Genomic DNA, 56438 nt, shown 5'->3' with positions numbered 1-56438 from the left:
ATGCCTAATCAGAAACACCTCGCCGCTGCGACCGGCGCCGCACTGCTGCTCGCGCTGTCGGCATGCACCGAAGCGCCCGTCCCCGACAGCGCTCCGCCCGCCGTCAGGCCGGCACTGATCGTCACCGTCGGCGCCCAGGACACGCACGATGCGCTGCGCTTGCCTGGGCGCATCCGCGCGGCCAAACGCGCGGAGCTTTCCTTCGACGTGCCGGGCTTCGTCGACCGCTTCAGTCTCGAGGAAGGCCGCGAGGTGAAGGCCGGCGAGGTGGTCGCGCGCCTCGACGACAGCGTGTACCGGGCGAGGCTGGCGTCCGCCCGGGCCGAGTTCGAGCGCGCAAGGAACGATCTCGCGCGCTACCAGCGCCTGTGGGACACCGAAATGGCGGTCGCCCGTGCCGAGGTCGATGATCGCAGCGCCCGCCTCGAGCTCGCACGCACCAACCTCGCCGCAGCCGAGCAGGATCTGGCCAACACGGTCATCAAGGCGCCCTTCGCCGGCGTCATCACGCGCCGCCGCATCGAACCCTTCACCAACGTCCAGGCCAAGCAGCCGATCGCGGACCTGCAGGACCTGCGTGCGCTCGAGGTGGTGGTGAACGTGCCCGAACGGCTGGTGCGGCGCCTGCAGCCGCATCAGGAAGCCGTCGCCTTTCTCGACGGCGAGCCCGGGCAGCCTTTGGCGCTGGCGCTCAGATCGTTTGCTGCCGAGGCCGACCCGCAGACCCAGACCTACGTCGTCGTGCTTGCGCTGCAGACCATGCCGGCAGGCCTGAACCTGCTGCCCGGCATGGCGGTGAACGTGGAGCCGCTGGCCGCAACCCCGCGCGGGCAAGACGCCTCGCCCGCGGCCGGCGCGGCGCTCACCATCCCGCTTGCCGCGGTCGCTGCCGACGCCCAGGGCCAGCCGGGTGTGTGGGTCGTGGATGAGGACGGTCGCGTTGCGCGCGCGCCGATCCGCACCGGCGCTGTCGTGGGCGCGGAGATCGTCGTCGAGTCCGGGTTGGTGTCGGGCCAGCGCATCGTCGGTGCCGGTGTCGGCGCGGTGCGCGAAGGCATGCTCGTGCGCCCGCTCGAGTCGCGCTGAACGCGGGGACCGGGCCATGAACATCGCCGAATACACGATCCGCAAAGCGGTCGTCGCCTGGGTCGCCACCGTGCTCGTGCTGGTGGGCGGCTGGTTGTCCTACGAACGCCTCGGGCGCTTCGAGGACCCGGAGTTCATCATCCGCCAGGCGGTGGTCGTCACCGCCTATCCGGGGGCCTCGCCGGCGCAGGTGGCCGAGGAAATCACCGACCTGATCGAGGGCGCCGTGCAGCAGATGCAGGAGGTGGAGGAAGTCACCTCGGTGTCGCGCGCAGGCGAGTCCATGGTCAAGGTGGAGGCCAAGCTTGCCTTCTCCCGCAGCCAGGCCGAACTCGACCAGGTTTGGGACAAGCTGCGCAGCAAGATTGCCGAGGCCGCGCGCGCACTGCCGCCGGGTGCGGCAGAGCCGGTGGTCAAGAGCGACTTCGGCGATGTGTTCGCGCTCTTCTACGCGGTCACCGGCGACGGCTACAGCCCGCGCCAGCTGTGGGACTACGTCGATCTGCTGCGCCGCGAGCTGGTGCTGGTGCCTGGCGTGGCACGGGTGGCCCTGCTCGGCGAGCGCAAGGAGGCGATCTACGTCGAGGTGTCGAGCGCGCGTGCGGCGCAGCTTGGCGTGCCGCTCGACCGCATCTATGCCTCGCTGCGTGCGCAGAACCTGATCACCCCGGCCGGCGCGGTCACCGCTGGCCCGCTGCGCCTGCAGATCCAGCCTGCGGACGGCGTGCTGTCGGTCGACGCGCTCGGCGAGCTCGTGGTCGCAGGCGACACCAGCAGTGGCCTGCTGCGCCTGCGCGACGTGGCCGAGATCCGCCGCGAGTACGTCGATCCCCCGGCAGCGCTGATGCGCCACGACGGTCGCCCGGCGATCGGGTTGGGCATCTCCAACGTGCAGGGCGGCAACGTGGTCGAGATGGGCGACGCGGTCAAGCGCCGGCTGGCGGAGCTGGAGGGGCAGCGCCCGGTCGGGATGGAGCTGAACGTGGTTTCCTTCCAGTCGGACTCCGTGCGCGCCGCGGTGTCGGGCTTCGTCGACAACCTGGTCGCCGCGGTGGCGATCGTGGTGGTGGTGTTGCTGTTGTTCATGGGGCTGCGCAGCGGCCTGATCATCGGCGCGGTGCTGGTGCTGACGGTCGCCGGCACCCTGATTGCGATGCTGATGGACGGCATCGCCATGCAGCGCGTCTCGCTCGGTGCGCTCATCATCGCGCTGGGCATGCTGGTGGATAACGCCATCGTCGTCACCGACGGCATCCTGGTGCGGCTGCAGAAAGGCGAGCGGGTCACGGCGGCGGCGGGCGCGGTGGTGCGCGCCACGGTGTGGCCGCTGCTCGGCGGCACCGTGGTCGGCATCCTGGCCTTCAGCGCGATCGGGCTGTCGCCCTCGGACATGGGGGAGTACACCGCCTCCCTGTTCTGGGTGATCCTGTATTCGATGCTGCTGTCGTGGCTGTTCGCGATCACCCTGACGCCGCTGCTGTGCGCCGCCTTCCTCAAGGTGAAGGCGGACGCGGAGGTGCACGAAGGCCGCCTGCTGCGCGCCTACCGCGGCCTGTTGCAGGGTGTGCTGTCGCACCGTCTCAGCAGCGGCCTGGTGCTGGCCGGCCTGCTGGCCGCAGGCGTGGTCGCGTTCGGCCATGTGCTGCCGGGCTTCATGCCCGATTCGGCGCGGCCGCAGTTCGTGGTCGACCTCGCCCTGCCCCAGGGCACCGACATCCACACCACGGCGGCAGTCGTCGCCCGCGCCGAGCAGAAGGTGCGCGCCGCCCCCGGCGTCACCCACATCTCCAGCTTCATCGGCCAGGGCGGCCTGCGCTTCATGCTCACCTACAGCCCGGAAGATCCCAACCCGGCGTATGGTCAGTTGCTGGTCGACGTCGAACGCTTCGAGGACATCTCCGGCCTCATCGACCGCCTGCAGCCCGAGCTTGAGGCGGCCTTCCCGGAAGCCAGCGTGAAGGTGTGGAAGTTCATGCTCGGCCGCGGCGGCGGCAAGAAGATCGAGGCTGCCTTCCGCGGCCCCGACCCGGCAGTGCTGCGCCAGCTCGCCGAGGAGGCCAAGGCGATCATGGCTGCCGACCCCGAGGCAGTGGCGATCCAGGACGACTGGCGCCAGGCGGTGCCGGTGGTGCGCCCGCGCTTCTCGGTCGAGGCCGCGCAGCGTGCCGGCGTGCTGCCGTCGGACATCGCCGCCGCGCTCGAGCGCCACTACGTCGGCCAGCAGATCGGCGTGTATCGCGAACACGAGCGCCTGATCCCGATCATGGCGCGGGCGCCGGCAGACGAACGCCACGGCGTCGAAGACCTCGGCAACGCCCAGGTGTTCAGCGCCGCCGCCGGCAAGTACGTGCCGGTGAGCCAGTTCGTCGAGCGCGTCGACACGGTGTGGGAAGACGCGCTGATCCGGCGCGAGAACCGCTTCCCCACCATCAAGGCACAGTGCGACCCGCCCGCCGGACAGCTGTCTGCGCCGCTGTTCGAGCGCCTGCGCCCGCAGATCGAGGCCATTGCGCTGCCGCCGGGCTACGTGCTCGAATGGCACGGCGAGCACAAGGCCTCTGCCGAGGCCAACGCCGGGCTGGCCGCCGCCGCGCCCTTCGGCTTTGCAGCGATGGTGGTGGCGGTGATCGTGATGTTCAATGGCCTGCGCCAGACCGCGGTGATCTGGCTCACGGTGCCGCTGGCGGTGGTGGGGGTGGCGGTCGGGCTGCTGCTGTTCCAGGCGCCCTTCGAGTTCATGGCCATCCTGGGCTTCCTGAGCCTGACCGGCATGCTGATCAAGAACGCGATCGTTCTGGTGGACCAGATCGACGTCGAGATCCGCGACGGCAAGCCGCGCCTGCTCGCGGTGCTGGACGCCTCGGCAAGCCGCGCACGGCCGGTCTTCCTCGGCGCCGCGACGACGGTGCTGGGGGTGGCGCCGCTGCTGGTCGATCCCTTCTTCCGCAGCATGGCGGTGACGATCATGTTCGGCCTGATCTTCGCCACCGGGCTGACCCTGGTGGTGGTGCCGCTGCTGTACGCGAGCTTCTTCCGCATCCGGAACGACGAGATGGAGGCGGGTCGATGAAGCGATCGCCACACCCTGTGCGCATGCTGCCCATTCTTGCGCTGCTGCTGGCGGCGTGCCAGCCCTCGCCCGTGGTCCGGCCCGAGCTTCCGGTGCCCGCCGCCTGGCCGCAGACCGGGCATGCGGACACGGACCCGGCCGGTGCCAGCCTGGCCACCTTGCCCTGGAACGCGCTCCTCCCGGTGCCGGAGCTGCATGCCCTGATCGCGGACGCGCTCGCGGCCAACACGGATCTGCGCATCGCGATCGAACGCATCGAACTGGCGCGCGCGCAACACGGCATCGAGCGCGCCGCGCTGTTCCCGGGCATCAACGCCAGCGCGGCGGCGAGCCGCGAACGCATGCCGGGCTTCGACCCGCGCGAGAATCGCATCGGCGAAAGTGCGTCGCTGGGGCTGTCGCTGCCAGCTTGGGAGATCGACCTGTGGGGGCGGCTCGCCGCACGTGCCGAGGCTGCGCGCATGGAGGTTCTGGCCAGCGCCGCGCTGGCTGACGGCGTACGTACCAGCCTGATCGCGCAGGTGTCCTCGCTCTACCTCGAGCTGCTCGACCTGGACGCCCAGCAAGCGATCACCGAGCGCACGCTCGACGGCCGGCGCAAGGCGCTTCGGCTCACCCGTGCGCGCTTCGAGGAGGGCATCTCGTCCATCCTCGATGTCCGCCAAGCCGAATCCCTGCTGGCCGGATCGGAGCAGGCCCTGGCCGACCAGGCACGACGCAGTGCCCAGGCCGAGAACGCGCTCGCCGTGCTGCTGGGGCGCAATCCGGGCCCGATCCCGCGCCACACCCGGCTGGACGACCTGGGCCCGCCGCAACGGGTCACCGCCGGCCTGCCTGCCGAACTGCTGCAGCGGCGCCCGGACATCCGCGCCGCCGAGGCGTCACTGCTTGCCGCCGGGGCCAACGTGGAGGCCGCGCGCAAGGCCTTGCTGCCGCGGATCACACTGACCTCGCTGCTCGGCTTCGCGACCACCGATCTCGCGCAACTGTTCGACAGCGGCCGCCATGCCTGGTCGCTGCAGCCCGCGATCGGCTTGCCCCTGTTCGATGGCGGACGGCTGCAGGCCGGAGTCGATGCCGCCGAAGCCCAGCAGCGCATCCTGGTCGAGCAGTACGCCGCCGTCGTGCGCCAGGCGTTTCGCGAGGTGAGCGATGCACTCGCCGCGTTCGAGCACCTGAGCCGCCAGCGCGAGGCGACCCGCGCCGTGGTGCTCGCCAACCGCGAACGCCTGCGGGTGAGCAACGCCCGTTACCTGGCGGGGATCTCGAGCTATTTCGAAGTGATCGATGCCGAGCGCCAGTTGTTCGACAGCGAACTCGGCCTGTCCCAGACCACCCGCGCCCTGCACCAGGCGGTCGTACAACTGTACCGGGCGCTCGGGGGCGGGCTGTCCGACGCGCAGGCGGGCTGAAGCCCGCGTTGCGCCCCCCGGTGCTCAGGCCAGGCGGAAGCGCCCGGAGAGTTCGTCCAGCGTACGTGCCAGCGCATCCAGCCCGGCAGCCGACTGCGCGCTGCGACCGGCACTTGCGGACAGATCGCCGGTGCCGCTGGACACGCTGTCGATACGGCGCACGATCTCGCGGGTGGATTCGGCCTGGGCCTTGATCAGCTCACCGATGCTGCCCACGGCCTCGAACACCGCATGGGTGCCCTCGCGGATGCTTTCGACCGAGACCTCGGCTTCGCGCGACAGCCCCTCTCCTGCCGCAACGCGCTCGACAACCTGCTTCATGCCGGCAGACACGCCGCGGGTGCGGTCCTGGATGTCGCTGATGGTGACGATGATTTCCTGCGTCGACGCTGCCGTGCGTTCGGCGAGCTTGCGCACCTCATCGGCGACAACGGCGAAACCGCGCCCCTGTTCGCCTGCACGCGCGGCTTCGATCGCGGCGTTGAGGGCCAGCAGGTTGGTCTGCTCCGCCACCTCGCGGATGACATTGACCACGCCGCTGATGCGCTGCGACAGTTGCTCGAGTTCCTTGACCTGGACCGCCGTGCTGTCGACCACCTCGGCGACACGGTGCATCTCCTTGGCCATGCTGCGGATGAACTGGCGGCTGTCCTCGGCGCGGGCCGAGGAGCGCTCGGTGGTCTGCAGCGACACACTGGCATGCGTCTCGACCTGGTCGATCGACTCGACCAGGGCGTTGGCGGCCTCGGACATGCGATTGAGCGCCTCTTCCTGCGACAGCGCATGCTCCGAGGCCGTGCCGGCGATGTCCGACATCTGGCGCGCCTCCACCCCGAGCTGCTTCACCTCGCGGCGCAGGTCGTCGACCAGGCCGTGGAGACGGTCGCGCATGTGGCCGATTTCGCCGAGCAACACCCCGAACTCGTCGGCCCCCAGCGCAGGCACGCTCACCGAGAGGTCGCCCTCCGCGATCGAGCGGGCGACGCCGGACGCCACGCCGAAGGCGGTGCGCAGGCGCCGGAGCGTGCTCACCGCGATGAAGACGCCGCACACGGTGCCGATGACCGAGAGCGCGATATAGGCAGTGATGGTGGCGTGGTAGCGCTGCTGCGCGGCCTCGTACATGCGCGCGGTAAGGTCGGTCTGGTGGGCATGCAGCGCCGCCAGGGCCTCGCCCGTGGCATCGCCCGCGGGCTCACCGCCCTGGACGAAGGCGCTCATGTAGGTCGGGCGAAAGTAGCCGGTGCGCAGCGAGGCAAGCACTTCGTCGACCTGGGCCAGCCACTCGCGGTAGTGCGCCTCGAACGCCTCGAACAAGGCTTCTTCCGCGGGGTCGCGCAGGCGCTCGCGCTGCGTCTGCAACAGGGCCTCGATCTCGCCGGTGTTGCGATCGATCTGCTCCAGATAATGCGACAGCGGGCGCTCGTGCGCCGAAGCCAGGCCGCCCTCGGGGTCGAGCTGGAAGGCCAGCGGGACCAGGCGGCGGTTCGACAACAGCCGCAACTGGATCGCCTCGAGCCGCCCCAGCGTGGCGATATTGATCTCGTGAACCTCGCGCAGGGATTCCTTGGCCTGGTGGAGTCCGTACCAGCCGAACGCCACCGCGGCCAGGAACAGGAAGCCGGAAACCGCCGCCCAGATCCACAGGCGCTGTGCAATGCTGAGTTTCGTCACGCTGGGATCCCCCCGTCAGCCCGCTGCACGCACGCGGTTGAGCGCCGGGTCGTTCGGCGCGTTGAGCACGCACATGGTGCCGGCCGGGTGGTAGATGTAGGGCACGCAGCGGTTGCAGTTGATGCAGCCCGAGGCCGTGGCCTCGCCGCGCGCGAACTTGTTGACCAGCTGTGCGTCGTGGATCAGCGGCCGCGCCATCACCACCGCGTCGAAGCCCTCGGCCATGGCCTGCTCGGCGTTGGCGAGCGAGCGCGCACCGCCCAGGTAGCCCAGGGGCACATCGACTGCAGCACGGATGCGGCGCGAGTATTCGAGGAAGTACATCTCGCGGAAGCTCACCTTGGGCGTGCCGAACTGCGCCAGCTTCATCATCAGCCCGGTGAGCCAGCTGCCCTTGAGCACCTTCTTCATCTCGTCCATGTCGAAGTTGCTGCCGAACATGAACCAGCCCGACTCGATGTTGCGCCCGCCGGACAACACCAGCAGGTCGGCACCCGCCTCCTGCAGCAGGCGGGCGGTGACGATGGCATCGTCCACCGTCGCGCCGCCGGCCACGCCGTCGGCCACGTTGATCTTGGCGAGCACCGCCATCTGCCGGCCGACCTTGTCCTTGACCCGGCGCAGCACCTCGGCCGGAAAGCGCGCGCGCTTGGCCGCAGTGCCGCCATAGTCGTCCTTGCGCTTGTTGGAGAGCGGCGAGATGAACTGGTTGAGCAGGTAGCCGTGACCCATGTGGATCTCGACCGCGTCGAAGCCGGCCTCGCGACACAGCTCGGCGGCGTCGACGAACTGCTGGGCGACGAGATCCATGTCAGCGCGGGTCATCGCGCGCTGAAAGAGGTTGCCGCGCATCATGCCGGCCTTGTTGATGCCGCCCGAGGCGCTCATGGTCGGCCCGTCGACCTTGAGCGAGGTGACGAAGGAGCCGCCATGGGTGAGCTGGTAGGAGATCGCGCCGCCCTCCGCGTGCACGGCATCGGCCAGGGCCTTGAGGTCGGGCAGGATCTCGCGGCGCATCCACACCTGGTTGGGCAGGGTACGGCCGACCTTGGCGACCGCGCCGTAGGCCACGGTGGTGAGACCCACACCGCCAGCGGCCATGTCGCGGTGGTGTTTGACCAACGCCTTCGTGGGCGCGCCATGGAGCACCATGCCCTCGTTGGCGCCGGCGCGGATGAAGCGGTTGCGCAGGCTGATCGGCCCCAGCTGGAAGGGGGCGAACAGTTCATTCTTCTGGCTCATGGATGCCTCATGGTGTCGATGGCTGGGCTGCGCTGACGCAGCGCAATCACGCAGAAACACGCAACTGCGCCCTCAGTTCATTCTTGGCGACCTTGTTCGAAGCATTGACCGGCAGCGATACGAAGAAGCGCACCATGCGCGGCACCTTGTAGTTGGCCATGCGCTCGCGCGACCAGGCGATGAGTCCGGCTTCGTCCAGCGCCTGGCCGGGACGCAGCACGACGCAGGCGCAGCCGACCTCGCCCATGCGCTCGTCGGGCACGCCGATCACCGCCACCTGGGCGATCGCCGGGTGGGCGGTGAGCGCGGCCTCGATCTCGGCCGGGTAGCAATTGAAGCCGCCGACGATGAACATGTCCTTGAGGCGGTCGGTGATGCGCAGATAGCCGCGCGCGTCCAGGGTGCCGACGTCGCCCGTGTGCAGCCAGCCCTCGGCGTCGATGGTCTCGGCGGTGGCCTTGGCGTCCTGGAAGTAGCCCTGCATGACGTGGAAGCCGCGCAGGCAGATCTCTCCCGCCTCGCCGGCCGGCAGCGGGCGGTTGTCGGCGTCGACGATGCTCACCTCGGTGCCGGGGATGGCATGACCGCTGGTGAGGGCGACCGTCTCGGCGTCGTCGTCGGCAGCGCAGATCGTGGCCAGACCGCCGCATTCGGTCAGGCCGTAGGCGGTGAGCACGACCTTGAAGCCGAGCTCGCGACGCATGCGCTCGATCAGCACCGGCGGGATGGTCGACGCACCGGTCACCGCCACGCGCAGGCTGGAGAGATCGGTGTGCGCCAGCTTCGGATGCGCAAGCATCGACAGATAGAGCGTGGGCGGCCCCGGCAGCACGCTGATGCGGTCGGCCTCGATGCGGCGGAACACCGCCTCGGCGTCGAACACCGGGTGCGGCAGCACGGTGGCACCGGCGATCAGGCAGGTGACCCAGCCGGCCTTGTAGCCGAAGGTGTGGAAGAAGGGATTGACGATCAGGTAGCGATCGCCGGCCCGGATGTCGGCGATCTTCACGTACTCGATGAAGGCCTGGATGATCTGGCGGTGGGCGCTGACCACGCCCTTGGGGCGGCCGGTGGTGCCCGAGGTGAACATCAGGTCGGACATGTCGCCAGGCTGCACGCCCGCGGCGCGCGCGCGCGCCTGCGCTTCGCCCACGCCCGCAGCGCTGGCGATGAAGCTGTCCCAGTCGGTGTCGGCATGTGCGCCGGCGTGGCCGATCGCGACCACCTTTTCCAGCGTGGCCGGGCGGCAGTCGGCGAGCATGGCGGGGTAATCGACGTCCAGGAAGCGGTCTACGACGAAGAGGACGCGGGCGCCGCTGCGCTCGATGATGTCGGCTGCCTCGGCGCCCTTCATGCGGGTGTTGATCGGCACCATCGCCGCGCCGGCGCAATGGATGCCGAGCGCGGCGAGGATCCATTCGGCGCGGTTCTCGGCCCAGATCGCGACACGGTCGCCAGGTGCAATGCCATGGGCGATCAGGGCGCGGCTGACGGCGAACGCGTGCGCAGGCAGGTCCGCATAGCGGATGCGGCGGTCGCCGTCTTCGATGAAGATGCGCTCGCCGTGGCGTTGCGCGGCCTCGAGGACGAGTGCGGGCAGGGTGCGGGCGGCGGGGGCGGTGAATGCTGCAGTCATGGTCGTTCCGGGAGTGTTGCGGCGGCTCAGATGCTCATGACGAACTGGCCGCTGTCGACGCGCAGCTCGATACCATTGACCGCGCGCGAACCATCCTCGGCAAGGAACAGGATGGCGGCGGCGACATCCTCGGGCAGGCAGGCGCGGTTCATCGGGTCGGCGTCGATGGTGAAGCGTGCCGGGTCGATGCCCTTCGGGTACGAGCCCGCAGTCATCGGCGTCATGATGCCGTCGGGGTGGATGGAATTGCAGCGGATGCGGTACTTGGCCTTGCGGCAATGCGCGGCAACCGCGCGCGTGAGGCCCGAGATGGCGGCCTTGGAGGCGCCGTAGGCGGCGTAGTCTTCCTTGGCGGCAATGCCGGCGATCGAGGACATGTTGATGATCGAGCCGCCGCTGCCGGTCTTCATCAGCGCCACGGCGGCCTTGCAGCCGAGGAAGACGCTGTCGGCGTTGACCCGCATGAGGCGCTGCCAGTCGTCCAGCGCGGCGTCCTCGATCGATCCCTTGATCAGGATGCCGGCGTTGTTCACCAGGATGTCGAGGCGACCGAAGCGCTCGCGCACCGTCGCCATCACCGCGTCCCAGTCGGCCGCCGAAGCGGCATCCTGAAGGATGAAGAACGCCTTGCCGCCGAGCCCGGCGGCAAGTGACGCACCCGCGTCGGCGTTGAGGTCGGTGAACACGACCTGGGCGCCTTCCCTGACGAACAGTTCCACCGTTGCACGGCCAACGCCGCTCGCGCCGCCGGTGACGAGCGCCACCTTGCCTTCGATTCGTCCTGCCATGTGCTCTGTCTCCTGTCGATTCGTCACGCGTTGGCCGCGATGTGGTGCGCGGCGATGTAGCCGAAGGTCATCGCCGGCCCGATGGTGGCGCCGGCGCCCGGGTAGGCGGTACCCATCACCGAGGCCGAGGTGTTGCCGATGGCGTAGAGGCCTTCGATCGCAGAACCGTCCGCGCGCACCACGCGGGCATGGGCGTCGGTCAGCAGCCCGCCCTTGGTGCCGATGTCGCCGGCATCCATGCGCATGGCGTAGAACGGGCCCTTCTGGATCGGCGCCAGGCAGGGATTGGGCTTGACGTTGACGTCGCCGTAGTAGCGGTCGAACACGCTGTCGCCGCGGCCGAAATCGGCGTCCTTGCCGCTGCTGGCATAGGCGTTCATCTTCGCCACCGTGTCGTTGAGTCCGGCGGGATCGACGCCGATCTGGCGCGCCAGCTCGTCGAGGGTGTCGGCCTTCCAGTACACGCTGCCCAGCCACTCCTTGCGCAGGCGGCTGTCGGGCATGATCTGCGCCGGCATCAGCGGCCCCATCGCGTAGTTGAAGCGGAAGTGGGCGTCGAAGATGCACCACGCCGGCACATTCTTGCCGCCGGTGGCGTCACGGTCCTTGTACATGGCGTCGCCGAACTCGAGGTAGCCCTGGGCTTCGTTGCAGAAGCGCTTGCCGAGGCTGTTGACCACGATCGCGCCGGGGAAGGCGCGCTCGGCGAACACGCCGCGCGGCTTGTCCTCGCCGACCACGGCGATGGTCGGCGCCCACCACGCCCATTCGAGCAGGTCGGTGGCGGCCCCCGCGGCCATGCCGGCCTCGAGCGCGGCGCCGGTATTGTTGCCCGGCGGCGTGGCGCTCCAGGCGGCCTTGGTGGGCTGCGGCAGGTACTTCTCGCGCAGCGCCTGGTTCTGCTCGAAGCCGCCGGCGCCGAGGATCACGCCGCGGCGGGCCATCAGCGTCAGCTCACGGCCTTCGCGCGAGACGCGGACACCGATGACACGGTCGCCATCGAGCACGAGCTCGCGGAAGTCCGTCTTCAGCCACAGCGGCACCTTGCGGTCGAGCAGCGAGGCACGCAATGCACACACCAGCGAACTGCCGAGGCCGGCGCGGCGGTCGAACTTGCTCTTCCTGCGCCACCTGAAGTCGAACTTGTAGCGCAGCATCAGGCCGAGCACCTTGAAGCGCCAGCCGCGCTCGCGCGCCATGGCGACGTGGGCGTCGCGCGCGGTCCACGCGATGCGGCCCATGAGCAGGGTCGAAGGCGAAGGCCGGCGCAGGTTGGCGAGCTCGTCGCCGAGCGTGCTGGTATCGAACAGCTCGGGGTCGAGCGAGCGGCCGCCGGGCAAGGCGCCGGGCAGGTGCTGGTAGTAGTCGGGGTACTTCTCTGCCACCGCGTAGCGCACGCGGGACTTGTCCTCGAGGTACTTGATCATCTTGGGCGCGTGGTCGAGGTAGGCGCGCACCTTGGTCTCGTCGGCCTTGCCGCCACCGGCTGCCAGGATGTACTGCAGCGCCTTGTCGTAGCTGTCCTGGCCGCCCTTGGCCTTGAAGTAATGGTTGTTGGGAATCCAGATGCCGCCACCGGAGATCGCAGAGGTGCCGCCGAACTTGTCGCTCTTCTCGATCACCAGTACCGACAGCCCCTGGTCGGCGGCGACTACCGCCGAGGTCATCGCGCCCGCACCGGAGCCGACGACGATGACGTCCCAGCCCATCTGTGACTGATCTTGCACGCTCACGCTCCACCCCTGATCTTGTTGGAATGTGGGCGATGGTGGCGGCAGGCCGGGCACGCTTCATCGTCAATGCGGACTAGACGCGCACGCGCCGGTCGGCATGCGCGCCGACATCATCCAATCGAGGGATGCGGCACAGGCTGCGGGCTCCGATGATCGTGCGCGGAGACCTCCATGCAGCCAGATACGATAAGGAAAAGCACATGAGCACAAGCCCTTCCCCCACTCCCGACGCACCGCCCCGCCACAGCCCCGCCCGCGCCTGCCGGGTCGAGGAGGTGCCGCACTGGGACATCGAGACCGACATCGCCGTGATCGGCTTCGGTGCCGCCGGCAGCTGCGCGGCGATCGAGGCGCGCGCGGCCGGCGCCGACGTCCATGTCTTCGAGGTGGCAGCCGCCCCCGGCGGCAGCGCCTCGTGGTCGGGCGGCGAGGTCTATGTCGGCGGCAGCGGCGGCACCCGCGTGCAGCGCGAGCACGGCTTCGAGGACAGCACCGAGGATCTGCGCACCTACCTGATGATGGCCGGCGGCCCGGGCGCCGACGCGGACCGCGTGCGCCTGTACGCCGAAGAGGCCGCCGCCCACTTCGATTGGCTGGAGGCCCAGGGCGTGCCGTTCAAGGGCACTTACCTGCCGGGCAAGTGGATCGAGCCCACCACCGACGACACCCTGCTGTGGTCGGGCAGCGAGGCGGCCTGGCCGTTCAGCGCCAAGGCCAAGCCGGCGCCGCGCGGCCACACTGCGCAGTTCGAGGGCTGGGGCGGCGGCAAGGTGCTGATGGAGAAGCTGTGCGCGCGCGCCGAAGCCATGGGCGCGGTCGTGCATTGCAACAGCCGCGCGCTCAGCCTGATCGTGGACCGGACGAACAGCGTGGTCGGCGTGATCGTGCGCATCGAGGGCGCGGAAAAGTACGTGCGCGCCCGCAGGGGCGTGATCCTGTGCGCCGGGGGCTTCATCGTCAATCGCGAGATGGTGGCGCGTTTTGCGCCCGGCGCGCTGGCCTGCTCGGAGATCGTCTCCGGCGGCAACGACGACGGCTCGGGCATCCGCATGGGCATGAGCGTGGGCGGCGCCACGATCCACATGGACCAGTTCTTTGCCACCATCCCCTTCTTCCCGCCCGAGTCGCTGGTGAAGGGCATCTTCGTCAATGCGCGCGGCGAGCGCTTCATCAACGAGGACGCCTACCACGGCCGTGTCGGCCACTACGTGTTGCGCCAGCCCGAGGGCAAGGCCTGGCTACTGGTCGATAACGAGATCTTTGGCCGTCCGGTGATCCAGCCCGACCTCAAGATTGCCGCAGTCGGCGAGACCTGGGAGGAGGTGGAGCAGGAGCTTGGCCTGCCCACCGGCAGCCTGGTGCACACGGTGGCCGAGTTCAACCGCCATGCGGCCGAAGGCGAGGATCCCTTGCTGCACAAGGCGGCGAACTGGCTGCGTCCGCTCACCGAAGCGCCCTTCGCCGCGCTCAGCTACTGCAGCGAGGACATGAAGGCCCACGCCTTCACCATGGGCGGCCTGCACACGCGGCCCAGCGGCGAGGTGCTGGACGCGGATGGCCAGCCGATCGCCGGCCTGTACGCTGCCGGCCGCACGGCCTGCGGCCTGCCGCGCTGGGGCGAGGGCTACAGCTCGGGGATGTCGCTCGGCGACTCGACCTTCTTCGGCCGCCAGGCCGGACTGGCCGCTGCCCGGCGCTAGAGACGGCGCCGCGGGGGCGACGCACAACCACGACGCCAGAGCGGAAACGCCGCGCACACCCACCTGGGGTGGCGCGGCGTTTTTCGTTACCGCAGGACTGCACGCCCTGCCAGAGGCCGTCGCGGCGACGACCTCCTCCGGCGTGCCAGGCTCAGGGCGTGACCTGCGCCTCCATCATCGCCAGGGAGTGCTCGGAGTACGGCGGCAGCAGGCCCCATTCGCGGCGCGGATCGTAGGCCGGCGCCTTGAACACCGTGCGGGTGTGGCTGAACTCGAGGAAGCCTTCGCGGCCGTGGTAATGCCCCATGCCCGAATCGCCCACGCCACCGAAGGGGGCGTCTTCCATCGCGGCGTGGAACATCGCCTCGTTGATCGTGACGCCGCCCGACAGGGTGTGCTCGAGCACGCGCTGCTGCTCGGCCGCATCCTCGCCGAAGTAGTACAGCGCCAGCGGACGCGGGCGGCCGTTGATGTCGGCGATCACGGCGTCGATCGCGTCATAGGGCTTCACCACCACCGCCGGGCCAAAGATCTCCTCCTGCATGATCTTCGCGCCTTGCGGCGGATCGATGACGATGGCGAGCGGACGCTGACGCCCCGCCGCGTCCGCCGCCAGCGGGGCCGGGGCGCATTCCACCCGGGCGCCCGCCTGGGCGGCGTCGCTGAGGTAGGACTCGACACGCGCCAGATGGCGCTCGTTCACCACCGCGACCATGTCCGGGTTGCCGGCCACGCTGGGGAACAGCTCGCCGAAGCTGCGCTTGAGCGCAGCAACGAAATCCTCGAGTTGCTCGCGAGCCACGTAGACGACGTCCGGGTTCACGCACAGCTGGCCGCCGTTACTCGCCTTCGCGGCGGCGATGCGGAAGGCCGCGGTCGCCAGGTCGGCGCTGCGGGCGACGATGGTGGGCGACTTGCCACCCAGTTCCAGCGTCACCGGCACCAGGTTCTGCGCTGCGTTGCGCATCACCGCCTTGCCGACCTGGGTGCTGCCGGTGAACACAATATGGTCGAAGGGCTGGGCGGTGAAGGCCTCGCCCATGTCCGGGCCGCCGGTGACGACGCCAACCACGAGCGGATCGAACATGTCCACCACCGCCTCGGCCACCACCTGCGCGGTACGCGACACCACCTCCGAAGGCTTGAGAATGGCGCGGTTGCCAGCGGCGAGCGCGCTGGCGAGCGGGCTGAACAGGGTAAACAGCGGCGCGTTCCAGGTGCCGATGATGCCCACCGTACCCTTGGGCTGATACATCACCCAGGCCTGGGCGCCGAGCTGGTCATAGGGCGGGAAGGGGGTGCGCGGCTCGCTCGCCATCCACGGCTCGAAGTGGTCGCGGGCGTACTTGAGCGAGGTCAGCGAACCGAGCACGTCGTTCATCAGCGAATAACCCTTGGGGCGGCCGCCGAAGTCGGCATCCATCGCCTCGACGAGGGGCTTGTGATACTTCACCAGCAGGTCGATGGCGGTCTGGATGCGGCGCTTGCGCTCGGCCGCGGGGACGGCGCCGGCGGCGGCGAAGGCCTGCTTGTGCGCCTGCAGCAGCAGGGCTAGGTCTTCCGGGCGGGTGATGATCTGTCTGTTCACGGCAAGCACTCCGGGGTCGAAGGTCGAGAGAGGAAGGGCGGGCGGGTCGGCGCCGGACACGCACTCCGGTTGCTGACCCTGCACACGCAATCATGGGCGGACCATACCCTGCGCCCGCAGGCCTTGCGTAGTCCAATCGGACGAGCGCATCGGCAGCGCTGCCCGCTGTGCCGGGAAAACCGTTAGTCCGTTGGGACGATGCCTGCGCCCCTGCCCCACTTTCATACTCGGCACCATCTCCACCCGTCCCGCGAGACACGACATGACGACGCACAAGGGGTTCGACCCCCAGGACTTCCGCGCGGCGCTCGGCACCTTCACCACCGGCGTCACCATCATCACCACCCGCGCCGCGGACGGCGAGCCCATCGGGATCACCGCCAACAGCTTCAACTCGGTGTCGTTGAACCCGCCGCTGGTGCTGTGGAGCCTGGCCAAGAACGCACGCAGCCGCGAGGCCTTCGCCAACGCCAAGCACTGGAACGTGCATGTGCTGTCGGCCGCGCAGGAGGCCTTGTCGGGCCGCTTCGCGCGCCAGGGCGAAGACAAGTTCTCCGGGCTTGAGCTCGACGAGGGCATCAGCAAGGCGCCGCTGCTCAACGGCTGCACCGCCCGCTTCCAGTGCCGCACCGCGTTCAGCTACGACGGCGGCGACCACATCATCTTCGTCGGCGAAGTCCTCGCCTACGACCGCAGCGAACTGCCGCCGCTGGTGTTCCAGAGCGGCCAATACGCGCTTGCCGCGCGCAAGCCGCGCGATGAAGTGCGCCTGGGTTCGACGCCGCCGCCCGAATGCAGCTACACCGAGGACCTGCTCGGCTACCTGCTCGGCCGCGCCCACTACCAGATGCTGCACGCGCTGCGCCAGTTGCTGAGCACGCAGGCGCTCGACGAGCGCTCCTTCTTCATCCTGTCGGTGCTGTCGATCCGCGACGGGCTGAGCCTGCAGGAGATCAACGGCTTCATCTCCTACACCGGCATGCTCGCGGACGAGACGTCGATGAGCGCGCTGGAGTCGCAGCGGCTGGTGGCCATCGAGCAGGACGAGGAGCGGACCCGCTACGTGCTGACGGCCGACGGCCGTGAAGCCTCGCTGCGCCAGATCGCGCTCGCCAAGGCGGTGGAAGAGGACGTTGCCGCCAAGCTCGGCACCGGCGACACCATGGCCTTGAAGCTGCTGCTCAAGCGCCTGATCGCTTCCAGCGACCCCGGCATGCCCGACCTGTGGTCGCCACGCTGACCCCTGCATAAAGGAACCTACTGCATGAGCATCATCCAACGCTTCAGCCTGGAAGGCCAGGTTGCGATCATCACCGGCGCCGGCCGCGGCATCGGCCGCGGCATTGCTCTGGCCTACGCCGAGGCCGGCGCGGACATCGTCTGCGCCGCGCGCACGCTGGCCGACGTCGAAGCGGTCGCCGCCGAGGTGCGCGCCCTCGGCCGTCGCGCCATTGCCGTCAGCTGCGACGTCACCGACCTGGCCCAGCTCGGCGGCGTGGTCGATGCCGCGCTCAAGGAATTCGGCCGCATCACCCACCTGGTCAACAACGCCGGCGGCTCGGGGCCGAACGACCCGCTGAAGATGTCCACCGACAAGTTCGAGGGGGTGTTCCGCTTCAACGTCAGCTCGGCCTACGAACTGACCCGCCTGTGCGTACCCCACATGCGCGCGGCCGGCGGCGGCAACATCGTCAATATCACCTCGGGTGCGGCGCGCTACGCCCAGCCCCACTTCAGCGCCTACGGCACGGCCAAGGCCGCGCTCACCCAGCTCACCCGCCTGCTGGCACAGGATTTTGCCCCGGTCGTGCGCATCAACGCGATTGCCCCCGGCCCGATCATGACCGCCGCGCTCGACCGTGCGCTGCCCGCCAACATGCGCGAAGGCATGATCAACAACACGCCGCTCAAGCGTCTCGGCGAAGTCGAGGACATCGCGGCCGCAGCACTCTACCTCGCAACCCCGGCCTCGGCCTGGGTGACCGGCAAGGTCATCGAAGTGGACGGCGGCGCCGAATCGAGCGTGTGGCCGGGCTGACCGCTCAGGCTCCCAGACCAGGAAACCGTTCATGGACCCAAACCTGATCCGCCAGCTCGGCGACGAGCTCTACGCAGCATTGCGCCAGGCGCGCACGCTCGTCCCGCTGACCGAACGCCACCCCGGGATCGGCATCGAGGACGCCTACCATGTCTCGCTGCACATGCTGTCGCGGCGTGAGGCCGACGGCGAACGCGTGATCGGCAAGAAGATCGGCGTGACCAGCAAGCCGGTGCAGGACATGCTGAACGTGCATCAGCCCGATTTCGGCTTCCTCACCGACGCCATGCAGCACGCGGACGGCGCAGCCATCGACATTGCCGCGACAGGCTTGATCCAGCCGCGCGCCGAGGGCGAGATCGCCTTCATGCTGAAGGCCGACCTGAAAGGCCCTGGCGTGACCCGCGACGCAGTGCTGGCCGCCACCGCCTGGGTCGCGCCCTGCTTCGAGATCGTCGATTCGCGCATCGACGACTGGCGGATCCGCATCCAGGACACGGTCGCCGACAACGCATCCTGCGGTGTCTTCGTGGTCGGCGAGACGCAGACCGACCCGCGTGAGCTCGACCTGGCGGCGGTGCGCATGCGCATGTCGCGCAATGGCGAACCCTGCGGCGAAGGCCTGGGGTCGGCCGTGCAGGGCCATCCGGCCGAAGCCGTGGCCTGGCTCGCGAACACCCTGGGCCAGTTCGGCATCCCTTTCCGCGCCGGAGAGCTGATCCTCTCGGGCTCGCTGGCGCCGCTGGTGCCGGCGCGTGCCGGCGACCGCTTCGAGATGCAGATCGAAGGCCTCGGCGGCTGTTCGGTGAGCTTTCGCTAGCAGCGTGTTCCTCGCAGCCGCGCGGCGGGCATCCCTCCCTCCTCCGTCCGCCGCGCGCGCTGCACCTCTCAGCCAACGTCATGCCGAGCCGGACTGCAAGCGGCCGGCACACCCTACGGGACTGAACCCATGAACAAGATCAAATGCGCCCTGATCGGTCCGGGCAACATCGGTACCGACCTGCTGTACAAACTCAAGCGCAGTCCAGTGCTCGAGCCGGTGTGGATGGTGGGCATCGACGCCAGCTCCGAAGGCCTGGCGCGTGCGCGCGAGCTCGGCCTCAAGACCACCGCCGAGGGCGTCGACGGCCTGCTGCCGCACGTGCTGGCCGACGGCGTGCAGATCGCCTTCGATGCCACCTCGGCCTATGTGCACGCCGAGAACAGCCGCAAGCTCAATGAACTGGGCGTGCTGATGATCGACCTCACCCCGGCGGCGATCGGCCCCTTCTGCGTGCCGCCGGTCAATCTGGTGGAACACGTCGGCAAGGGCGAGATGAACGTCAACATGGTCACCTGCGGCGGCCAGGCCACGATCCCGATGGTCGCGGCGGTGTCGCGCGTGCAGCCGGTGGCCTACGGCGAGATCGTCGCCACCGTGTCGAGCAAATCCGCCGGCCCCGGCACGCGCAAGAACATCGACGAATTCACCCGCACCACCGCGGGCGCGGTCGAGCAAGTGGGCGGCGCCAAGCAGGGCAAGGCCATCATCATCCTCAACCCGGCCGAACCGCCCTTGATCATGCGCGACACGGTGCACTGCCTGACCGAGACCGAACCCGACCAGGCGGCGATCACCGAATCCATCCACGCCATGATCCGCGAGGTGCAGAAGTACGTGCCCGGCTACCGCCTGGTCAATGGCCCGGTGTTCGACGGCAAGCGCGTCTCGGTGTACCTCGAGGTCGAAGGCCTGGGCGACTACCTGCCCAAGTACGCCGGCAACCTCGACATCATGACCGCGGCCGGTGCGCGCACCGCCGAGATGTTCGCCGAGGAGATCCTGGCCGGTCGCCTCGAGCTTGAATCCAACCGCGCCACGATGGTGGCCTGAGCGCCCCGGCCACAAGGAGAGATGAACATGGAACTTCGCGGCAAGAAAGTCACCGTGCATGACATGACCCTGCGCGACGGCATGCACCCCAAGCGCCACCTGATGACGCTCGAGCAGATGAAGACCATCGCCTGCGGCCTGGACGAGGCGGGCATCCCGCTGATCGAGGTCACCCACGGCGACGGCCTGGGCGGCAGCTCGGTGAACTACGGCTTCCCGGCCCACAGCGACGAGGAGTACCTGTCCGCCGTGATCCCGCTGATGAAGCAGGCCAGGGTGTCGGCGCTGCTGCTGCCGGGCATCGGCACGGTCGATCACCTCAAGATGGCGCACGAACTGGGCGTCTCCACCATCCGCGTGGCCACCCACTGCACCGAGGCCGACGTCTCCGAGCAGCACATCGGCTACGCCCGCAAGCTCGGCATGGACACCGTCGGCTTTCTGATGATGGCGCACATGAACAGCCCCGAAGGCCTGGTCAAGCAAGCCAAGCTGATGGAGAGCTACGGCGCCAACTGCATCTACGTCACCGACTCGGCCGGCCACCTGCTGCCCGACACGGTCAAGTCGCGTCTCAGTGCGGTGCGCGATGCGCTCAAGCCCGAGACCGAACTCGGCTTCCACGGCCACCACAACCTGGCCATGGGCGTGGCCAACAGCCTGGCCGCGCTCGAAGTCGGCGCCAGCCGCATCGACGCCGCGGCCGCTGGCCTGGGGGCCGGCGCGGGCAACACCCCGATGGAAGTGTTCATCGCGGTGTGCGACCTGATGGGGATCGAGACCGGCGTGGATGTGTTCAAGATCCAGGACGTGGCCGAGGACCTGGTGGTGCCGATCATGGACTTCCCGATCCGCATCGACCGCGATGCGCTCACGCTGGGCTACGCCGGCGTGTATGGCTCCTTCCTGCTGTTCGCCAAGCGCGCCGAGAAAAAGTACGGCGTGCCCGCGCGCGAGATCCTGGTCGAGATGGGCCGACGCGGCATGGTCGGCGGCCAGGAAGACATGATCGAGGATACGGCGCTCAACCTGGCGCGCGCACGACAGGCATAGCGCGGAGTCCGCAACGGCCATGCACGACACGTCCCCGTCTGCGCCCGCCCCCTTGTCCGCGTGGCGCACGCATGGCCTGCTGTTCCTGCTCGCCTTCCTGTACGCCGACAACTTCATCGGCCGCCAGATCGTCGCGGTGATGATCGAGCCGATCCGGCTCGAGTTCGGCGCCAGCGACACCTCCATGGGCCTGATCTCCGGCCTCGCCTTTGCCGCCGTGTTCGCAGTGCTGGGCCTGCCGGCGGGGCGTCTTGCCGACCGCATGTCGCGCACCCGGCTGCTCGCCCTGTCCAGCCTGTGCTGGGGCGTCGCCACCATCCTGTGCGCGCTGTCGGGCAACTTCGTGCTGCTGGTCGCCGCCAGGATGCTGGTGGCGGCGGTCGAGGCCCCCGCCGCACCGGCCGCCCTGTCGCTGATCGCGGATCTGTACCCGCCGCAGCGCCGCGCCTTCGCCATCAGCTGCTTCACCGCCGCCCCCACCTTCGCCGCCATCCTGGCGCTGAGCCTCGGCGCCTGGCTGGTTGACCAGTACGGCTGGCGCACGACCTTCGTCATCGTCGGCACCCCAGCCTTGCTGATCTCTGCCCTGCTTGCCTTCGGTGCGCGCGAACCGGTGCGCGGGGCCTGGGACGGCAGCGCCCGGGTCGAACTCTCCACCAGCCTGCTGGCCACCGTCGGGCAGCTGTGGGCGAACAGGCCGGTACGCTACCTGATCCTCGCCGGTGCGGTGGCAACCCTGGGCGGCAACGCGTTCGGCATGTGGAATGCAAGTTTCCTGGTGCGCTCGCACGGCCTGGAGCTGCGCCACGCAGGGCTGCTGACCGGACTGATCGGCGGCACCGCCGCCGGCCTCGGCGTGCTGTTCAGCGGCTGGCTGACCGACCACCTGGGCAAGCGCGACGCGCGCTGGCGCTTCCGCATCCCGCTCGTCGGCCATGTCGTCGGCATTGCTACGCTCGCCGCCTACCTGAGCTGGCCGACGGACGTGCTGACCTCGATCGCAGGCGTGCCGGTTCCCACGGCGATGCTGTGGTGCGGTATCAACGGCTTCTTCATGGTGTGGTGGCTGGGGCCGTCCTTCAGCATGCTGACAAGCCTGGTCGCCCCGGCCAACCGCGCCGTGGCGATGGCCCTGCAGACCATGCTCAGCACCCTGTGCGGCGTCGGCCTGGGCCCGGTGCTCACCGGCGCCCTCAGCGACCTGCTGCAGCCGGCCTTCGGTGTCGAGTCGCTGCGTTACGCGATGTTCCTGAGCTGCACCGCCACCAGCGTGGCGATCGTGCTGTTCCTGGTCATGCGCGCAGCGCTGCTGCGCGAGCAGCCTGCGCAGGCCGTCATGACGACGGCCTGACAGCCTACACGACCAGGTCGTCGAAGGACGCGTACACGGCCTTCAGCCAGCTCTTGACGCGCTGGCGCTCGAGCATGCCCAAGGCATCATCGCCCGCACGCCGGTTCATCGCCGCCCAGAAGCTGGCATCCTGGCGATCGATCTTGCGCATGCTGGCTTCGTGCAGTTCCGGCAGGTTGATCACACGGGCCCCCATGGCTTGTGCGGCAGCAAGCTCGGCCGATGCATCGAGCTGGGAAAAGTCGCTTCCACGGCCATGGTTCTTGACCACCACATAGCGCGGACCTTCGCCGTAGGTGTCGAGCAGCGCGCCCAGCAGGTCGACAGAATCCTTGCCGGCATCGGCCAGGTGCCAGAAGTTGACCTGCACGCCGAGCTCGGCAAGCAGTTCCAGCAGTTCGGACGTTTTGATCCAGCGCGCCAGCGGTGCGGCCGTCTGTGCTGCAAGATCGACAATCACGCTGTGGCCGATGCCCTCTTCTGGTGCGTCCTCGAACGGCAGCGCGATCTGGTCCAGCCCCTCGTAGCGGTCCACCACCACGGGGGCGGCATAGTCGGCGTAGAAACGGGCGAAGGTAGTGTGCGAGCGATCGGTATCGAAGCCGGTGAAGGGCCGGCCCTTGTCGATGTAGTACTGGGCCAGGGCGCGAGCAACAACCGACTTGCCCACGCCGCCCTTTTCGCCGCCGATGAAGTTGAGGGAACGCATTGTGTGTCCTGAGTGAATTACGCGGTGCTCCGCTTGCTGGCAAAGGCGCCATGCCAACGGCTACAAGCAACGATCGGGCCACAATGAGAGCATCGCAAACCCGAAGCCTTATCGACTTGCCTCCCGGCATCACCCCTGGGCCGCTGTCGGTCCCTGCGCCTTGCCCACGCCAGACGCAGCCGGGTGAGCAGATGGCTACGCTCGATGTGCCTCATTTCCAGCGATAGCCTCCTTGTGTCGCAGGGGGTCAATTCACCGTGTCGCCCGACAGGTGGTGGGCGACATGCGGGGTACCCTTACGCTGATTGACAGCGCCTCACACCACGATGCGCGCCAGCTTGGGATGCAGCGAGTCGAGTACGATCATCAGTTCTACGATCTCTTGCTGAGATCGTTAGGCTGCGCCACGATCCACCCGACCATCATCTGAGCCGATGAAAGCCTTCACTCCACGTCAAGCCCTGCTGCTCTCTCTGGCGGCAGCGCTGATCACGATTGCAATGAAGACGGGGGCCTGGTGGCTGACCGGCTCAATCGGCTATTTGTCGGATGCCCTTGAGTCCCTGGTTAACCTGGCCGGAGCCGGTTTTGCGCTATGGATGGTGGCCTATGCACGGCAGCCTGCTGATGACGACCACCAGTATGGGCATGGGAAAGCCGAGTACTTCTCGGCCGCCTTCGAGGGGGGATTGATCTTCATCGCCGCGTTGATCATCCTTCTCACCGCGGGAGAGCGGCTACTCAATCCACAGCCAATAGGTGATCTCGGTGTCGGCACCCTGCTGTCCGTCGGTGCAAGCCTGATTAACTTTCTGGTTGCACGCGTCCTGCTGCAGGTCAGCCGCGCGCACCGCTCGCTTGCACTCGAAGCCGACGCACGCCACCTGATGGCGGACGTGTGGACCACCGCTGGCGTCGTCTGCGGAGTCGGACTCGCCGTCGTTACCGGGTGGGGCTGGCTTGACCCCGTCGTTGCAGCCGCAGTCGCGTTGAACATCCTGCGCGAAGGCTGGGAGCTGATGCGGCGCTCGGTTGACGGCCTTATGGACCGCGCATTGTCAGCCGCCGAGGTCGCTGCCATAGAACGAACACTCAGTGAGGCTGCGCCACCTGGGTGTTTCCACAGCAAGCTAACCACGAGAGCCGCAGGTGCCATCCATTTCGCGCAAGTCGAGTTCTGCGTGCCGGGGGAATGGACAGTTGCAGAGGCCCATGCACTGGCGGATGCGATCGAGCGCACTGTGGAGGCACGTACCGGCACCCGCCTCACGGTTCACCTTGAGCCACTGCCACCGAGCGACTCGCCAGCCGATCATCCCTGAAAGTTCTTCCCAATGCACCTGCTGATCATCGAAGACGACCGCACCATCGCCGAGAACATATACGACTACCTCGAGGCGCGCGGTCACCAGTGCGACTACGCCGACTCGATCGCAGCGGCTTCGGCCTTGCTCGCGCGTACCCGGGTCGATGCCCTCGTCCTCGACCGCAACCTGTCCGACGGCGACGGTCTCGCGCTCGCGCGACGGCTGCGTACCGAGGGATTTGCGACGCCGATCCTGGTGCTGACCGCGCGCGATGCCCTGGAGGATAAGCTGCTCGGCTTCGAGGCTGGTGGCGACGACTATCTGGTCAAGCCCTTCGCCCTGCAGGAACTCGAGGTACGCCTGCTGGCGCTGGCGCGGCGCAATGCCGCGCGGCCGGCCGATTCCCTGCTCAAGCACGGCGCACTCAGCTACAACGCCGCGACCCAGGCGCTGTGCCTGCATGGGGAGCCCGTCACACTGCCGCCGAAGGCCCTGCGCCTGGTGGCCGAACTCTTGTCGCAGCCCGAACGCGTGTTCTCCCGCCGCGAGCTCGAGATCGCCGTGTGGGGTCACGAGCAGGACAGCAGCGACAACCTGCGCAGCGTGCTGCACACCCTGCGTCGCGCCCTCGGCGAGGATGCGTCCGCCCAAGTGGTGAATGTCCATGGCCTCGGCTACAAGCTCGTCAGCCGCTGAGGGCGCCTCGCAACGCGGCGCTCGGCGCTGGCTGCCGGGCGGGCTGCGCCTTCGCATCGCGCTGTCGGTCACGGCGATGCTGCTCGTGCTGATCGTCGCGCAATCGCTTGCGCTGGTGCGGCTCAACGAGGAGATGGAAGAAGAGTTCATCGCGGGCACGCTCGACGAGCAAGTGCACTACAGCATCGAGTACAGCCGCCAGCTCGGCACCCTGGTCGGTCCTCAGACGCCCACCATGACGCTCTACCGTTTTGTGCCGGGGGAAGCGCTGCCGCATGGGCTGGACGCGAAGCTGGCCGGCCTGCCAGTAGGCAATCACGAGTTCTGGTCGGCCGGGCGCGAACTGCACGTTGCCGTGCGCGAGGCTGACGGCCAACGCTACGTCCTCGTCTATGACGAATCCGAACACCGCGCGCGCGAGTCGGCCGTGGTCACCGCGGTCGTGATCGGCGGCCTGGTGCTGACTGCCTTGTCCTTCATCCTCGTCTACGCGATCGCTGCCCGGCTTACCCGCGGGCTGGAGACGCTGGCCGAGCGCGTCGAGGGCGAGCGCGACGGCACGCCCTTCGCCCATGCCGGACTCGAGGCCGAACTCCTCGCCGTGGCGCGCGCGCTGGACCGGGCCGAGGCGCGGCAGGCTGCCGTACTCGCCCGCGAGCGCGACTTCAACGCCAACCTGTCGCACGAGTTGCGCACCCCGCTGGCAGGCATACGCAGCGATGCCGAAATGCTGCTGACCGAGGCCGCGCTGTCGGACAAGGCCCGGCGCCGGGCACAACGCATCATCGCCACCACGGACCGCACCGCCGCGCTCGCCAACAGCCTGTTGCTGCTCGCGCGCGAGGCCCGCCCGCAGGCGATCGAGCCGGTCAACCTGAGCACGGCAGTACGAGACGCCTGGGCGCGCCTGCACACCGCGGGCGCACGGGCGGAGGCAGTGGACATCCGTATCGATCCCCAAGCCGAGATCACCGCCGACCCCGGCTTGCTGGCTCTGGTGCTGCACAACCTGCTCGACAACGCCGTGCGCCACGGCGAAGGGCATGCGATCGAGGTGGTGTTGGAGGGCAGCCAACTGGCCATCTGCGACCGCGGGCCCGGTTTCGGCAGCGAAGACCCGATACGCAGCTTCGAGCGCTTCCGGCGCGGCGGCAGTAAACCCGGCCACGGCCTCGGCCTGGCGCTGGTGCAGCACATCTGCAGCGCGTGCGGCTGGGCGGTCGGCGCCGCCAACCGGCCTGAGGGCGGGGCCTGCCTGACGATCGATTTCGGCACCGAGCGCTGACCGCGGTCTGTGCGCCTTCACACTTTCCTCACACCCGCCTCACGCTTTCCTCACACGCCGCTTCGTAGATTGCGCGGATCCTCCCCGGCTCCGCACAATCATGCCCGAACAGCGTCTGTCCTTCGTTCCCTCCCCATCAACGGCGACCCGCAAGCCGACTGATGCGCTCGCGTCGATCTGGCGTGCCGCTTGGCGCTGGCGCCCCGAACTTTCGACTGAGACGCTGCTGGTGGGTATCGGCGCCTACCTCACCCTGGTAAGCAACACCCCGTTCTGGCGCGCGCTGCTTGCCAGCCGCGGGGGCGAGGGCGGCACCCTGGAATACGTCCTCGCGATCGGCTTGGCGCTCACCGCGCTCAATGTCGTGCTGCTTGCACCGCTGCTCAACCGGTGGACGACCAAGCCGCTGCTGGGCGCCGTGGTCGTGGTCGCCGCGGTGGCGAGCTACTACGCCGGCCAGTTCGGTGTGTATTTCGATCCTGGCATGCTGCGCAACGTGCTGAGCACCAACATCGCCGAAGCGCGCGAGCTGCTCACGGCGGGCTTCTTCCTGAAGGTCGCCGCCCTGGCCCTGCCGCCGCTCTTCGTGCTTCAGCGCGCCCGCCTGCGCCAGCGACCGCCCAAGCGTGCGCTGGCGATTCGCGGCGCCGCCGTCGTGCTCGCGCTGATCGTGGGTGCAGGTGCGCTCGGCAGCGTGTTCAAGGACTTTTCGGGGCAGATGCGCAACCACAAGGAGCTGCGCTACCTGATCACGCCGGCCGCGCCGCTGTGGTCGATCGCCCGCGTGCTGAGCCGTGATGCCCAGGCCGCCAAGCTGCCGCGCCAGCCTGTGGGCACCGATGCCCGCCTGGGCGCGAGCTGGGCCACGTCGAAGAAGCCCGCGTTGTTCGTGATCGTGGTCGGAGAGACCGCGCGCGCGGCCAACTGGGGACTCAGTCGTGGAACTGGGCAGTCGGCAGCCCGCGACACCACTCCAGAGCTCGCTCGCCGCGAGGTCATCAACTTTCACGACGTAACCAGCTGCGGCACCAATACCGAAGTATCGGTACCGTGCATGTTCTCGCTACAGGGGCGGCGCAACTACGACGAGGACGCCATCCGCGGCAGCGAATCGCTACTCGACACCTTGCAGCGCGCCGGCCTGCGCGTGGTGTGGAACGACAACCAGTCGGGCTGCAAGGGCGTATGCGCCGGCGTCGAGACGATGCGCCCCGATCCCGCGGCCCTGCCCGAGCTGTGCGACGGCGAGCGCTGCCTCGACGAGGCGCTGCTCGAGAGCAGCCGCGGCCTGCTGCGCGACGCCAATGGCAATCTCGTGCTCGTGCTGCATCAGCTCGGCAACCACGGCCCAGCCTACTTCCGCCGCTACCCGGCGGCGTTTCGCCGCTTCACGCCGACCTGCGACGACGAGGACCTGTCAAAGTGCAGCCGCGAGCAGATCGCCAACAGCTACGACAACGCCTTGCTGTACACCGACCACATGCTCGCGCGCAGCATCGACCTGCTCAAGGCGTTCGAGCCGCGCTACGACAGCGCGCTGCTCTACGTCTCGGATCACGGCGAGTCGCTTGGCGAGAAAGGCCTCTACCTGCACGGCATGCCATATGCGATTGCACCGACAGAGCAAAAGAAGGTGCCGATGGTGATGTGGCTCTCAGAGGGGTTTGCCGCGCGTAACCAGCTTGATCTCAAGTGCCTGCGTTCTGAGGCAGACAAACCCGTGGCTCACGACCACCTCTTCCATACCGTGCTTGGCTTGCTCGACGTCGACACGGCAGTACGCGATGACGCCCTTGACATCACCACGCCTTGCCGGAGCTGAGCCCATGCCGACGGAACACATCTCCGCCCCGCTTGCCACCTGCAGCCAGGGTTCGTCGCGGGCATGGCTGTGGTCTCAGGCCGCGCTCCTGATCGCAAGCGCACTGACGCTGCTTTGGGTGTTCGAGACCACTGACCTCGACCGCCAATTGGCCGCCTTGCTTTTCGATCGCGAGCTTGATGCTTTTCCGCTGCGTCACGTCTGGTTCCTGGACGCGGTGATGCATAAGGCCGCCAAGCAGGTAAGCTACATCCTCGTCGCGGCCAGCCTCTGGTTGTGCTGGCAAGGCTGGAAGGGCCGCTTCAGCTGGCTACCGCCACGCAACGCCTTGCTCGCCGCAACCGGCATGGTTGCGATCCCCATCGCGACTTCGCTGGGAAAACTGCTGACAGCACGATACTGTCCGTGGGATCTGATCGACTTTGGCGGCTACGCACCGTACCTCGGCCTGTTCGAGGCGGCCCCGCAAGGTATCAAGGCGGGGCAGTGCTTCCCTGCGGGGCATGCGTCGGCAGGTTACCTGTGGATCGTTTGGGCTGTCGCCTTGCGGCCTGCAGGGCTGCGCACCGCCAGGCGCGCACTGCTGGCTGGCCTACTTGCCGGCGGCATCCTGGGCACGACCCGCATGCTGCAGGGCGCACACTTCTTGTCTCACACTCTGTGGACCTTATGGTTGGCCTGGGCCCTGAGCCTGAGCCTTGCTGTTGCCCTACGCGCTGACCTTGCCTTGGGAAATCAGCACAGGGCTTGACTGGATACAGGCGCGGCGACCAGCCACCGAGCACTCCTTTTCGCTCTGACCGTGCGACAGATCTACGTTTGATATCCGTGATCCTCGTCAGAGGATATGAATCCCCGTCGCGCAGTAACGCAAAGTGCTGCACTTGGTGCGAACTCCGGCAGCATGCGCAGCGTGCTCCCGACCATGCCGGGAAGGCCTGACCCATTGAATTCTCTGGCGCGCCCGAGACGATTCGAACGTCCGACCCCTGCCTTCGGAGGGCAGTACTCTATCCAGCTGAGCTACGGGCGCGCGGTGTGCGTGGAAAGACGTCCACGCAAGGCCGGGAAGCATAGCCGCGTTTGCAGGCAAAGTCCATGCCGCACTGCCACAATGGTTTTTACACAGCTATAATCGCGGCTTTAGATCTCGTCTTGCGCCACCAGTCAAAGGATCCAAGCATGTCGAACCAACGCAACCAGCGCCCCGTCCGCCTCGCAATGCCTGTCGTCGCCATGGTCGCAGCCGCGCTGCTGGCGGGCTGTGGCAAGCAGAGCTCCGTCGATCCGGAGCTCACGGCGACCCTGATCCAGCCCGTCGCCCGCGTCGAGATCCAGGCGGTCACGATTACCCCGGGGACGCGGACCGGCGAGCAGATCTACAAGTCGATCTGCGCAGCCTGCCACGACTCGGGCGCCGTGGGCGCACCGAAGACGGGTGACGCCGCTGGCTGGAGCGCGCGTCTCGGCCTGGGCTTCGAGGGCCTGACCGCCTCGGCCATCGCTGGCAAGGGTGCGATGCCCGCACGCGGCGGCGGCAGCGACCTGACCGATACCGAAGTCGCACGCGCAGTGGCCTATCTGGCCAACACGGTCGGCGCCGGCTACACCGAGCCGCCGGTCGAGCAGTAAGACCCGTAGCGGCACCCGACTCGGGACACGCACCGCAGCAACTGAAAGGGCAGCCTCGCGCTGCCCTTTTTTGTGGCTGTCACTGCGCGCGCAGCCGGTTCAGGCCTTGCCGTCGCGGTTCTCGAACATCGCCATCAGGTTGGCCAGCCGCGCCTTTCCCTCTTCTTTCGACACCGGCTGGGCGGTCTTGCGGTCGTTCATCTTGATGTCGCCGCCCATCTCCGCGATGAAGCGGCTCGGCTCGCAAGGGCGGAACTCCTTGCCCGACTTGCGCCGCTCGCACCAGGTGATGTTGAGGCTGCGCTGGGCGCGGGTGATGCCCACATACATGAGCCGGCGCTCTTCCTCGACCTTGTCCTCGTCGATGCTGCTCTGGTGGGGCAGCAGGCCTTCCTCGACGCCAACCAGGAAGACGTGGGGGAACTCCAGGCCCTTGGAGGCGTGAAGGGTGGCCATCTGGACGCCGTCGAAGTCGGGGTCTTCCTTGTCGAGCATGGACATCAGCGCGATGGTCTGGGTGAGCTCGAGCAGGTTCTTGCCGTCCTCCTCACCCTTGCGGCCCAGCCAGCCGACGAAGTCGCGCACGTTGCTCCACTTGGATTCGGCCTCGCGCGTGTCGCAGTGCTCGAACAGCCAGGCCTCGTAGCGGATGGCGGCCAACAAGTCTTCGAGCAATTGCGCCGCGGGCTCGCGCGGGGCACGGTACTGCAGGCGGTTGATGTAGGCCGCAAACTCCTGCACACCCTGCAGTTGCTTGGCGTTGAGGTGCTGGGTCAGCCCTTCCTCGAACACTGCGGCGAACAGGCTGGACTGGCGATGCCCGGCATAGGCGCCGAGCGCCTCGATGGTGGCGGCACCGATGCCACGGCGCGGGGTGGTGATGGCGCGGATGAAGGCGAGGTCGTCGTCTTCATTGACCAGCAGGCGCAGCCAGGCGATCAGGTCGCGGATCTCGGCCTTGTCGAAGAAGCTCTGCCCGCCCGACATCACATAGGGGATACGGTGGTTGCGCAACTGCTGCTCGATGATGCGCGCCTGATGGTTGCCGCGGTAGAGGATGGCGTAGTCCTTGAAGCGGGTGCGGTGCTCGAACTTGTGCGCGGTGATCTTGGTCGCCACCCATTCGGCCTCGTGCTCGGCGTCGCGGCAGTTGGTGACGACGATCTGCTCGCCCTGGCCGTGCTCGGACCACAGGCGCTTGTCGAAGAGCTTCTCGTTGTTGGCGATGACAGTGTTGGCGGCCTCGAGGATGCGGCGCGAGGAGCGGTAGTTCTGCTCCAGCTTGATGACCCTGAGCTTGGGATAGTCCTGCTGCAGCAGCTTCAGGTTCTCCACATCCGCGCCGCGCCAGGCGTAGATGGCCTGGTCGTCGTCGCCGACCGCGGTGAAGGCGCCGCGCACGCCTGACAGCAACCTCAGCAGCCGGTACTGGGCACGGTTGGTGTCCTGGTATTCGTCCACGAGCAGATAGCGCAGCTTGTTCTGCCAGCGCTCGCGCACCTCGGGGTGCTCGTCGAACAGGCGCACCGGCAGCGAGATGAGGTCGTCGAAGTCCACTGCCTGGTAGGCGCGCAGGGTGCGCTCGTATTCCTTGTAGAGCTTGGCGGCGACCGAAGCGATCTCGCTGTCGGCGAGCTGCGCCGCCTCCTCGGGCGTGATCATCGCGTTCTTCCACGACGAGATCTGCCACTGCATCTGCTTGGCGATGCCCTTGTCGTTATCGCCGGCAACGTCCGACACGATCTGCACGGTGTCCGAAGCATCGAGGATGGAGAACTGCGGCTTCAGCCCGCAGTGCTTCGCCTCCTGGCGGATGATGCGCACACCGAGCGCGTGGAAGGTGCATACCGTGAGCCCGCCCGGCGCCCGCCCGCCCATGATGTGGGCGACGCGTTCCTGCATCTCCTTGGCGGCCTTGTTGGTGAAGGTGATGGCAGCGATGTTGGACGGGTTGAGCCCGCACTCGTTGATCAGATGCGCGATCTTGTGCGTGATCACCCGCGTCTTGCCACTGCCGGCGCCGGCCAGCACCAGGCAGGGGCCGTCGAGATAGCGGATCGCTTCGCGCTGGGGCGCGTTGAGGAGGGCGGACATCGTGGCGGCACGGCAAAAAACGAAGCCACCCGGGCGGGTGGCGGAGGCCAATTCTAGCCGATCGCACCCGCCAGGAGCGCCATCGTTACAGATCGAGCGGGACGATCACGTCAAACAGGCACCAAACCTCGGCCAGCCACGCGCCCGGGTCGACAAACGGCTTGTCGAACCCGCATGATCCCGTACTGTCGTACCCAGGGCGGCGTTCCGCTGCCATCGACAGCCCTCCATCATCACCAGCCACTGCCCATGCCCACGACCCGCGCCGTGCTGTTCGCTGCCCTCTCCGCAGCGGCCCTGCTCACCCTGCCACCGCCCGCCGAAGCCCAGCGCGCCGGCAACGTCGGTGGCTGCGACATCCGCCGCGGCACCCTGTGCACCAACATGAACCTGAACGGCGCCGAGCTACCCGGGGTGAATCTCGCCAACTCGCAGTTCACCCGATCGGACCTGTCAGGTGCCAACCTGCGCGGCGCCACGCTCAACGAGGCGAACTTCTCGCAGGCCGAGATGGGCGCGATCGCCCTCGACGGGGCCTCGATGCTGCGCACCAACCTGCGCGGCGCCCGCCTGGGCGATGCCAGCCTCAAGGAGGCGAACCTGCGCAACGCCATCCTGCAGAACGCCGATCTACACGGTGCGGACTTCAGCGCGGCGCAGCTTGGTGGCGCCGACCTGACCAATGCCCGGGCGGAGGGCGCCCGCTTCGACGGCGCCGACCTGCAGCGCGCCAACCTGCGCGCGGCCAAGCTGTCGGGCGCGTCTTTCGCAGGCGCCAACCTGCAGGGCGCCAACTTCACCCGCGCCCAGCTCACCAACGCCGACCTGAGCGGGGCCAACATCGAGCAGGCGATCTTCCTCAACGCCCAGACCGACGGCTGCAAGGGTTGCCCGTGAGCAAGCGAGGAACGACCACCGCGCTGAGCGGGGGACAACTCAGTCGAGCGTGAACTCGAAGGTGCTGACCACGCGCAAACGCTTGCCGATGGTGCGCGAGCTGTCCATCTCCGAGCCGTCGTCGTCGAGGATGCGGATCGTGCCCTGGTTGGCACTGCGCAAGGCACCGAGCCTTGCGCCAGCGTCAGCGGCAAACTTGCGTGCCTGTTCGCGGGCGCTGAGGGTGGCTTCCTCGAGCAGCATCGGCTTGACGTCGTTGAAGCCGCGCAGCTGATACAGCGGCGCGCCGTCGCCGCCTTCTCCGCCAAGCTGGATGCCGGCCTCGATGAGCGGATCGACCCGGTTCGACGACGCCGCCACCAGGTCTACGCGCACCGACTTGACCACCACCTGTCCGCGGCCGTTGAAGCGCAGGGCAACCTGATCGGGACCATACTCGCGCGCGAGCAGGTCCTGCACCTGCAGGGGGCGGGCGTCGATCTCGTCGTCGGTGAAACCCTGCGCGCGCAGGAAGGCGAGCACGCGCTCACGATCGGCGGTGAGTGCCTGTTGCACGCGTCCGAAGTCGTTGTCGGCGCGGCGGAAGGCGAGGGTCCACACCGCAAAGTCGCTCTTGACGTCGCGCTCGGCGAGACCCTTCACGGTGATGGTGCGCTCGGCCATGCGAAAGCGCTCGATGCCCTTTGCCACCTGCATGCCGGCAAAGCCGATGCCGATGGCCAGGATCAGCGCCGGGAGGACCCCGATCCGGCTGTCGGCCATGATTACACTACGCCTGCGCCGTGCGCCTGCTGGTCGGCCCAGTAGCTCGAACGCACCATCGGACCGCAGGCGGCGTTCTTGAAGCCCATCTTCAGCGCTTCGGTTTCGAACATCTTGAAGGTGTCCGGATGCACGTAGCGCAGCACCGGCAGGTGGCCACCGGAGGGTTGCAGGTACTGGCCGATGGTGAGCATCTCGACGTCGTGGGCGCGCATGTCGCGCATGACCTCGAGGATCTCGTCGTCGGTCTCGCCCAGGCCCACCATGAGCCCGGACTTGGTCGGCACCTCGGGATGACGGGCCTTGAACTCCTTGAGCAGCTTGAGCGAGTAGGCATAGTCCGAGCCGGGGCGCGCCTGCTTGTAGAGGCGCGGCACGGTCTCGAGGTTGTGGTTCATGACGTCGGGCGGGGCGGCGTCGAAGATGTCGAGTGCGATCTCCATGCGGCCGCGGAAGTCCGGCACCAGCACCTCGATGGTGGTCTTGGGCGACACCGCACGCGTCTCGCGGATGCAGTCGACGAAGTGCTGGGCGCCGCCGTCGCGCAGGTCGTCGCGGTCCACCGAGGTGATGACGACGTAGTTCAGGCGCATCGCGGCGATGGTGCGGGCCAGGTCGATCGGCTCATTCGGATTGAGCGGGTCGGGACGGCCGTGGCCGACGTCGCAGAACGGGCAGCGCCGCGTACAGATGTCGCCCATGATCATGAAGGTGGCCGTGCCCTTGCCGAAGCATTCATGGATGTTCGGGCACGAGGCTTCCTCGCATACCGTATGGAGCTTGTGCTCGCGCAGCGTCTCCTTGATCTCGTTGAAGCGCTCGGCTTCCTGGCCGGCACCGAGCTTGATGCGGATCCAGTCGGGCTTCTTGAGGCGTTCGGCGGGGACGATCTTGATCGGGATGCGGGCGGTCTTGTCTGCGCCGCGCTGCTTGCGCACTGGGGTTTCCATGGTCGCTGTTCTCTGTGGGTTCGGCGTGGGACGCGCTGGGGGAGCGGGGGATTATGAACCGGAGCGCGTCGCTTAGACAGCCTGCTCGGCGCGATGTGCAGTATCGGTGGCGCCAGCGGTATCCGCCAACGGCGGCAGCAGACGCTGCAGATGAGCGAGCAGGACTTCGCCGACCTCCTCCACGCTGGCCTCGATGCCGAAATCGCGCATGCGGATCGTCTTCAGGCCTTCGTAGCCGCAAGGGTTGATCCAGCCGAAGGGGGCGAGGTCGGCATCGACGTTGATGGCGAGGCCGTGGTAACTGCAGCCGTTCCTGACCCGCAGGCCAAGCGCGGCGATCTTGTCGCCTGCGACGTACACACCGGGCGCGCCGTCCTTGCGCTCGGCATGCAAGCCATAACCGGCCAGGGTGTCGATGATGGCCTGCTCCATCAGGTGCACCAGTTCGCGCACCTTGAGCCGGCGCCGGTGCAGGTCCAGCAACAGGTAGGCTACCAGCTGGCCGGGACCGTGGTAGGTGATCTGCCCGCCGCGGTCGATGTGCACCAGCGGGATGGCGGCCGGATTCTGCAGCAGATGCTCGGGCTTGCCCGCCTGGCCCAGGGTGTACACCGGCGGGTGCTGCAACAGCCAGATCTCGTCGGGGGTGTCGGCGCCGCGTTCGGCAGTGAACACGCGCATGGCCTCGAGCGCCGGCGCGTACTCCACCAGGCCGAGGCGCTTGACGATCACAGCACCACCTTGACCATCGGGTGCGAGGTGAGCTCGCGGTACAGGGCGTCGACCTGCGCCTGGGACACGGCACGGAAGGTGCAGGTCACGGCCAGGTAGTTGCCCTTGCTCGAGGGCCGCATCTCGGCACCTGCGGGGTCGAAGTCGGGCGCATGGCGCAGCACGACATCGGTGACCGCCTGGGCAAAGCCATCCACGCGCGCACCCATCACCTTGATGGGGAAGCTGCAGGGGTATTCGATCAGGGTCTGGCGCGTCTGCGCGCCGGGAGCGTCAGCCATTTCGCATCACCGTAAGCTTGAAGTCCTGGTACCAGGCGTACATCTGGCGGCCCATCGGGCCAGGCTCGCCGCTGCCCACCGGGCGGCCGTCGAGCGTGGTGATGGGCAGCACCTCCTTGGTGGAGGAGGTCATCCACAACTCGTCGGCGCTGCGCACCTCGGCTTCAAGCACCTCGCGCACCTCATGCCGCATGCCGCGGCTGCGGGCAAGTTCGAGCACCACGTCGTAGGTGATGCCGGGCAGCATGAGGTGGCTCTTGGGCGGCACCAGCAGCACACCGTCCTTGCACACGAAGATGCTGGAGGCGGCACCTTCGGTGAGGAAACTGTCGCGGAACAGCACGGTCTCCGCGCAGCCATTGTCGATCGCGTGCTGGCGCAGCAGACAGTTGGCCAGCATCGATACGGTCTTGAGGTCGCAGCGCAGCCAGCGGATGTCGGCCGCGCTCACCGCCGCGACACCGCGCGCGAGCTGCTCGGCGCCCGGCGTGACCAGCGGCTCGCTCATCAGGAAGACAGTGGGCTGGACTTCGGGGCCGGGGAAGGCGTGGTTGCGCTTGCTGTCGGCGCCGCGCGTCACCTGCAGGTAGACCGACTGGTCCTCCCACGGGTTGCGGGCGACGATCTCGCCGATGATCGCCTTCCAAGCCTGTGCCGTATGGGGGTTGTTCAGCCGCATCGCCGCCAGCGTGCTGGCCAGGCGGGCGACGTGCTCATCGACGCGGAAGGGCCGCCGCGAGTACACCGGGATGACCTCGTAGGCGCCATCGCCGAACAGGAAGCCGCGGTCCATCGGCGACACACGCGCCTCGGCAAGCGGGAGGTACTGGCCATTGACGAAAGCAGTCACCATCGTGGGGTCTCCAACTGAGAGGCTCGCGCCGATCACAGGCGCTTGAACAACATCACGATCGCATCCCACAGGCGGCCGAAGAAACCGGCCACCGGCACGTCCTGGAGGGCAAGCACAGGGTACTGGCCGATCTGCTCGCCATCGATCCGCAGCGACAGCACGCCCACCTCCTGGCCCTTCTCGATCGGCGCGACGAGCGGCTGGCGGCTCTCCAGCGTGACCTGGATCTTGTCGGCCGATTCCTTGGGCAGCGACATCACGAAGTCGGTGGTGAAGCCCACCGGCAGCTCGTTCACCTTGCCCTTCCAGACGCGGAACTGCGACAGCGCCTCCTCGGCCTTGTAGAGCTTGACCGTGTCGTAGAACTGGAAGCCGAAATTGAGCAGCTTGAGCGACTCCTGCGCGCGCACGGTGTCCGAGGCGGCGCCGAGCACGACCGCCACCAGGCGGCGGGGGCCGCGCTCGGCAGTGGACACCAGGCAGTAGCCGGCCGTGCTGGTGTGGCCGGTCTTCATGCCATCGACGGTGGGGTCCATGTACAGCAGGCGGTTGCGGTTGGGCTGGCGGATGTTGTTGTAGGTGAACTCCTTCATCGAGTACAGGCTGAAGTACTCGGGGAAGTCGCGGATGATCGCGCTCGCCAGCAGGGCAAGGTCGTTGGCGGTGGTGTAGAGCTGCGGATCGGGCAGGCCGGTGGAGTTGGTAAAGTTTGTGTTGCGCATGCCCAGGCGCTGGGCCTCGCGATTCATGAGCGCCGCGAAGGCCTCCTCGCTGCCGGCGATCAGCTCGGAGATGGCGACGCAGGCGTCGTTGCCCGACTGCACGATGATGCCCTTGATCAGCTCATCGACCGTGACCTCCTTGCGCGGCTCGATGAACATGCGCGAGCCCTCCATGCGCCATGCACGCTCGGACACCGGCACCACCTGGTCGGCGCTGATCGTGCCCGCCTTGAGCGCCGAGAAGGTGAGATAGGCCGTCATCAGCTTGGTGAGCGAGGCCGGCTCGATGCGGGTGTCCGCATCTTTGGCGACCAGGGTCTGGCCGGTGGCGTGGTCCGCCAGGACCCAGGCATTGGCGGCCAGCACCGGCGGCGGCACGGACTGCGCAAGTGCAGTCAACGAAAACAGCGAGACAAGAACGGCGATCAGAAAACGCATGACGAAACCCGGGGAATGGAAGAAGGAAGACGCGGGGCGGCACGAGCGGCTCGGCGCGGGGCCCTGTCGGCCCCACTGGCTGGCCAGCCCCGGCGCAGCGGCCCAATTATAGGCGCCGGTCGATGACAGACCCAAAACGAAAGGCTTTGTTGCATCCCGCCTGCCGCGCTGGCTCAGCGCACCACCACGAAGGGCTTGAGCTTGAGCAGGCTGCCCATGCGCTCGGCGGCGCTGCGTGCCGCATCGACCGACTCGTAGGGACCGGCATGGAGCCGGAAGCGTTCGCCGTCGGCGAGCAGCTCGAAGCGCTCGGCCAGCGCCGCCGCCCTGCCCTGCACGGTGTCGCGGAAACCCTCGGCGTTGGCGTAGGACGCGAAGGCGCCGAGCTGCAGGAAGATGCCGCCGCTGGCCGATGCGATGGGCGGCACCAGCCCGCCGGCGCCATCGGCCGTTGCGAGTGCGGCGGACGTCGGCGCCGGCGCTGTGCTGCCCTGCATGTCGACCGCTGACGCGGCCGGCGCGGGCAGGGGCTCGAGCGCACGTGCGGCCAGCGCCGGTTCGCCGGCAGCGACCACGCCCTCGTCGGCGCGCGCAGCGAGCGGCGGTACCGGCCGCGTGCTCGCCACCAGGGGAGCCTCGTCGGGCAGGATCTGCTCGACCTCCACCTGCGCGCTGCCGGCGTTGATATAGCCCAGACGGTGCGCAGCAGCGTACGACAGGTCGATGACACGGCCGCGCAGGAAGGGGCCGCGGTCATTGACCCGCACCACCACCGAACGCCCGTTGTCGAGATGGGTGACGCGCACGTAGCTCGGGATCGGCAGCGTCGGGTGCGCAGCGGTCATGGCGTACATGTCGTAGGGCTCGCCGCTCGAGGTCGGCCGGCCGTGGAAGCGCCGTCCGTACCAGCTCGCGTGGCCACGCTGGCGGAAAGGGCGCACTTCGGTCACCGGCACGAAGCTCTGCCCCATCACGTGGTAAGGCCTGTTGGCAAAGCGGTGCAGAGGCTCCGCGCGAGGCTCGGCATCGGGGATGTTGTCGAGGTCGTTGGGCAACACGTCGTCGGGACCGTCGTCCAGGTAATAGCCTCCGCCACGCGTCGCGCGCGCCGGTGCTGGCGCGCGCGCAGCCGGCTGCGTCGTCGGCGCGCTGGCGACCGGTTCGTCGCCCTGTCTGGGGGTCGAGCCGCAACCGGAGAGCAAACCGGCGAACAGGGCCAGGCAAAACGACAGGGGCAGGAGCCGGCTGCCGGCAGCGCGCGCGGCACCGGCAGGGGAGGTCGAAGGCGTCGGATTCATCTTTCCGTCCGAAGGTCAGGTCTTGTCTGCAAAGCGGCTGCGCTGGATGCTCATCAGGATACCGATGCCCAGACAGAGCGTGACCAGTGCAGTTCCGCCATAACTGATGAAGGGCAGTGGCACGCCCACTACGGGCAGGATGCCGCTGACCATGCCCATGTTCACGAAGGCGTAGGTAAACAGGATCATCGTGATTGCGCCGGCCAGCAGCCGCGTCGCATGGGTCGGCGCGTTGGCGGCAATGTGAAAGCCGCGCAGCAGCATGAGCACGTACACGACGAGCAGGGCCACCGCACCGATCAGGCCGAACTCCTCGGCGAGCACGGCGAAGATGAAGTCGGTGTGGCGCTCGGGCAGGAAGGCGAGGTGGGTCTGGGTGCCATCCATCCAACCCTTGCCCATGAGGCCGCCCGAGCCGATCGCGATCGTCGACTGGATGATGTGGAAGCCCTTGCCGAGCGGGTCGCGGGTGGGGTCGAGCAGGGTGCACACGCGCTGCTTCTGGTACTCGCGCAGCACCTGCCAGTCCACTTCGGGCTGGCACAGCGTGTCGCCGAAGGCGACGATCGAGCCCAGGCCGATCACGCCGGCGACCACCAGCGGAATGATCAGCTTCCACGACAGCCCGGCGAAGAAGATCACGTAGAGGCCCGAGGCGGCGACCAACAGGCTGGTACCCAGGTCGGGCTGGATCAAGATCAGCGCCACGGGGGCCACGAGCAATGCCGCCGCGACGCAAAAATCCAGCGCCCGCGTCTGGGCCTCGCGCTGCTGGAAGAACCAGGCCAGCATCAACGGCATGGCGATCTTCATCAGTTCCGAGGGCTGGATACGTGCCACGCCCAGGTCCAGCCAGCGCTGCGCACCCTTCGACACCTCGCCGAACAGGTCCACCGCGATCAGCAGCAACACGCCCAGCACGTAGAGTGGCACCGCCAGCGCGAGCAGGCGCTGCGGCTTGAGCAGCGCCAACGCCCACATGCCCAGCAGCGCGATGGCGAAATGGGTGAGTTGCGAATCGACACGCTCGGGCGAGGCGCTCTGCATCAGGATGTGGGCGCTCGCCAGCAGCACGGCGAGCAGCACCAGCAGCACCGGGTCGAGCGGGCGAACGGCGGCGCGCAGCAGCGCGAACGGATTGAAGCGGGTCTCGTTCATCGCGTCACCCTCGTCGGCTGCCCAGGCACCAATGCTGCCTGCGGCACGGCGGGCGCAGCAGGTTCGCGCGGCGGCGGATCACCCTCGCCGGTACGCGCCGGCGCTGTGCCATTGGCCGCATCCTCGGACTCGGTGGCGTTGTCGTCTTCCGCTGCAGGCGCACCTGCGCGCTGGTCGAGCAGGTAGTAGTCGATCACCTGGCGGGCAATGGGTGCAGCCGACTGCGAGCCGAAGCCGCCGTTCTCGACCAGCACGGCAAGCGCGATCTTGGGGTTCTCGGCGGGCGCGTAGGCGACGAACCAGGAGTGGTCGCGCAGGCGCTCGCGCACGTTCTTCTCGACATAGCGCTGGCCGCGCAGCGAGAACACCTGGGCGGTACCGGTCTTGCCGCCAACGCTGTAGGGCGCACCCTGGAAGGCCCGCCGCCCGGTGCCGCTCTTGTTTACATCCACCATGGCGTCCAGCACGGCCTTGAGATGCGCCTGCTTGAGCGGGATCTCGCGCAGCGGCTCGGGCTCGATCGCCCGCCGCTCGCCGGTACGCGAATCGACCACGTACTTGACCACGTGCGGGCGGAACAGCTTGCCGTCATTGACCAGGGCTGCCATCGCGTTGGCGAGCTGCAGCGGCGTGAAGGCGTTGTAGCCCTGGCCGATGCCGACCGAGATGGTCTCGCCCGCGTACCAGCGCTGTTGCTCGGGCTTGCGGAAGCGGTTGCGCTTCCATTCCGGGGACGGCAGCACACCGATGGCTTCGCCCGGCAGGTCGATGCCGGTGCGATCACCGAAGCCGAAGGGCGCCATGAAGCTGGCGATGCCCTCGATGCCGAGCTCGTTGGCGAGCTGGTAGTAGTAGGTGTTGCACGACACCACGATCGACTTGTGCAGGTCGACCATGCCGTGGCCGCCGATCTTGTCATCCATGAAGCGATGGCCGCCGAAGTTGAAATAACCGACGTCGTGGATTGCCTGCCTCGCCGTGCGCTTGCCGGTTTCCAGCCCGGCCAGCGCCATGAAGGGCTTGAAGGTGGAGCCTGGCGGATAGGTGGAGTAGATGGCGCGGTGCAGCAGGGGATGGTCGGGCGACTCGTTGAGCGCGCGCCAGTCCTGCGTGGAGATGCCATCGACGAAGAGGTTGGGGTCGTAGGTCGGCATCGATACCAGGGCGAGCACGCCGCCGGTGGAGGGCTCGATCGCCACCAGCGCACCGCGGCGGTCGCCGAAGGCAGTCTCGGCCACCCGCTGCAACTCGATGTCCAGGGTAAGCTCGAGATCGTTGCCCGAACTGGCCGGGGTGTGGGACAGCGCGCGCACCGCACGCCCGCTGGCGTTGACTTCGACCTGCTCGACGCCGGTGGTGCCATGCAGTTCGGCCTCGTAGGACTGCTCCAGGCCGGCCTTGCCGATGTGCAGGGTGCCGCGATAGTTGGCGGTCTGGCCGCGCTCCTCGATGCGCTCGACGTCGCGCTCGTTGATGCGGCCGATGTAGCCCACCACATGCGCCGCGGTCGTGCCCTGGGGGTAGTCGCGCAGCAGGCGGGCACGCACATCCACCCCGGGCAGGCGGTAGCGCTGCGACACCACACGCGCCACCTCCTCGTCGGTGAGCCGGCTGCGCACCGGCACGCTCTCGAAGTTGCGACTCTCCTCGAACAGCTTGCGGAAGCGGCGCAGGTCGCGGGGCTCGATCGGCACCAGGGTGGAAAGCTCGGCCAGCGTCCCCTCGAGGTCGCGCACCTCGGAAGGCATGATCTCCAGCGTGTAGGTGGCGTAGTTGCGCGCCAGCACGACGCCGTTGCGGTCGACAATGGTGCCGCGGTGCGGCACCACCGGCAGCAGCGCGATGCGGTTGTCTTCGGCGCGGGTCAGGAAGTAGTCGTGACGCTGGACCTGCAGGAAGTGGAAGCGTGCCGCGAGCAGGCCGAGGCAGATGAGGACGAACACGGCCGCCACCACTACACGCAGCCTGAAGCGGGCAAGATCGGCGGCCGGTGTGCGAAACTCGGTCATCGGCGCCCCGCCTCAGATGGGGCGATTGTCATCGCGCTCCACCGGCTGGTATTGCGGCAGCAGCAGCAGGAAGGACAGCGGCGCCCACAGCAGCGCACTGCTGAAGCTCGACAGGAAATAGGACCAGCCGGGGAACTCCCCTCCCGCCAGCAGGCGTACCGCCATCATCAGGAGCTGCGCCAGCAGCAGCAGGGGCAGCACATGCAGCGCCTGCTGCCACGACGGGAACCACAGCACGCGGCGCGCCAGGGTGTTGGCAAGGTAGGCGAGCACCACGTAGGCCAGCGCATGCTGGCCCATGGCCGCGCCCAGGCCGACATCGACCAGCAGGCCAAACACGAAGCCCACGCCCATGCCGATGCGCAGCGGCTCGCGCACACACCAGAAGGCGAGCACCAGCGCCACCCAGTCGGGCAGGCCGGGGGTGCGGCCAGTCGGGATGTATTCGAGGCCCAGTGCCGCGAACAGGCTCAGGTAAACGAACCAGAGCTTGACCGGCAGCAGGATGCGGCTGGAGCGGTTGGTCGGCTGCATGGCTCAGCGCCTCCCTTCGGGCTCGGAGGCCGGGGGCGGAGGCGGATACGCCGCACGCCCCACCACCAGCACCTGCACACTGCGCTCGATGGCGGCGAGCGGTTCGCAGTCGATGCGGGCAAAGGCATCGGCCTCGCGATTGACGCTGAGCACCTTCGCCACCGGCAGGCCCGGCACATAGACGCCGTCCAGGCCGGACGTCACCAGCTGGTCGCCGGGCTGAATATCGACGTCGGCCAGCACATGACGCATCTCCAGGCTGCCGCGACCGGTGCCGTAGAGCACGCCGCGCACGCCGTTGCGCACCACGCTCACCGGAATCGACTGGCGACGGTCGGTGAGCAGCGTCACCTCGGACTGGATCGGATGCACACGCGTGACCTGCCCGATGACGCCCTGGGCATCGACCACCGCCAGCCCCGGCTCCACGCCCTGCTGCGCGCCGCGATCGAGGATGACCTTGCGTGCGAAGGGGTCGGGCGCGTTGTAGAGGATGTCGGCGGCGACGCTGCGTACGGCGATGCGCTGCGACATCTCGAGCAGGCCGCGCAGCTCGGCGTTCTCGCGCTCGAGATGGTCGAAGCGCAACAGGCGCTCACCGACGTCGAGCTGGTGGCGGCGCAGCTCTGCGTTCTCGAGCTGGACGTCGATCAGGGTGCCGAAGTAGCGCGCGGCATTGCGCACCACGTCGGCCGGCGTGGAAGCCGCCATCTGCAGCGGATAGGTGATCACCGACAGGCCGTTGCGCACCACCTCGAGGTAGCGGAAGCGCAGGTCGGCCACCAGCAGCACCAGGCACAAGGCGACGAACATGAACAGGCGCGCCAGGGGGGCCAGGCCGCGCTTGAAGATCGGAGGAGGCTGATGGCCGACGAAAGACATCCGCTAGAAACCAGGGCCGTCAGGTTGAGGCGCGAAGCCGGGCCCCGGCGCGCAGGCCGGGGCGGGGCATCACTCGGAGGTGAAGATGGAAGCGAGCTGGTCCATCTTGTCGAGCGCCATGCCGCAGCCGCGGGCGACGCAGGTCAGCGGCTCCTCGGCCACGACCACCGGCAGGCCGGTCTCTTCCATCAGCAGGCGGTCGAGGTCGCGCACCAGGGCGCCGCCGCCGGTGAGCATCATGCCGCGCTCGGCGATGTCGGCACCGAGTTCGGGCGGGGTCTGCTCGAGGCCGATCTTGACCGCGGACACGATCTGGTTCATCGGCTCGGTGAGCGCCTCGAGGATCTCGTTGGACGAGATGGTGAAGCTGCGCGGAATGCCCTCGGCCAGGTTGCGGCCCTTGACCTCCATCTCGCGCACCTCGGAACCGGGGAAGGCGGAGCCGATTTCCTTCTTGATGTTCTCGGCGGTGGTCTCGCCGATGAGCATGCCGTAGTTGCGGCGGATGTAATTGACGATGGCTTCGTCGAACTTGTCGCCACCGACACGCACGCTGCCTGCATAGACCATGCCGCCGAGCGAGATCACGCCGACCTCGGTGGTGCCGCCGCCGATGTCGACCACCATCGAGCCGGTGGCGTCCGACACCGGCAGGCCGGCGCCGATCGCCGCCGCCATGGGCTCCTCGATCAGGAATACCTGCGAGGCGCCGGCCGCCAGGGCCGCGTCGCGGATCGCGCGGCGCTCGACCTGGGTCGAACCGCAGGGCACGCAGATGATGATGCGCGGACTGGGCGACAGCAGGCGCGAGTCGTGCACCTTCTTGATGAACTGCTTGATCATCTGCTCGGTGACGACGAAATCGGCGATCACGCCGTCCTTCATCGGCCGGATGGCAGTGATGTTGCCGGGCGTCTTGCCGAGCATGAGCTTGGCCTGGTGACCGACCGCCTGGATGGAGCGCTTGGCGTTGGGCCCGCCCTCGGTGCGGATCGCCACCACCGAGGGTTCGTCGAGGACGATGCCCTTGCCGCGCACGTAGATCAGGGTGTTGGCGGTGCCGAGATCGATCGCGAGATCGTTGGAGAAGTAGGAGCGGAGAAAACCGAACATGAATGGTTCCGAAACCGGTGGAGTGGTCGAGCCGCGTGCCGCATCGCCTGAATCCCGCAGCAACACGAAACCCCGCCCGTGCTGCAATGCAGTGCAGCCCCAGGCGGGGCAAAGATGATTATGATAACCTACAAACCTTTGTGGATTCAGCAGGTTTTGTTACCTCATGTCGCTGTCCAATGATCAAGTCGGGCACATCGCCCGCCTCGCGCGCATCGCGCTCTCCGACGCCGAACTGGACGCCACCCGTGCCAAGCTGAACGGGATCTTCGAGCTCATCGAGCAGATGCAGGCGGTCGACACCAAAGGGGTCGAGCCAATGAGCCATCCGCAGGAGCTCGCCACCCGCCTGCGCCCCGACCTCGTCACCGAGCCAGACCGCCGCGACGCCTTCCAGAAGGTCGCACCGCAGACCGAAGCCGGCCTCTATCTGGTGCCGAAAGTCATCGAATGACCCGCCCCGCGGTCCTGCCCCCGTCGTTGGCCGCCACCGCGGCATCCACCTGCCCGCCCAGACCATGATCAACGCCTCCCTTCCGGAACTGCGCCGCGCACTCGATACGCGGCAGCTCTCCGCCGTCGAGCTTGCAAGCCTGTTCCTCGACCGCATCGACGCTCACAACCCGGGCCTCAATGCCTTCATCACCGTCGACCGCGACGGTGCGCTCGCCGCGGCCCGTGCCGCCGACGAACGCATCGCTGCCGGTACGGCCGGCGCCCTCACCGGCATCCCGCTCGCGCACAAGGACGTGTTCTGCACCGAAGGCGTGCTGACCACCTGCGGCTCGAAGATGCTCGGCAATTTCGTCAGCCCTTACGACGCCCACGTCGTCAGCCTGCTCAAGGCCGCCGGCGCCGTGTGCCTGGGCAAGGCCAACATGGACGAATTCGCGATGGGCTCGTCCAACGAGAACTCGGCCTTCGGCGCAGTGAAGAACCCCTGGAACACGGCGCGCGTGCCCGGCGGCTCTTCGGGCGGCTCCGCCGCTGCCGTGGCCGCGCGCCTGGTGCCGGTCGCCACCGGCACCGATACCGGCGGCTCGGTGCGCCAGCCGGCCGCCTTCTGCGGCATCACCGGCATCAAGCCCAGCTACGGCCTGGTGAGCCGCTACGGCATGATCGCCTACGCCTCCTCGCTCGACCAGGCCGGGGCCTTCGGCGCCAGCGCCGAGGACTGCGCGCTGCTGCTGTCGGCGATGACGGGCTTCGACGAGCGCGACTCCACCAGCCTGGAGCGCCCGACCGAGGACTACGCCGCTGCACTTGCCGCCCCCGCGGCGGCAAAGCCGCTGGAGGGCCTGCGCATCGGCCTGCCGCGCGAGTTCTTCGCCGAGGGCATGGCCGACGACGTGCGCGCCGCCATCGAGACGGCGCTCGACCAGTACCGCGCGCTCGGCGCGACAACGGTCGAAGTGTCGCTGCCGAACGCGAAGCTGGCGATCCCCGCCTATTACGTGATCGCACCTGCCGAGTGCTCGAGCAACCTGTCCCGCTTCGACGGCGTGCGCTACGGCCACCGCGCCGCAGACTACGGCGACCTCGCAGACATGTACAGCAAGAGCCGTGCGGAGGGCTTCGGCGCCGAGGTCAAGCGCCGCATCCTGGTCGGCACCTACGTGCTCTCGCACGGCTACTACGACGCCTACTACCTGCAGGCACAACGCCTGCGCCGCCTGATCGCACAGGACTTCCAGGCTGCACTGCAGCACTGCGACGTGATCGCCGGCCCGACCACGCCGACCACCGCCTGGGCCCTGGGCGAGAAGTCCGACGACCCGGTGCAGATGTATCTGTCGGACATCTACACCATCGCAGTCAACCTCGCCGGCCTGCCCGGGCTGTCTCACCCGGCCGGCTTTGGCGCCGATGGCCTGCCGGTGGGCCTGCAACTGATCGGCGACTACTTCGCCGAGGCGCGCCTGCTGCAAGCTGCGCACCGCTTCCAGCAGGCCACCGACTGGCATGCCCGCCGGCCGGCGGGCACTGCCTGAGCCTCGGAGCGGGTATGCAGCGGCGGCAGCCTGCAAGCCGGATCGCAGCGCTGGCAGCAGCGATGCTGCTGGGCGCATGCGCCCAGCCTGGTACGCCGCCTGCCGACGCCGTGAGTGACGAGGTGCTCGCCAGCCCGAGCTCGGCCGGAGCACGCCTGCGACCGATGCCCTGGCGCCCGCTCGAGGTGCGCACCGACTGCAGCTTCCGTGACGAGGCCGGCTACGCGACGCGCATCACGCTGGCCGTGGCGCAATCGCGGGTGGAAACGTTCAGCGCCGTGGTCGATATCCCGCAGCGCGGCCGCTGCAGCTTCCATGGCCCGTTCGTGCAGACGCGCGAAAAGCCGAGTGTGCGCCTGCAGGCAGACGACGGCTGCACGGTGGACATCTTCGAGCAGGGCAATGCCGTCACCGTGGGCTTTGCCAACTGCGCCGCACGCTGCACCCGCGGCGCCTTCGATTACCTGTGGCCGATCATCGTCGATCGGTCCAACGGCCAGTGCCACTGACCCCCGGTGGCGGGCCGCACGCAACACGAGAACACACCATGAGCCGATCCGATTGGGAAGTCGTCATCGGGCTGGAAGTCCACGCCCAGCTCAACACCGCCAGCAAGATCTTCTCCGGCGCCAGCACCGCCTTCGGCGCCGAAGCCAACCGCCAGGCGAGCGCGGTGGACATCGCCCTGCCCGGCGTGCTGCCGGTGCTCAACCGCGGCGCGGTCGAGCGCGCGATCCGCTTTGGCCTCGCGATCGGCGCCGAAGTGGCCGAGAAGAGCGTGTTCGCGCGCAAGAACTACTTCTACCCCGACCTCCCCAAGGGCTACCAGATCAGCCAGATGGACCTGCCTGTGGTGGTTGGCGGCGAGATCACCATCCGCGTCGGCGAGGGCGAGGCGGCCTACGAGAAGACGGTGCGCCTGACCCGTGCCCACCTTGAGGAAGACGCCGGCAAGAGCCTTCACGAGGACTTCCACGGCATGACCGGTATCGACCTCAACCGCGCCGGCACGCCGCTGCTCGAGATCGTCTCCGAGCCCGACATGCGCTCCGCTGCCGAAGCCGTGGCCTACGCCCGCGCGCTGCACGCGCTGGTACGCTGGATCGACATCTGCGATGGCAACATGCAGGAGGGCTCGTTCCGCTGCGACGCCAACGTGTCGGTGCGCAAGAAGGGCGCGACCGAATTCGGCACCCGGCGTGAGATCAAGAACCTCAATTCCTTCCGCTTTCTGCAACAGGCCATCGACTTTGAAGTTCAGTGGCAGATCGACACCCTGGAGGACGGCGGCCGCATCCAGCAGGCCACGGTCCTGTTCGACCCCGACACGGGCGAGACGCGCATGATGCGCAGCAAGGAAGACGCCCACGACTACCGCTACTTCCCCGACCCCGACCTGCTGCCGCTGATGATCTCCCCGGACTGGAAAGCGCGCGTGCAGGCTGCGATGCCCGAATTGCCGGTGGCGATGAAGGCGCGCTTCATGGACGACTGGGGTCTGTCCGCCTACGATGCCACCACGCTCACCGCGTCCAAGGAAGTCGCCGACTTCTACCAGGCCACGGTGTCGGCCGCAGGCACGGCGCTGGCCGCTCAGTTGCCCAAGCTCTGCGCCAACTGGGTGATGGGCGACCTCGCCGCCCGCCTCAACAAGGCCGAGCTCGACATCACCGACTCACCGGTGTCGCCCGCGCAGCTGGCCGGGCTGGTCGCACGCATTGCCGACAACACCATCTCCAACGCCATCGGCAAGAAGGTGTTCGAGGCGCTGTGGAACGGCGAGGGCGCTACGGCTGACGAAGTCATCGACAAGCAGGGCCTCAGGCAGGTCACCGACAGCGGCGCGATCGAAGCGATGATCGACGAGGTTCTCGCCGCCAACCAGAAATCCGTGGATGAGTTCCGCGCGGGCAAGGACAAGGCCTTCAACGCGCTCGTGGGCCAGGTCATGAAGGCCAGCAAGGGCAAGGCCAGCCCGGCGCAGGTCAATGAGCTGCTCAGGAAGAAGCTCGGCGGCTGACGTCGAAGGCTGACGAGAACGGAGGGTTAGACGATGTGCCAGTTGCTGGGCATGAACTGCAACGTGCCGACCGACATCTGCTTTTCGTTTTCGGGCTTTCGCGCGCGCGGTGGCCTCACCGACCACCACCGCGACGGCTGGGGCATCGCCTTCTTCGAAGGGCGTGGGGTACGCGTCTTCCTCGACCCCGCCCCCAGCGCACACTCGCCGGTGGCGGAGTTGGTCAAGCGCTACCCGATCCGCTCACTGAACGTCATCGCCCACATCCGCAAGGCGACGCAGGGCGAGGTGCGGCTGGAGAACACCCATCCCTTCCAGCGCGAGCTGTGGGGCCGCTACTGGATCTTTGCCCACAATGGCAACCTGAAGGACTTCGCCCCGTCGCTGTCCGGACGCTTTACCCCCGTCGGCACGACCGATTCGGAACTCGCCTTCTGCTTCATCATGGACACGCTGGCCCAGCGCTTCGGCGACGGCGCACCGACACCCGAGGCGCTGTTCGCGGCGCTGCGCGAGCTGGCTTGCGAGATCGGTCGCCTCGGCGAGTTCAACTTCCTGCTCTCGGACGGCGACTGGCTGTTCGTGCATTGCTCGTCGCGCCTGTGCTACATCGTGCGCCAGGCGCCATTCCCGCTTGCACATCTGTCCGACGAGGACCTCACGGTCGACTTCAACGAGGTGACCACGCCCGAGGACCGCGTCGCCGTCATCGCCACCACTGCACTCACCGACAACGAGGCGTGGAACGACATTCCCGCCGGCACGCTGATCGCGTTCCAGAACGGCCATCCGGTCGAACTCGGCCCGGGCGCGACGGTCGCTCAGGACTATCCGCGCACGGCGGCAGGCGACAGCTCCCATAACGCGTAACAGTTCCTCGTCCATAATCATGGCGACGGGTTAAAGTGTAGGTCCGTGACTCCAAATTCCAGGATCGAAGACGCGCATGGACTGTCCTCTGTGCTCCCTGCCCCCGGAGCAAGTCGTCTGGGAAGACGATCGCTGCCGGGTCATCCGTGTCGATGACGCAGCCCACCCCGGTTTTTGCCGCGTGGTGTGGCGTGAGCATGTGGCCGAGATGACCGACCTCATGCCCGCCGACCGCCAGCACCTGCTCGACATCGTGATGGCGACCGAGAGTGCGCTGCGCGGGCTCCTGCACCCGGACAAGATCAACCTCGCGAGCTTCGGCAACATGGTGCCGCACCTTCACTGGCACGTCATACCGCGCTACCGGGACGACCGCCATTACCCCGAGTCCATCTGGGGCGCTCCCCAGCGCGAAGGCATCGCACATGCGGGCGCCGAGGCGGTCGCACTGGCGCGTGCGATCGAGGCGGCGCTGGGCCCGCGGTCCCACTGACTACCCAGCCGTGCATATCGAATCCGACCTCATGGACTACACCCAGCCCTCCTTCTGCCTGGAGCAGTTGCGGAATCTGCGCACAGTCGACGTCCACGCGACGCATGAAACGCTCGGCCTGATCATTCGCGGCCTGCTCGAGGGCAAGCCCGCCCCCAACCAGCACCTCGAGGTTCTGGAGGCTGCGCGCGAAGCGCTCGACTTCGTCCAGACCGAGCTGGGGGGGCGCTATGCGGCCCGCCCGCTGCCGCCGGACGGTGACGAGAACCGCACCCTGCACGAGGTGGTTGCGCTGTGGCAGGACGTGGCGCGGTCGTATGCGCACATCGCCGAACGGGACGCCGACGAGGGCACCCTGGAGGACCAGCGCCCACTCCTCGCGGAACGCCGGATCTTCTACGCCGGCCTTGCCCTGTTCGAGTACTTCAGGGCGCACCGCGCGCTCGAGCCCGGCATGTGGCACACCGTGCACGAGGCCTATGGCGCGGCACTGCATGCGGGGCTCGCCGAGATCCGCGTTGCCGAGCCGCTCAACGAGACCTGGCACGCCCAGAGTCCGCGCGAAACCTACGTCGCGATCCTCCTCGTCGACCTGGCAAATCCCTATGGCCGCAGTGAACGGGAGCTCAGGTGGGTGCTGCGCTGGGCGCAGCGCTTTGCCCCCTACTGCACGCTCGATGAGCACATCGACGAAGCCAGATCGACAACCTACGGTGTGGAGCTCGACTCCGACCTGGGCCTGCGCCCGCTCGGCCTGCTTTCGCGCACCGCAACCCTGCTCCGCTTCGACGGCTCGACACTGGCGACACAGATTCAGGCCGTGATGGCGCAGTTCCGCCATGGCGCCAAACCCGCATCACTCGGCCTCGGCAAGGACTGCTCGACGGCCGACGCCGGCCGGCTGCTGCTGTCGCTCTACCGGCCGTGGGGGCTGGCCAGCGCAGGGCGGCGCTTCCCGCGCCGCAACAAGACGGGCGAGGTGGCGCTGTCCGGCGACTGGCTGGCCATGGGCTACCTCATCCAGGGCGAAGTCTTCCAGCAGCCGAATGGTGGACGCCACATCGGGGCACTGCGCGACGACATTTCGCTGCTGACCTTCGGCGAACTCGTTCCCGAGATCGACACCCCGGAAAAGCTGGCCCGGCGCCGCCGCGAGCAGGCCGCCCTGCTTGGCCTGGAGGCGGCATCGTGGACCCTCCTCGACCAGTCCGTCGGCGGCTTCAGACTCCAGCTGCTGCGTGACGGCGACCAGGCCCGCCTGGAACATCATCAGCTCGTCGCCATCCGGCCGCCCGACGGACAGGCTTTCCTGCTTGCAGACATCTGCTGGATGATGTTCCGCGACGACGGCGCGCTGGAACTCGGCATCAACGTGCTGGCGGGCATGCCGCGCGTAGTCGCCGCACGACCTTCATCGGCCGCGAGCAGGGACCCCTACCACCAGGCTTTTCTGCTGCCGGCCACGCCTGCACTCAAGGCCGCTGAGTCGGTGGTACTGCCCGCACAGTGGTTCCGCAAGGCGCGCGTGGTCGAACTGCGCGATGGCGCAGCCACCCGCATGATCGAACTCGACAAGCTGCTGCTGCGCGGCCCCAACTTCGACCAGTGCAGCTTCACCGACGTTACGGGCGCTGCATCCTGAGTCGCGGCGCAGGAAAACGCATCGCGAAGCGGCTGCCCTTGCCGAGTTCGCTTTCGATGACGAGCTCGCCCTGGTGCCGGGTCACGATGTGCTTGACGATCGCCAGTCCGAGCCCGGTTCCGCCCGTCTCCCGCGAACGCCCGCGATCGACGCGATAGAAGCGTTCGGTCAGGCGCGGGATATGAGCCGGATCGATACCGATTCCGTCGTCACGAACCCAGTACTCACCGCACTCCAGCCCGGCGCGCCAGCCGATCTCTATATGTCCTCCGGCCGGGGTGTAGCGTACCGCGTTGCTTGCCAGGTTGGAGAACGCACTGTGAAGCTCCTTGCGGCTGCCAAGCAGGGCTGCCTCGCCTTCGACCACCAGACTCAGCGTGTGGCGCCCGGCCGACAGCAGTTCAGCCTCGGCCGCCACCTCACGCACCAGGCCCACCGCATCGACCGGCTCGTCGTCGATCTGGGCCGGCGCACCGGTCTCGAGTGCGGACAGGGTGAGCAGCTCCTCGATGAGACGCTGCATGCGCGTGGATTGCTCGCTGGCCAAGGTCAGGAAGTGGATGACGTCTTCGCGTGAAAAATCGTCGAGCCCATCGATCAGCGTCTCGAGGAAGCCCCCCACCACGGTCAGGGGCGTGCGCATCTCGTGCGAGACGTTGGCCACGAAGTCGCGGCGTACGTTCTCGAGGCGCTCGAGCTGCGATACATCGCGCGACAGCACCATGCGCTGCTTGCCCGCGAACGGAATGACCAGTACCTGGAGAGTCCCATCCCGTCGCCGCAGGGCATGCAGCACGAGAGGCTCGGAATAATCCCTGGACGCAAGATAGGCTGCGAACTCGGGCTGGCGGACCAGGTTGGGCAGCGGGCTGCGCAGATCCTTGCGACGATCGAGCCCGAAATGCTGCTCGGCCATCGGGTTCATCCACTCGATGGCATCGTCCTCATCGAGATACAGCACCCCATCGGGCATGGCCTGCGCGGCGTGCTGGAAGCGGGCCAGTTCGGCCGACAGCTTCTCCTTGACGTCGCATTCGCGCTGCAGGCGCTCGCCGATCTCGGCGAATACCGTCCCCCACAGCCCTTCGCCCTGTGGCGGTGGCGTACCGACCGGCTGGCGCGCCCACTCGACGAGGAGGCGCAGGTTGCGCGCGAGCAGCATCGCCGCAGCCACGAAACCGATCATGAGCAGCGCCAGCGCGGCATCGCTGCCGCGCAAAGCCGCAGCGAGCATCGTCAGTACGAGCACGGCGACAAATGGCGCCACCGCGGCCACCCCGATGTTTCGAGTCGATCGATGGATCACGCCATTCCCACGCGAGAGCGAAGGCACGATTATGACGCGTTCGATGCCAGCGGCGCATGCACCGAGAAGCGGTAGCCGCTTCCGCGCACGGTCTGGATCAAGGCGTCGTGGGCAGTCGGCTCGAGTGCGCAACGCAGGCGCCGGATGTGGACATCCACCGTGCGCTCCTCGACGAAAACATGGTCGCCCCAGACCTGGTCGAGCAGCTGGGCACGGGAGTGGACACGCTCGGGATGCGTCATCAGGAAATGCAGCAGGCGGAACTCGGTCGGGCCGAGTGAGAGTGCGGTTTCACCCGCACTGACGCGGTGCGTGGCCGGGTCCAGGCGCAAGCCGCCAAGCTCCACCGCATCCTCGGTCGCCTGCGGTGCGCGCCTGCGCAGCACCGCCTTGATGCGGGCGACGAGTTCGCGCGGACTGAAGGGCTTGGTGATGTAGTCATCAGCACCGGTCTCGAGGCCGGTCACCTTGTCCTGCTCCTCGCCACGCGCGGTGAGCATGATGATCGGAATGTCGCGGGTGCGCTCCTCGGCACGCAGGCGGCGGGCAAACTCGATCCCTGAAGCGCCCGGTAGCATCCAGTCGAGCAGCACGAGATCCGGCAAGGCCTCGCGCACGATACGATGCGCCGTCTCCGCATCCGCGGCGCGCACCACATGGTGCCCCGCACGGCTCAGGTTTGCCGCGATGAGCTCCTGAATCGCCGGTTCGTCTTCCACAAGCAATATGTTCGCTGGCATGCCTGAACTCCCTGTTAGCAGCAGCGGCAGTGTATTGCAGCTCTTTGACGCTTTCATGACACGTCATCGCAATGCAATACCCGCACCCACGATCCCGCGCCCCTCACGCAAGCCAACCCCGGAACGAGCAGCCTCCGATTCGGGTATGATTGTGACCCCATAATCGGGATTCAAGCCATGGCCGGACTCGACCAGAACACGCCGACTCCCACCGACATCACGGTACACCGCAAGTCCAGGACGCTCGAGATCGCCTTCGACGACGGCAGCCGCTTCCAGCTGCCCTTCGAGTTCCTGCGCGTCTATTCCCCTTCTGCCGAGGTCCGCGGCCACGGACCGGGCCAGGAGACGCTGCAGCAGGGCAAGCGCGACATCGATATCGTCGACATCTCGCCGGTCGGAAACTACGCGATCAAGCCGGTATTTTCGGACGGCCACGACAGCGGCCTGTACTCCTGGGACTACCTCTACGGCCTCGGACGCGAGCAGGAGGCCCTGTGGGCGGCCTACCTCGAGCGCCTCGAGCAACAAGGCGGCACGCGCGACCCCGCCCTGGTACCGGCAGCTGCTCCCAAGGCGGGCGGCTGCGGCCATCACCACTGAGAACGGCATGAGCGACAAGACCACGCACTTCGGCTTCGAAACCGTCGCCGAGGAACAGAAGGAAAAGAAGGTCGCCGAGGTGTTCTCCTCGGTTGCCCAGAAGTACGACATCATGAACGACCTGATGTCGCTCGGACTGCACCGCGTCTGGAAGCACTTCGCCATTCAGGTGTCGGGCGTGCGCGAAGGCGACCGCGTACTCGACGTTGCCGGCGGCACCGCAGACCTCTCGCTGGCGTTTTCGCGCAAGGTCGGCCGCAAGGGCCAGGTCTGGCTCACGGACATCAATCACGCGATGCTCTCGCGTGGCCGCGACCGTCTCGTCGACCACGGATTCGCAATGCCCGTGGCGCAGTGCAACGCCGAAAAGCTTCCCTTCCCCGACGACTGGTTCGACTGCGTCACCGTCGCCTTCGGCCTGCGCAACATGACGCACAAGGACGTCGCGCTCGCCGAGATGCGCCGCGTGCTGCGTCCGGGCGGCCGCCTGCTGGTACTCGAGTTCTCGCGGGTGTGGAAGCCGCTGTCACCGTTCTATGACCTGTACTCCTTCAAGCTGCTGCCCTGGATGGGGCAAAAGGTGGCGAACGACGCCGACAGCTACCGCTACCTGGCCGAATCGATCCGCATGCATCCTGGCCAGGAAGAATTGAAGTCGATGATGGAACAAGCCGGGCTCTCCCGAGTCGACTACTTCAACCTCAGTGCAGGCGTCGTTGCGCTGCACCGCGGATACAAGCTTTGAAACCGGAGACCACGTACCAATGAAATCCTTCTTCATGACCCTCGTCCTCGCGATCGCCTCGTTTGCCTTCGTGATCCCTGAGGCCGAAGCCAAGCGCCTCGGCGGCGGCAGCAGCTTCGGCATGCAGCGCCAGGCCACGCCGCCGGCCCAGCCGCGCCAACCCGCTGCCACGCAACAGGCACCGCGCCAGGGGGCCGCTGCACCGGCCGCGCAGAGCCGCTCTTGGATGGGCCCGATCGCCGGCCTCGCCGCCGGTCTCGGCCTGGCCGCCCTGTTCTCGCACCTGGGCCTGGGCGAAGGCTTTGCCAACTTCTTCATGATCCTGCTGCTGGCTGCTGCCGCCTTCTTCATCTTCCGCATGATCTTCCGCCGTGGTGCGGCTGCCGGTACGCAGCCCAACCGCATGCAGTACGCAGGCGCCTCCGCCGGCGCTGCGGCGAGCCCGGCCGGCACCACCGCCTTCCAGGCCCAGCAGCCGTTCGGCGGCAGCGGTGAAGCTGGAGCAGTCGCAGCCAGCGGCCTCGAAAAGGCCGTCGCCTCCGGCTTCGACGCCGACGGCTTCGCCCGTCAGGCCAAGCTGAACTTCATCCGCCTGCAGGCAGCGAACGACGCCGGCAACCTGGACGACCTGCGCGAATTCACCACGCCCGAGGTGTTCGCCGAGTTGTGCATGCAACTCAACGAGCGCCGCGGCGCCGAACAGCGCACCGACGTCGTCGAGCTCAACGCCGAGGTCATCGATGTGGAGGAGGCCGACAACCGCTACATCGTGAGCGTGCGCTTCACCGGCTTGCTGCGCGAAGAGGCTGACGCCGCACCTGTGGCGTTCGACGAGATCTGGCACCTCACCAAGCCGATCAGCGGCGAAGGTGGCTGGCTGATTGCTGGCGTCCAGCAGACGCAGTGATCGGCAACTGATCTCACACCCGTGACTGGAGGCACCTTGGCGTGCCTCCTTTGCTTTTGGGGCTTCCCATGCTGTCAAGCGTCTTCCTGACCGCCACCAACCACCTTCTCTCGCAGGCAGGATGGGCGCGTGCGCGCCTGCAGGCCCACGCGGGACAGACTGCACGCCTGTCGGTGCAACCTCTGGGCGACATCGATTTCTGTATTGCAGCGGACGGCTACCTGGCCGAATGGAGCGCCGCCCAGGCGCCGGATGTCAGCCTTCACCTTTTGGTTGGCGAGCTTCCACGCCTACTGGTAGACGGGCTGGAAACCGCCATGCGCCACGTGCGCATCGAGGGCAACGCCGAGTTTGCCGAAGCGCTCGGCTTCGTTTTCCGTCATTTACGTTGGGACGCCGAGGAAGACCTGGCACGCCTGTTCGGCGACATTGCCGCCCACCGCCTGGTCGAAGGCGGCAAGCAGCTGATGGATCAAGGCCGGCGCTCTGCACAGCGCGCGGGCGGTACGCTGGCCGAGTACCTCACCGAAGAGGCGCCACTGCTGGTATCGCGTCATGCCCTGCCAGAACATGCGCAGGCGCTCATCGCACTGCGCGACGATCTGGCCAGGCTGGACAAGCGGTTGCAGCGCCTCGAAAGCCGCCGTCGGCGTTGAACAGCCTTTGCGCCTGCGCGGCGCTCATGGCGCAGAAAGCAAAAAAG

Annotated in this window: 50 protein-coding genes and 1 tRNA gene; 28 read left to right on the top strand and 23 right to left on the bottom strand. The window is 67.8% G+C overall.

Annotation, left to right across the window (positions count from 1 at the left end):
* From LQF09_RS01430 to LQF09_RS01420, 3 genes are read left to right on the top strand one after another with little or no spacing between them, the layout of a single operon-like run.
* Positions 1 to 1086, top strand: a complete 1086-nt coding sequence (locus LQF09_RS01430; RefSeq protein ID WP_232431554.1) for an efflux RND transporter periplasmic adaptor subunit — start codon at positions 1 to 3, stop codon at positions 1084 to 1086.
* A gap of 16 nt (positions 1087 to 1102) precedes the next feature.
* A complete protein-coding gene (locus LQF09_RS01425) occupies positions 1103 to 4156 on the top strand; it encodes an efflux RND transporter permease subunit (protein ID WP_002925338.1) in 3054 nt (1017 codons plus the stop codon).
* Positions 4153 to 5568 (top strand): efflux transporter outer membrane subunit, encoded by a 1416-nt coding sequence (locus LQF09_RS01420; RefSeq protein WP_002925340.1) that lies wholly within the window; start codon positions 4153 to 4155, stop codon positions 5566 to 5568. Before LQF09_RS01425 ends, LQF09_RS01420 begins: the two co-directional genes overlap by 4 nt.
* Positions 5569 to 5592: 24 nt before the next feature.
* On the opposite strand, the gene LQF09_RS01415 is transcribed toward LQF09_RS01420, so the two are convergent.
* The 5 genes from LQF09_RS01415 to LQF09_RS01395 are packed head-to-tail and all read right to left on the bottom strand — an operon-like array spanning position 5593 to position 12635.
* Entirely contained in the window at positions 5593 to 7242 is a 1650-nt protein-coding gene (locus LQF09_RS01415; protein ID WP_002925342.1) for a HAMP domain-containing methyl-accepting chemotaxis protein, read from the bottom strand.
* A gap of 15 nt (positions 7243 to 7257) precedes the next feature.
* Positions 7258 to 8484: an NADH:flavin oxidoreductase gene (locus LQF09_RS01410; RefSeq protein ID WP_002937701.1), complete on the bottom strand. Its 1227-nt coding sequence runs from the start codon at positions 8482 to 8484 to the stop codon at positions 7258 to 7260.
* Between the two features lie 46 nt (positions 8485 to 8530).
* On the bottom strand, positions 8531 to 10120 hold the full coding sequence (locus LQF09_RS01405) for a FadD3 family acyl-CoA ligase (protein WP_270068964.1): 1590 nt from the start codon (positions 10118 to 10120) through the stop codon (positions 8531 to 8533).
* 26 nt (positions 10121 to 10146) lie between these two features.
* Positions 10147 to 10908 carry an SDR family oxidoreductase gene (locus tag LQF09_RS01400; RefSeq protein ID WP_270068963.1) on the bottom strand — a complete coding sequence of 254 codons (762 nt, stop codon included), beginning with the start codon at positions 10906 to 10908 and terminating at the stop codon, positions 10147 to 10149.
* A gap of 23 nt (positions 10909 to 10931) precedes the next feature.
* Positions 10932 to 12635: an FAD-binding protein gene (locus LQF09_RS01395; protein WP_232431553.1), complete on the bottom strand. Its 1704-nt coding sequence runs from the start codon at positions 12633 to 12635 to the stop codon at positions 10932 to 10934.
* A gap of 206 nt (positions 12636 to 12841) precedes the next feature.
* Between LQF09_RS01395 and LQF09_RS01390 the strand changes: the two genes are divergently transcribed.
* Entirely contained in the window at positions 12842 to 14341 is a 1500-nt protein-coding gene (locus LQF09_RS01390) for an FAD-dependent oxidoreductase (RefSeq protein WP_002937695.1), read from the top strand.
* A 151-nt stretch (positions 14342 to 14492) separates the two neighbouring features.
* Here LQF09_RS01390 and LQF09_RS01385 read toward each other — a convergent pair whose 3' ends face one another.
* A complete protein-coding gene (locus tag LQF09_RS01385; protein WP_270068962.1) occupies positions 14493 to 15929 on the bottom strand; it encodes an aldehyde dehydrogenase family protein in 1437 nt (478 codons plus the stop codon).
* Positions 15930 to 16191: 262 nt separating this feature from the next.
* On the opposite strand from LQF09_RS01385, the gene LQF09_RS01380 reads away from it, so the two are divergent.
* The 6 genes from LQF09_RS01380 (at position 16192) to LQF09_RS01355 (ending at position 22244) form a co-directional block, all read left to right on the top strand.
* A complete protein-coding gene (locus tag LQF09_RS01380) occupies positions 16192 to 17169 on the top strand; it encodes a flavin reductase family protein (protein WP_002937691.1) in 978 nt (325 codons plus the stop codon).
* 24 nt (positions 17170 to 17193) lie between these two features.
* A complete protein-coding gene (locus LQF09_RS01375) occupies positions 17194 to 17967 on the top strand; it encodes a glucose 1-dehydrogenase (RefSeq protein ID WP_002925358.1) in 774 nt (257 codons plus the stop codon).
* A 31-nt stretch (positions 17968 to 17998) separates the two neighbouring features.
* A complete protein-coding gene (locus LQF09_RS01370) occupies positions 17999 to 18787 on the top strand; it encodes a fumarylacetoacetate hydrolase family protein (RefSeq protein WP_270068961.1) in 789 nt (262 codons plus the stop codon).
* Between the two features lie 129 nt (positions 18788 to 18916).
* Positions 18917 to 19840: an acetaldehyde dehydrogenase (acetylating) gene (locus tag LQF09_RS01365; protein WP_270068960.1), complete on the top strand. Its 924-nt coding sequence runs from the start codon at positions 18917 to 18919 to the stop codon at positions 19838 to 19840.
* A 27-nt stretch (positions 19841 to 19867) separates the two neighbouring features.
* Entirely contained in the window at positions 19868 to 20893 is a 1026-nt protein-coding gene (gene dmpG / locus LQF09_RS01360) for a 4-hydroxy-2-oxovalerate aldolase (protein ID WP_270068959.1), read from the top strand.
* Positions 20894 to 20912: 19 nt separating this feature from the next.
* A complete protein-coding gene (locus LQF09_RS01355; protein ID WP_002925367.1) occupies positions 20913 to 22244 on the top strand; it encodes a spinster family MFS transporter in 1332 nt (443 codons plus the stop codon).
* Between the two features lie 4 nt (positions 22245 to 22248).
* Here the strand turns inward: LQF09_RS01355 and LQF09_RS01350 are convergent, their stop codons facing one another.
* The gene (locus tag LQF09_RS01350; protein WP_270068958.1) at positions 22249 to 22953 is read right to left on the bottom strand and encodes a mobilization protein; all 705 of its coding nucleotides are present in this window, start codon (positions 22951 to 22953) and stop codon (positions 22249 to 22251) included.
* 434 nt (positions 22954 to 23387) lie between these two features.
* Between LQF09_RS01350 and LQF09_RS01345 the strand changes: the two genes are divergently transcribed.
* The 5 genes from LQF09_RS01345 (at position 23388) to LQF09_RS01325 (ending at position 28814) form a co-directional block, all read left to right on the top strand.
* A complete protein-coding gene (locus LQF09_RS01345) occupies positions 23388 to 24275 on the top strand; it encodes a cation diffusion facilitator family transporter (RefSeq protein WP_002937679.1) in 888 nt (295 codons plus the stop codon).
* A gap of 12 nt (positions 24276 to 24287) precedes the next feature.
* The gene (locus LQF09_RS01340; RefSeq protein WP_270068957.1) at positions 24288 to 24956 is read left to right on the top strand and encodes a response regulator transcription factor; all 669 of its coding nucleotides are present in this window, start codon (positions 24288 to 24290) and stop codon (positions 24954 to 24956) included.
* A complete protein-coding gene (locus LQF09_RS01335; protein WP_270068956.1) occupies positions 24925 to 26241 on the top strand; it encodes a sensor histidine kinase in 1317 nt (438 codons plus the stop codon). The genes LQF09_RS01340 and LQF09_RS01335 overlap by 32 nt, the downstream gene beginning before the upstream one ends.
* A gap of 100 nt (positions 26242 to 26341) precedes the next feature.
* Positions 26342 to 28063, top strand: coding sequence for a phosphoethanolamine transferase (locus LQF09_RS01330; protein ID WP_270068955.1), 1722 nt, complete (start codon positions 26342 to 26344; stop codon positions 28061 to 28063).
* 4 nt (positions 28064 to 28067) lie between these two features.
* Positions 28068 to 28814, top strand: coding sequence for a phosphatase PAP2 family protein (locus LQF09_RS01325; protein WP_002937675.1), 747 nt, complete (start codon positions 28068 to 28070; stop codon positions 28812 to 28814).
* A 205-nt stretch (positions 28815 to 29019) separates the two neighbouring features.
* On the opposite strand, the gene LQF09_RS01320 is transcribed toward LQF09_RS01325, so the two are convergent.
* A tRNA-Arg gene (locus tag LQF09_RS01320) sits at positions 29020 to 29096 on the bottom strand.
* Between the two features lie 149 nt (positions 29097 to 29245).
* Between LQF09_RS01320 and LQF09_RS01315 the strand changes: the two genes are divergently transcribed.
* On the top strand, positions 29246 to 29695 hold the full coding sequence (locus LQF09_RS01315; RefSeq protein WP_002937674.1) for a c-type cytochrome: 450 nt from the start codon (positions 29246 to 29248) through the stop codon (positions 29693 to 29695).
* Between the two features lie 99 nt (positions 29696 to 29794).
* On the opposite strand, the gene LQF09_RS01310 is transcribed toward LQF09_RS01315, so the two are convergent.
* A complete protein-coding gene (locus LQF09_RS01310) occupies positions 29795 to 31789 on the bottom strand; it encodes a UvrD-helicase domain-containing protein (protein ID WP_002925371.1) in 1995 nt (664 codons plus the stop codon).
* Between the two features lie 249 nt (positions 31790 to 32038).
* Between LQF09_RS01310 and LQF09_RS01305 the strand changes: the two genes are divergently transcribed.
* Positions 32039 to 32686 (top strand): pentapeptide repeat-containing protein, encoded by a 648-nt coding sequence (locus LQF09_RS01305; protein WP_002937673.1) that lies wholly within the window; start codon positions 32039 to 32041, stop codon positions 32684 to 32686.
* Positions 32687 to 32725: 39 nt separating this feature from the next.
* Here the strand turns inward: LQF09_RS01305 and LQF09_RS01300 are convergent, their stop codons facing one another.
* The 12 genes from LQF09_RS01300 to LQF09_RS01245 form a co-directional block, all read right to left on the bottom strand.
* Positions 32726 to 33448, bottom strand: a complete 723-nt coding sequence (locus tag LQF09_RS01300; protein WP_270068954.1) for an SIMPL domain-containing protein — start codon at positions 33446 to 33448, stop codon at positions 32726 to 32728.
* A 2-nt stretch (positions 33449 to 33450) separates the two neighbouring features.
* Positions 33451 to 34398: a lipoyl synthase gene (gene lipA, locus LQF09_RS01295; RefSeq protein ID WP_002925374.1), complete on the bottom strand. Its 948-nt coding sequence runs from the start codon at positions 34396 to 34398 to the stop codon at positions 33451 to 33453.
* A gap of 72 nt (positions 34399 to 34470) precedes the next feature.
* The gene (lipB, locus tag LQF09_RS01290) at positions 34471 to 35130 is read right to left on the bottom strand and encodes a lipoyl(octanoyl) transferase LipB (protein ID WP_002925375.1); all 660 of its coding nucleotides are present in this window, start codon (positions 35128 to 35130) and stop codon (positions 34471 to 34473) included.
* Positions 35127 to 35411, bottom strand: a complete 285-nt coding sequence (locus LQF09_RS01285; RefSeq protein WP_270068953.1) for a YbeD family protein — start codon at positions 35409 to 35411, stop codon at positions 35127 to 35129. Before LQF09_RS01285 ends, lipB begins: the two co-directional genes overlap by 4 nt.
* On the bottom strand, positions 35404 to 36264 hold the full coding sequence (locus tag LQF09_RS01280) for a D-amino acid aminotransferase (RefSeq protein WP_002925380.1): 861 nt from the start codon (positions 36262 to 36264) through the stop codon (positions 35404 to 35406). Before LQF09_RS01280 ends, LQF09_RS01285 begins: the two co-directional genes overlap by 8 nt.
* Before the next feature lie 32 nt (positions 36265 to 36296).
* Entirely contained in the window at positions 36297 to 37424 is a 1128-nt protein-coding gene (locus LQF09_RS01275) for a D-alanyl-D-alanine carboxypeptidase family protein (RefSeq protein WP_002925385.1), read from the bottom strand.
* Between the two features lie 173 nt (positions 37425 to 37597).
* A complete protein-coding gene (locus LQF09_RS01270) occupies positions 37598 to 38722 on the bottom strand; it encodes a septal ring lytic transglycosylase RlpA family protein (protein WP_270068952.1) in 1125 nt (374 codons plus the stop codon).
* A gap of 15 nt (positions 38723 to 38737) precedes the next feature.
* The gene (gene rodA / locus LQF09_RS01265; protein ID WP_270068951.1) at positions 38738 to 39880 is read right to left on the bottom strand and encodes a rod shape-determining protein RodA; all 1143 of its coding nucleotides are present in this window, start codon (positions 39878 to 39880) and stop codon (positions 38738 to 38740) included.
* Positions 39877 to 41889 carry a penicillin-binding protein 2 gene (gene mrdA / locus LQF09_RS01260; protein ID WP_002925393.1) on the bottom strand — a complete coding sequence of 671 codons (2013 nt, stop codon included), beginning with the start codon at positions 41887 to 41889 and terminating at the stop codon, positions 39877 to 39879. The genes rodA and mrdA overlap by 4 nt, the downstream gene beginning before the upstream one ends.
* Positions 41890 to 41901: 12 nt before the next feature.
* Positions 41902 to 42423, bottom strand: coding sequence for a rod shape-determining protein MreD (gene mreD / locus LQF09_RS01255; protein WP_002925394.1), 522 nt, complete (start codon positions 42421 to 42423; stop codon positions 41902 to 41904).
* Between the two features lie 3 nt (positions 42424 to 42426).
* Positions 42427 to 43305: a rod shape-determining protein MreC gene (gene mreC, locus LQF09_RS01250; RefSeq protein WP_002925397.1), complete on the bottom strand. Its 879-nt coding sequence runs from the start codon at positions 43303 to 43305 to the stop codon at positions 42427 to 42429.
* A gap of 69 nt (positions 43306 to 43374) precedes the next feature.
* Positions 43375 to 44418, bottom strand: a complete 1044-nt coding sequence (locus LQF09_RS01245) for a rod shape-determining protein (protein WP_002925399.1) — start codon at positions 44416 to 44418, stop codon at positions 43375 to 43377.
* Positions 44419 to 44584: 166 nt separating this feature from the next.
* On the opposite strand from LQF09_RS01245, the gene gatC reads away from it, so the two are divergent.
* The 7 genes from gatC (at position 44585) to LQF09_RS01210 (ending at position 51434) form a co-directional block, all read left to right on the top strand.
* On the top strand, positions 44585 to 44872 hold the full coding sequence (gene gatC, locus LQF09_RS01240) for an Asp-tRNA(Asn)/Glu-tRNA(Gln) amidotransferase subunit GatC (protein WP_002925403.1): 288 nt from the start codon (positions 44585 to 44587) through the stop codon (positions 44870 to 44872).
* Between the two features lie 64 nt (positions 44873 to 44936).
* Positions 44937 to 46409: an Asp-tRNA(Asn)/Glu-tRNA(Gln) amidotransferase subunit GatA gene (gene gatA / locus LQF09_RS01235; protein ID WP_002925410.1), complete on the top strand. Its 1473-nt coding sequence runs from the start codon at positions 44937 to 44939 to the stop codon at positions 46407 to 46409.
* Positions 46410 to 46423: 14 nt separating this feature from the next.
* Positions 46424 to 46918 carry a hypothetical protein gene (locus LQF09_RS01230; protein ID WP_002937666.1) on the top strand — a complete coding sequence of 165 codons (495 nt, stop codon included), beginning with the start codon at positions 46424 to 46426 and terminating at the stop codon, positions 46916 to 46918.
* A 38-nt stretch (positions 46919 to 46956) separates the two neighbouring features.
* On the top strand, positions 46957 to 48429 hold the full coding sequence (gene gatB, locus LQF09_RS01225; RefSeq protein WP_270068950.1) for an Asp-tRNA(Asn)/Glu-tRNA(Gln) amidotransferase subunit GatB: 1473 nt from the start codon (positions 46957 to 46959) through the stop codon (positions 48427 to 48429).
* A 33-nt stretch (positions 48430 to 48462) separates the two neighbouring features.
* A complete protein-coding gene (locus LQF09_RS01220) occupies positions 48463 to 49299 on the top strand; it encodes a class II glutamine amidotransferase (RefSeq protein ID WP_270068949.1) in 837 nt (278 codons plus the stop codon).
* 76 nt (positions 49300 to 49375) lie between these two features.
* Positions 49376 to 49792: an HIT family protein gene (locus tag LQF09_RS01215; RefSeq protein WP_002925418.1), complete on the top strand. Its 417-nt coding sequence runs from the start codon at positions 49376 to 49378 to the stop codon at positions 49790 to 49792.
* A 31-nt stretch (positions 49793 to 49823) separates the two neighbouring features.
* Positions 49824 to 51434: a hypothetical protein gene (locus LQF09_RS01210; RefSeq protein WP_270069907.1), complete on the top strand. Its 1611-nt coding sequence runs from the start codon at positions 49824 to 49826 to the stop codon at positions 51432 to 51434.
* On the opposite strand, the gene phoR is transcribed toward LQF09_RS01210, so the two are convergent.
* Both phoR and phoB read right to left on the bottom strand, forming a co-directional pair.
* The gene (phoR, locus tag LQF09_RS01205) at positions 51415 to 52668 is read right to left on the bottom strand and encodes a phosphate regulon sensor histidine kinase PhoR (protein ID WP_232431557.1); all 1254 of its coding nucleotides are present in this window, start codon (positions 52666 to 52668) and stop codon (positions 51415 to 51417) included. The two genes, LQF09_RS01210 and phoR, sit on opposite strands and share 20 nt — an antisense overlap.
* Positions 52669 to 52769: 101 nt before the next feature.
* The gene (phoB, locus tag LQF09_RS01200) at positions 52770 to 53480 is read right to left on the bottom strand and encodes a phosphate regulon transcriptional regulator PhoB (protein ID WP_002925421.1); all 711 of its coding nucleotides are present in this window, start codon (positions 53478 to 53480) and stop codon (positions 52770 to 52772) included.
* A 177-nt stretch (positions 53481 to 53657) separates the two neighbouring features.
* On the opposite strand from phoB, the gene LQF09_RS01195 reads away from it, so the two are divergent.
* The 4 genes from LQF09_RS01195 to LQF09_RS01180 all read left to right on the top strand — a co-directional run bounded on the left by LQF09_RS01195 (position 53658) and on the right by LQF09_RS01180 (position 56391).
* Positions 53658 to 54083 carry a gamma-butyrobetaine hydroxylase-like domain-containing protein gene (locus LQF09_RS01195; RefSeq protein WP_002925422.1) on the top strand — a complete coding sequence of 142 codons (426 nt, stop codon included), beginning with the start codon at positions 53658 to 53660 and terminating at the stop codon, positions 54081 to 54083.
* 7 nt (positions 54084 to 54090) lie between these two features.
* Positions 54091 to 54828, top strand: coding sequence for a bifunctional demethylmenaquinone methyltransferase/2-methoxy-6-polyprenyl-1,4-benzoquinol methylase UbiE (ubiE, locus tag LQF09_RS01190; protein WP_002925423.1), 738 nt, complete (start codon positions 54091 to 54093; stop codon positions 54826 to 54828).
* Positions 54829 to 54847: 19 nt separating this feature from the next.
* A complete protein-coding gene (locus LQF09_RS01185) occupies positions 54848 to 55735 on the top strand; it encodes a Tim44 domain-containing protein (protein ID WP_002925425.1) in 888 nt (295 codons plus the stop codon).
* A gap of 68 nt (positions 55736 to 55803) precedes the next feature.
* On the top strand, positions 55804 to 56391 hold the full coding sequence (locus tag LQF09_RS01180) for a ubiquinone biosynthesis accessory factor UbiJ (RefSeq protein ID WP_002925427.1): 588 nt from the start codon (positions 55804 to 55806) through the stop codon (positions 56389 to 56391).
* The last annotated feature ends 47 nt before the right edge of the window (positions 56392 to 56438 follow it).

The organism is Thauera sp. WB-2, from assembly GCF_027594845.1.
Classification (GTDB): domain Bacteria; phylum Pseudomonadota; class Gammaproteobacteria; order Burkholderiales; family Rhodocyclaceae; genus Thauera; species Thauera mechernichensis.
Note: the sequence above shows the minus strand (reverse complement) of the source record. Positions and strands in the feature narration are given on the sequence as shown.

Bases quoted from the DNA above. Each gene is read 5' to 3' on its own strand.
- LQF09_RS01430 (WP_232431554.1), top strand. From the start codon at position 1: ATGCCTAATCAGAAACACCTCGCCGCTGCGACCGGCGCCGCACTGCTG.
- LQF09_RS01425 (WP_002925338.1), top strand. From the start codon at position 1,103: ATGAACATCGCCGAATACACGATCCGCAAAGCGGTCGTCGCCTGGGTC.
- LQF09_RS01420 (WP_002925340.1), top strand. From the start codon at position 4,153: ATGAAGCGATCGCCACACCCTGTGCGCATGCTGCCCATTCTTGCGCTG.
- LQF09_RS01410 (WP_002937701.1), bottom strand. From the start codon at position 8,484: ATGAGCCAGAAGAATGAACTGTTCGCCCCCTTCCAGCTGGGGCCGATC.
- LQF09_RS01405 (WP_270068964.1), bottom strand. From the start codon at position 10,120: ATGACTGCAGCATTCACCGCCCCCGCCGCCCGCACCCTGCCCGCACTC.
- LQF09_RS01400 (WP_270068963.1), bottom strand. From the start codon at position 10,908: ATGGCAGGACGAATCGAAGGCAAGGTGGCGCTCGTCACCGGCGGCGCG.
- LQF09_RS01390 (WP_002937695.1), top strand. From the start codon at position 12,842: ATGAGCACAAGCCCTTCCCCCACTCCCGACGCACCGCCCCGCCACAGC.
- LQF09_RS01380 (WP_002937691.1), top strand. From the start codon at position 16,192: ATGACGACGCACAAGGGGTTCGACCCCCAGGACTTCCGCGCGGCGCTC.
- LQF09_RS01375 (WP_002925358.1), top strand. From the start codon at position 17,194: ATGAGCATCATCCAACGCTTCAGCCTGGAAGGCCAGGTTGCGATCATC.
- LQF09_RS01370 (WP_270068961.1), top strand. From the start codon at position 17,999: ATGGACCCAAACCTGATCCGCCAGCTCGGCGACGAGCTCTACGCAGCA.
- LQF09_RS01365 (WP_270068960.1), top strand. From the start codon at position 18,917: ATGAACAAGATCAAATGCGCCCTGATCGGTCCGGGCAACATCGGTACC.
- dmpG (WP_270068959.1), top strand. From the start codon at position 19,868: ATGGAACTTCGCGGCAAGAAAGTCACCGTGCATGACATGACCCTGCGC.
- LQF09_RS01355 (WP_002925367.1), top strand. From the start codon at position 20,913: ATGCACGACACGTCCCCGTCTGCGCCCGCCCCCTTGTCCGCGTGGCGC.
- LQF09_RS01350 (WP_270068958.1), bottom strand. From the start codon at position 22,953: ATGCGTTCCCTCAACTTCATCGGCGGCGAAAAGGGCGGCGTGGGCAAG.
- LQF09_RS01345 (WP_002937679.1), top strand. From the start codon at position 23,388: ATGAAAGCCTTCACTCCACGTCAAGCCCTGCTGCTCTCTCTGGCGGCA.
- LQF09_RS01340 (WP_270068957.1), top strand. From the start codon at position 24,288: ATGCACCTGCTGATCATCGAAGACGACCGCACCATCGCCGAGAACATA.
- LQF09_RS01335 (WP_270068956.1), top strand. From the start codon at position 24,925: ATGGCCTCGGCTACAAGCTCGTCAGCCGCTGAGGGCGCCTCGCAACGC.
- LQF09_RS01330 (WP_270068955.1), top strand. From the start codon at position 26,342: ATGCCCGAACAGCGTCTGTCCTTCGTTCCCTCCCCATCAACGGCGACC.
- LQF09_RS01325 (WP_002937675.1), top strand. From the start codon at position 28,068: ATGCCGACGGAACACATCTCCGCCCCGCTTGCCACCTGCAGCCAGGGT.
- LQF09_RS01315 (WP_002937674.1), top strand. From the start codon at position 29,246: ATGTCGAACCAACGCAACCAGCGCCCCGTCCGCCTCGCAATGCCTGTC.
- LQF09_RS01310 (WP_002925371.1), bottom strand. From the start codon at position 31,789: ATGTCCGCCCTCCTCAACGCGCCCCAGCGCGAAGCGATCCGCTATCTC.
- LQF09_RS01305 (WP_002937673.1), top strand. From the start codon at position 32,039: ATGCCCACGACCCGCGCCGTGCTGTTCGCTGCCCTCTCCGCAGCGGCC.
- LQF09_RS01300 (WP_270068954.1), bottom strand. From the start codon at position 33,448: ATGGCCGACAGCCGGATCGGGGTCCTCCCGGCGCTGATCCTGGCCATC.
- lipA (WP_002925374.1), bottom strand. From the start codon at position 34,398: ATGGAAACCCCAGTGCGCAAGCAGCGCGGCGCAGACAAGACCGCCCGC.
- LQF09_RS01285 (WP_270068953.1), bottom strand. From the start codon at position 35,411: ATGGCTGACGCTCCCGGCGCGCAGACGCGCCAGACCCTGATCGAATAC.
- LQF09_RS01280 (WP_002925380.1), bottom strand. From the start codon at position 36,264: ATGGTGACTGCTTTCGTCAATGGCCAGTACCTCCCGCTTGCCGAGGCG.
- LQF09_RS01275 (WP_002925385.1), bottom strand. From the start codon at position 37,424: ATGCGTTTTCTGATCGCCGTTCTTGTCTCGCTGTTTTCGTTGACTGCA.
- LQF09_RS01270 (WP_270068952.1), bottom strand. From the start codon at position 38,722: ATGAATCCGACGCCTTCGACCTCCCCTGCCGGTGCCGCGCGCGCTGCC.
- rodA (WP_270068951.1), bottom strand. From the start codon at position 39,880: ATGAACGAGACCCGCTTCAATCCGTTCGCGCTGCTGCGCGCCGCCGTT.
- mrdA (WP_002925393.1), bottom strand. From the start codon at position 41,889: ATGACCGAGTTTCGCACACCGGCCGCCGATCTTGCCCGCTTCAGGCTG.
- mreD (WP_002925394.1), bottom strand. From the start codon at position 42,423: ATGCAGCCGACCAACCGCTCCAGCCGCATCCTGCTGCCGGTCAAGCTC.
- mreC (WP_002925397.1), bottom strand. From the start codon at position 43,305: ATGTCTTTCGTCGGCCATCAGCCTCCTCCGATCTTCAAGCGCGGCCTG.
- LQF09_RS01245 (WP_002925399.1), bottom strand. From the start codon at position 44,418: ATGTTCGGTTTTCTCCGCTCCTACTTCTCCAACGATCTCGCGATCGAT.
- gatC (WP_002925403.1), top strand. From the start codon at position 44,585: ATGTCGCTGTCCAATGATCAAGTCGGGCACATCGCCCGCCTCGCGCGC.
- gatA (WP_002925410.1), top strand. From the start codon at position 44,937: ATGATCAACGCCTCCCTTCCGGAACTGCGCCGCGCACTCGATACGCGG.
- LQF09_RS01230 (WP_002937666.1), top strand. From the start codon at position 46,424: ATGCAGCGGCGGCAGCCTGCAAGCCGGATCGCAGCGCTGGCAGCAGCG.
- gatB (WP_270068950.1), top strand. From the start codon at position 46,957: ATGAGCCGATCCGATTGGGAAGTCGTCATCGGGCTGGAAGTCCACGCC.
- LQF09_RS01220 (WP_270068949.1), top strand. From the start codon at position 48,463: ATGTGCCAGTTGCTGGGCATGAACTGCAACGTGCCGACCGACATCTGC.
- LQF09_RS01215 (WP_002925418.1), top strand. From the start codon at position 49,376: ATGGACTGTCCTCTGTGCTCCCTGCCCCCGGAGCAAGTCGTCTGGGAA.
- LQF09_RS01210 (WP_270069907.1), top strand. From the start codon at position 49,824: ATGGACTACACCCAGCCCTCCTTCTGCCTGGAGCAGTTGCGGAATCTG.
- phoR (WP_232431557.1), bottom strand. From the start codon at position 52,668: ATGCTCGCTGCGGCTTTGCGCGGCAGCGATGCCGCGCTGGCGCTGCTC.
- phoB (WP_002925421.1), bottom strand. From the start codon at position 53,480: ATGCCAGCGAACATATTGCTTGTGGAAGACGAACCGGCGATTCAGGAG.
- LQF09_RS01195 (WP_002925422.1), top strand. From the start codon at position 53,658: ATGGCCGGACTCGACCAGAACACGCCGACTCCCACCGACATCACGGTA.
- ubiE (WP_002925423.1), top strand. From the start codon at position 54,091: ATGAGCGACAAGACCACGCACTTCGGCTTCGAAACCGTCGCCGAGGAA.
- LQF09_RS01185 (WP_002925425.1), top strand. From the start codon at position 54,848: ATGAAATCCTTCTTCATGACCCTCGTCCTCGCGATCGCCTCGTTTGCC.
- LQF09_RS01180 (WP_002925427.1), top strand. From the start codon at position 55,804: ATGCTGTCAAGCGTCTTCCTGACCGCCACCAACCACCTTCTCTCGCAG.